This window comes from Aquimarina sp. 2-A2, assembly GCF_045505135.1.
In the GTDB taxonomy this organism is placed as follows: Bacteria; Bacteroidota; Bacteroidia; order Flavobacteriales; family Flavobacteriaceae; genus Aquimarina; species Aquimarina intermedia.
The window spans coordinates 76159-133829 of sequence record NZ_JBJKFI010000003.1; the positions used below are offsets into that span (position 1 = coordinate 76159).

At 36.7% G+C, this 57671-nt stretch carries 66 protein-coding genes and 1 pseudogene (1 of these 67 running past the window's edge); 57 read left to right on the top strand and 10 right to left on the bottom strand.

Annotation, left to right across the window (positions count from 1 at the left end; genetic code table 11):
* The 38 genes and pseudogenes from ACJRPK_RS08585 to ACJRPK_RS08770 form a co-directional block, all read left to right on the top strand.
* A pseudogene (locus ACJRPK_RS08585) lies at positions 1-142 on the top strand (30S ribosomal protein S12); the annotation flags it as partial.
* A gap of 24 nt (positions 143-166) precedes the next feature.
* On the top strand, positions 167-643 hold the full coding sequence (rpsG, locus tag ACJRPK_RS08590; protein WP_148782597.1) for a 30S ribosomal protein S7: 477 nt from the start codon (positions 167-169) through the stop codon (positions 641-643).
* 12 nt (positions 644-655) lie between these two features.
* Positions 656-2782, top strand: a complete 2127-nt coding sequence (gene fusA / locus ACJRPK_RS08595) for an elongation factor G (RefSeq protein WP_407139522.1) — start codon at positions 656-658, stop codon at positions 2780-2782.
* 11 nt (positions 2783-2793) lie between these two features.
* A complete protein-coding gene (rpsJ, locus tag ACJRPK_RS08600; protein WP_010181931.1) occupies positions 2794-3099 on the top strand; it encodes a 30S ribosomal protein S10 in 306 nt (101 codons plus the stop codon).
* Between the two features lie 182 nt (positions 3100-3281).
* Positions 3282-3899 (top strand): 50S ribosomal protein L3, encoded by a 618-nt coding sequence (gene rplC, locus ACJRPK_RS08605; protein WP_148782599.1) that lies wholly within the window; start codon positions 3282-3284, stop codon positions 3897-3899.
* Entirely contained in the window at positions 3899-4528 is a 630-nt protein-coding gene (rplD, locus tag ACJRPK_RS08610; RefSeq protein ID WP_407139523.1) for a 50S ribosomal protein L4, read from the top strand. Before rplC ends, rplD begins: the two co-directional genes overlap by 1 nt.
* Positions 4529-4533: 5 nt before the next feature.
* A complete protein-coding gene (rplW, locus tag ACJRPK_RS08615) occupies positions 4534-4824 on the top strand; it encodes a 50S ribosomal protein L23 (protein WP_148782601.1) in 291 nt (96 codons plus the stop codon).
* A 9-nt stretch (positions 4825-4833) separates the two neighbouring features.
* Entirely contained in the window at positions 4834-5658 is an 825-nt protein-coding gene (gene rplB, locus ACJRPK_RS08620) for a 50S ribosomal protein L2 (RefSeq protein ID WP_148782602.1), read from the top strand.
* 6 nt (positions 5659-5664) lie between these two features.
* A complete protein-coding gene (gene rpsS, locus ACJRPK_RS08625; RefSeq protein ID WP_019386271.1) occupies positions 5665-5943 on the top strand; it encodes a 30S ribosomal protein S19 in 279 nt (92 codons plus the stop codon).
* Positions 5944-5951: 8 nt separating this feature from the next.
* Complete coding sequence (gene rplV, locus ACJRPK_RS08630) at positions 5952-6359, top strand: 50S ribosomal protein L22 (RefSeq protein ID WP_148782603.1); 408 nt, start codon at positions 5952-5954, stop codon at positions 6357-6359.
* Positions 6360-6367: 8 nt separating this feature from the next.
* Positions 6368-7090, top strand: a complete 723-nt coding sequence (gene rpsC / locus ACJRPK_RS08635) for a 30S ribosomal protein S3 (RefSeq protein ID WP_148782604.1) — start codon at positions 6368-6370, stop codon at positions 7088-7090.
* A gap of 20 nt (positions 7091-7110) precedes the next feature.
* Positions 7111-7530, top strand: a complete 420-nt coding sequence (gene rplP / locus ACJRPK_RS08640; protein WP_148782605.1) for a 50S ribosomal protein L16 — start codon at positions 7111-7113, stop codon at positions 7528-7530.
* Positions 7531-7541: 11 nt separating this feature from the next.
* The gene (gene rpmC, locus ACJRPK_RS08645) at positions 7542-7736 is read left to right on the top strand and encodes a 50S ribosomal protein L29 (RefSeq protein WP_378186783.1); all 195 of its coding nucleotides are present in this window, start codon (positions 7542-7544) and stop codon (positions 7734-7736) included.
* A 12-nt stretch (positions 7737-7748) separates the two neighbouring features.
* Positions 7749-8006, top strand: coding sequence for a 30S ribosomal protein S17 (rpsQ, locus tag ACJRPK_RS08650; protein WP_148782607.1), 258 nt, complete (start codon positions 7749-7751; stop codon positions 8004-8006).
* A 2-nt stretch (positions 8007-8008) separates the two neighbouring features.
* Positions 8009-8377, top strand: a complete 369-nt coding sequence (rplN, locus tag ACJRPK_RS08655; protein WP_148782608.1) for a 50S ribosomal protein L14 — start codon at positions 8009-8011, stop codon at positions 8375-8377.
* A gap of 13 nt (positions 8378-8390) precedes the next feature.
* Positions 8391-8699, top strand: coding sequence for a 50S ribosomal protein L24 (gene rplX / locus ACJRPK_RS08660; protein ID WP_148782609.1), 309 nt, complete (start codon positions 8391-8393; stop codon positions 8697-8699).
* A gap of 2 nt (positions 8700-8701) precedes the next feature.
* Positions 8702-9253 (top strand): 50S ribosomal protein L5, encoded by a 552-nt coding sequence (rplE, locus tag ACJRPK_RS08665; RefSeq protein WP_148782610.1) that lies wholly within the window; start codon positions 8702-8704, stop codon positions 9251-9253.
* Between the two features lie 2 nt (positions 9254-9255).
* Complete coding sequence (gene rpsN / locus ACJRPK_RS08670) at positions 9256-9525, top strand: 30S ribosomal protein S14 (protein WP_148782611.1); 270 nt, start codon at positions 9256-9258, stop codon at positions 9523-9525.
* A 70-nt stretch (positions 9526-9595) separates the two neighbouring features.
* Complete coding sequence (gene rpsH / locus ACJRPK_RS08675; RefSeq protein WP_148782612.1) at positions 9596-9994, top strand: 30S ribosomal protein S8; 399 nt, start codon at positions 9596-9598, stop codon at positions 9992-9994.
* A 20-nt stretch (positions 9995-10014) separates the two neighbouring features.
* The gene (gene rplF, locus ACJRPK_RS08680) at positions 10015-10557 is read left to right on the top strand and encodes a 50S ribosomal protein L6 (RefSeq protein ID WP_148782613.1); all 543 of its coding nucleotides are present in this window, start codon (positions 10015-10017) and stop codon (positions 10555-10557) included.
* 10 nt (positions 10558-10567) lie between these two features.
* Positions 10568-10924: a 50S ribosomal protein L18 gene (gene rplR, locus ACJRPK_RS08685; protein ID WP_148782614.1), complete on the top strand. Its 357-nt coding sequence runs from the start codon at positions 10568-10570 to the stop codon at positions 10922-10924.
* A gap of 6 nt (positions 10925-10930) precedes the next feature.
* Positions 10931-11455, top strand: a complete 525-nt coding sequence (gene rpsE, locus ACJRPK_RS08690; RefSeq protein ID WP_148782615.1) for a 30S ribosomal protein S5 — start codon at positions 10931-10933, stop codon at positions 11453-11455.
* A gap of 11 nt (positions 11456-11466) precedes the next feature.
* Entirely contained in the window at positions 11467-11646 is a 180-nt protein-coding gene (gene rpmD, locus ACJRPK_RS08695) for a 50S ribosomal protein L30 (RefSeq protein WP_148782616.1), read from the top strand.
* A 9-nt stretch (positions 11647-11655) separates the two neighbouring features.
* A complete protein-coding gene (gene rplO / locus ACJRPK_RS08700) occupies positions 11656-12108 on the top strand; it encodes a 50S ribosomal protein L15 (RefSeq protein ID WP_148782617.1) in 453 nt (150 codons plus the stop codon).
* 10 nt (positions 12109-12118) lie between these two features.
* Positions 12119-13456 carry a preprotein translocase subunit SecY gene (gene secY, locus ACJRPK_RS08705; protein ID WP_407139524.1) on the top strand — a complete coding sequence of 446 codons (1338 nt, stop codon included), beginning with the start codon at positions 12119-12121 and terminating at the stop codon, positions 13454-13456.
* Positions 13456-13671, top strand: coding sequence for a translation initiation factor IF-1 (gene infA / locus ACJRPK_RS08710; RefSeq protein WP_010181908.1), 216 nt, complete (start codon positions 13456-13458; stop codon positions 13669-13671). The genes secY and infA overlap by 1 nt, the downstream gene beginning before the upstream one ends.
* A gap of 113 nt (positions 13672-13784) precedes the next feature.
* Positions 13785-13901, top strand: coding sequence for a type B 50S ribosomal protein L36 (gene ykgO, locus ACJRPK_RS08715; protein ID WP_013621733.1), 117 nt, complete (start codon positions 13785-13787; stop codon positions 13899-13901).
* A gap of 2 nt (positions 13902-13903) precedes the next feature.
* Positions 13904-14278 carry a 30S ribosomal protein S13 gene (rpsM, locus tag ACJRPK_RS08720; protein WP_148782619.1) on the top strand — a complete coding sequence of 125 codons (375 nt, stop codon included), beginning with the start codon at positions 13904-13906 and terminating at the stop codon, positions 14276-14278.
* A gap of 8 nt (positions 14279-14286) precedes the next feature.
* Positions 14287-14670 (top strand): 30S ribosomal protein S11, encoded by a 384-nt coding sequence (gene rpsK / locus ACJRPK_RS08725; protein WP_148782620.1) that lies wholly within the window; start codon positions 14287-14289, stop codon positions 14668-14670.
* A 166-nt stretch (positions 14671-14836) separates the two neighbouring features.
* Positions 14837-15442, top strand: a complete 606-nt coding sequence (rpsD, locus tag ACJRPK_RS08730; protein ID WP_148782621.1) for a 30S ribosomal protein S4 — start codon at positions 14837-14839, stop codon at positions 15440-15442.
* A 23-nt stretch (positions 15443-15465) separates the two neighbouring features.
* Complete coding sequence (locus ACJRPK_RS08735) at positions 15466-16458, top strand: DNA-directed RNA polymerase subunit alpha (protein WP_148782622.1); 993 nt, start codon at positions 15466-15468, stop codon at positions 16456-16458.
* 60 nt (positions 16459-16518) lie between these two features.
* The gene (rplQ, locus tag ACJRPK_RS08740; protein WP_407139526.1) at positions 16519-16995 is read left to right on the top strand and encodes a 50S ribosomal protein L17; all 477 of its coding nucleotides are present in this window, start codon (positions 16519-16521) and stop codon (positions 16993-16995) included.
* 126 nt (positions 16996-17121) lie between these two features.
* The gene (carA, locus tag ACJRPK_RS08745; protein WP_407139528.1) at positions 17122-18240 is read left to right on the top strand and encodes a glutamine-hydrolyzing carbamoyl-phosphate synthase small subunit; all 1119 of its coding nucleotides are present in this window, start codon (positions 17122-17124) and stop codon (positions 18238-18240) included.
* Between the two features lie 166 nt (positions 18241-18406).
* Positions 18407-19693 carry a phosphopyruvate hydratase gene (gene eno / locus ACJRPK_RS08750; RefSeq protein ID WP_407139529.1) on the top strand — a complete coding sequence of 429 codons (1287 nt, stop codon included), beginning with the start codon at positions 18407-18409 and terminating at the stop codon, positions 19691-19693.
* A gap of 179 nt (positions 19694-19872) precedes the next feature.
* Complete coding sequence (locus ACJRPK_RS08755) at positions 19873-21159, top strand: citrate synthase (RefSeq protein WP_148782626.1); 1287 nt, start codon at positions 19873-19875, stop codon at positions 21157-21159.
* 173 nt (positions 21160-21332) lie between these two features.
* Positions 21333-22247 carry a dimethylarginine dimethylaminohydrolase family protein gene (locus ACJRPK_RS08760; protein WP_407139530.1) on the top strand — a complete coding sequence of 305 codons (915 nt, stop codon included), beginning with the start codon at positions 21333-21335 and terminating at the stop codon, positions 22245-22247.
* A 13-nt stretch (positions 22248-22260) separates the two neighbouring features.
* Complete coding sequence (gene ctlX, locus ACJRPK_RS08765) at positions 22261-23193, top strand: citrulline utilization hydrolase CtlX (RefSeq protein WP_407139531.1); 933 nt, start codon at positions 22261-22263, stop codon at positions 23191-23193.
* A 12-nt stretch (positions 23194-23205) separates the two neighbouring features.
* Entirely contained in the window at positions 23206-23616 is a 411-nt protein-coding gene (locus ACJRPK_RS08770; RefSeq protein ID WP_407139532.1) for an RrF2 family transcriptional regulator, read from the top strand.
* Here ACJRPK_RS08770 and ACJRPK_RS08775 read toward each other — a convergent pair.
* The 3 genes from ACJRPK_RS08775 to ACJRPK_RS08785 form a co-directional block, all read right to left on the bottom strand.
* Positions 23613-24239: a chromophore lyase CpcT/CpeT gene (locus tag ACJRPK_RS08775; protein ID WP_407139533.1), complete on the bottom strand. Its 627-nt coding sequence runs from the start codon at positions 24237-24239 to the stop codon at positions 23613-23615. The genes ACJRPK_RS08770 and ACJRPK_RS08775 overlap by 4 nt on opposite strands.
* Before the next feature lie 73 nt (positions 24240-24312).
* A complete protein-coding gene (locus ACJRPK_RS08780) occupies positions 24313-25740 on the bottom strand; it encodes an SDR family oxidoreductase (RefSeq protein ID WP_407139534.1) in 1428 nt (475 codons plus the stop codon).
* Between the two features lie 23 nt (positions 25741-25763).
* Positions 25764-26195 (bottom strand): hypothetical protein, encoded by a 432-nt coding sequence (locus ACJRPK_RS08785; RefSeq protein ID WP_148782632.1) that lies wholly within the window; start codon positions 26193-26195, stop codon positions 25764-25766.
* Between the two features lie 136 nt (positions 26196-26331).
* On the opposite strand from ACJRPK_RS08785, the gene argS reads away from it, so the two are divergent.
* From argS to ACJRPK_RS08810, 5 genes are all read left to right on the top strand, one after another.
* Positions 26332-28110 carry an arginine--tRNA ligase gene (gene argS, locus ACJRPK_RS08790; protein ID WP_407139535.1) on the top strand — a complete coding sequence of 593 codons (1779 nt, stop codon included), beginning with the start codon at positions 26332-26334 and terminating at the stop codon, positions 28108-28110.
* Between the two features lie 191 nt (positions 28111-28301).
* On the top strand, positions 28302-28844 hold the full coding sequence (locus ACJRPK_RS08795; protein ID WP_407139537.1) for a YSC84-related protein: 543 nt from the start codon (positions 28302-28304) through the stop codon (positions 28842-28844).
* Positions 28845-29087: 243 nt separating this feature from the next.
* Positions 29088-30416 carry a signal recognition particle protein gene (ffh, locus tag ACJRPK_RS08800; protein ID WP_407139538.1) on the top strand — a complete coding sequence of 443 codons (1329 nt, stop codon included), beginning with the start codon at positions 29088-29090 and terminating at the stop codon, positions 30414-30416.
* Positions 30417-30453: 37 nt separating this feature from the next.
* Positions 30454-31341 carry a bifunctional 5,10-methylenetetrahydrofolate dehydrogenase/5,10-methenyltetrahydrofolate cyclohydrolase gene (locus ACJRPK_RS08805; protein WP_407139539.1) on the top strand — a complete coding sequence of 296 codons (888 nt, stop codon included), beginning with the start codon at positions 30454-30456 and terminating at the stop codon, positions 31339-31341.
* 200 nt (positions 31342-31541) lie between these two features.
* A complete protein-coding gene (locus ACJRPK_RS08810; protein ID WP_407139540.1) occupies positions 31542-31700 on the top strand; it encodes a hypothetical protein in 159 nt (52 codons plus the stop codon).
* A gap of 108 nt (positions 31701-31808) precedes the next feature.
* Here ACJRPK_RS08810 and ACJRPK_RS08815 read toward each other — a convergent pair whose 3' ends face one another.
* The 3 genes from ACJRPK_RS08815 to rho all read right to left on the bottom strand — a co-directional run bounded on the left by ACJRPK_RS08815 (position 31809) and on the right by rho (position 35999).
* Complete coding sequence (locus tag ACJRPK_RS08815) at positions 31809-32957, bottom strand: SH3 domain-containing protein (protein WP_407139541.1); 1149 nt, start codon at positions 32955-32957, stop codon at positions 31809-31811.
* Between the two features lie 575 nt (positions 32958-33532).
* Positions 33533-34201: a peptide-methionine (S)-S-oxide reductase MsrA gene (msrA, locus tag ACJRPK_RS08820; protein WP_407139542.1), complete on the bottom strand. Its 669-nt coding sequence runs from the start codon at positions 34199-34201 to the stop codon at positions 33533-33535.
* A gap of 142 nt (positions 34202-34343) precedes the next feature.
* Positions 34344-35999 (bottom strand): transcription termination factor Rho, encoded by a 1656-nt coding sequence (gene rho / locus ACJRPK_RS08825; RefSeq protein WP_407139544.1) that lies wholly within the window; start codon positions 35997-35999, stop codon positions 34344-34346.
* A gap of 200 nt (positions 36000-36199) precedes the next feature.
* On the opposite strand from rho, the gene ACJRPK_RS08830 reads away from it, so the two are divergent.
* Complete coding sequence (locus tag ACJRPK_RS08830) at positions 36200-36610, top strand: DUF4293 domain-containing protein (protein ID WP_148782639.1); 411 nt, start codon at positions 36200-36202, stop codon at positions 36608-36610.
* Positions 36611-36667: 57 nt separating this feature from the next.
* On the opposite strand, the gene ACJRPK_RS08835 is transcribed toward ACJRPK_RS08830, so the two are convergent.
* Entirely contained in the window at positions 36668-37162 is a 495-nt protein-coding gene (locus ACJRPK_RS08835; RefSeq protein ID WP_407139545.1) for a metallophosphoesterase family protein, read from the bottom strand.
* A 115-nt stretch (positions 37163-37277) separates the two neighbouring features.
* On the opposite strand from ACJRPK_RS08835, the gene truA reads away from it, so the two are divergent.
* Together truA and ACJRPK_RS08845 are read left to right on the top strand one after the other, a co-directional pair.
* Positions 37278-38024 carry a tRNA pseudouridine(38-40) synthase TruA gene (gene truA / locus ACJRPK_RS08840; protein WP_407139546.1) on the top strand — a complete coding sequence of 249 codons (747 nt, stop codon included), beginning with the start codon at positions 37278-37280 and terminating at the stop codon, positions 38022-38024.
* Entirely contained in the window at positions 38025-39788 is a 1764-nt protein-coding gene (locus tag ACJRPK_RS08845; protein WP_407139547.1) for an ABC transporter ATP-binding protein, read from the top strand.
* Between the two features lie 4 nt (positions 39789-39792).
* On the opposite strand, the gene cdaA is transcribed toward ACJRPK_RS08845, so the two are convergent.
* A complete protein-coding gene (gene cdaA / locus ACJRPK_RS08850) occupies positions 39793-40569 on the bottom strand; it encodes a diadenylate cyclase CdaA (RefSeq protein ID WP_148782643.1) in 777 nt (258 codons plus the stop codon).
* Positions 40570-40599: 30 nt separating this feature from the next.
* Positions 40600-41448 carry a dihydropteroate synthase gene (gene folP, locus ACJRPK_RS08855; protein WP_407139548.1) on the bottom strand — a complete coding sequence of 283 codons (849 nt, stop codon included), beginning with the start codon at positions 41446-41448 and terminating at the stop codon, positions 40600-40602.
* A 175-nt stretch (positions 41449-41623) separates the two neighbouring features.
* Here folP and ACJRPK_RS08860 point away from each other — a divergent pair, with 175 nt between their 5' ends.
* The 7 genes from ACJRPK_RS08860 to ACJRPK_RS08890 all read left to right on the top strand — a co-directional run bounded on the left by ACJRPK_RS08860 (position 41624) and on the right by ACJRPK_RS08890 (position 47792).
* Positions 41624-42169 carry a DUF1599 domain-containing protein gene (locus ACJRPK_RS08860; protein WP_407139550.1) on the top strand — a complete coding sequence of 182 codons (546 nt, stop codon included), beginning with the start codon at positions 41624-41626 and terminating at the stop codon, positions 42167-42169.
* A 56-nt stretch (positions 42170-42225) separates the two neighbouring features.
* A complete protein-coding gene (locus ACJRPK_RS08865; protein ID WP_407139551.1) occupies positions 42226-43338 on the top strand; it encodes a BT_3928 family protein in 1113 nt (370 codons plus the stop codon).
* A 6-nt stretch (positions 43339-43344) separates the two neighbouring features.
* On the top strand, positions 43345-44415 hold the full coding sequence (locus ACJRPK_RS08870) for an ABC transporter permease (protein WP_407139552.1): 1071 nt from the start codon (positions 43345-43347) through the stop codon (positions 44413-44415).
* A gap of 37 nt (positions 44416-44452) precedes the next feature.
* Positions 44453-45205, top strand: a complete 753-nt coding sequence (gene tpiA, locus ACJRPK_RS08875) for a triose-phosphate isomerase (protein ID WP_407139553.1) — start codon at positions 44453-44455, stop codon at positions 45203-45205.
* A 99-nt stretch (positions 45206-45304) separates the two neighbouring features.
* On the top strand, positions 45305-46144 hold the full coding sequence (gene prmA, locus ACJRPK_RS08880) for a 50S ribosomal protein L11 methyltransferase (RefSeq protein WP_407139554.1): 840 nt from the start codon (positions 45305-45307) through the stop codon (positions 46142-46144).
* Positions 46145-46203: 59 nt separating this feature from the next.
* Complete coding sequence (locus ACJRPK_RS08885; RefSeq protein ID WP_148782650.1) at positions 46204-46479, top strand: ATP-dependent Clp protease adaptor ClpS; 276 nt, start codon at positions 46204-46206, stop codon at positions 46477-46479.
* A gap of 479 nt (positions 46480-46958) precedes the next feature.
* Entirely contained in the window at positions 46959-47792 is an 834-nt protein-coding gene (locus ACJRPK_RS08890) for a M57 family metalloprotease (RefSeq protein WP_407139555.1), read from the top strand.
* A 213-nt stretch (positions 47793-48005) separates the two neighbouring features.
* On the opposite strand, the gene ACJRPK_RS08895 is transcribed toward ACJRPK_RS08890, so the two are convergent.
* A complete protein-coding gene (locus ACJRPK_RS08895) occupies positions 48006-49469 on the bottom strand; it encodes a potassium/proton antiporter (protein WP_407139556.1) in 1464 nt (487 codons plus the stop codon).
* Between the two features lie 301 nt (positions 49470-49770).
* Between ACJRPK_RS08895 and ACJRPK_RS08900 the strand changes: the two genes are divergently transcribed.
* The 4 genes in view from ACJRPK_RS08900 to ACJRPK_RS08915 are tightly spaced (each overlapping or abutting the next) and all read left to right on the top strand, a layout consistent with a single transcriptional unit that may run on beyond the window.
* On the top strand, positions 49771-50943 hold the full coding sequence (locus ACJRPK_RS08900; RefSeq protein WP_407139877.1) for a DUF2062 domain-containing protein: 1173 nt from the start codon (positions 49771-49773) through the stop codon (positions 50941-50943).
* Positions 50936-54616, top strand: coding sequence for an MMPL family transporter (locus ACJRPK_RS08905; protein WP_407139557.1), 3681 nt, complete (start codon positions 50936-50938; stop codon positions 54614-54616). The genes ACJRPK_RS08900 and ACJRPK_RS08905 overlap by 8 nt, the downstream gene beginning before the upstream one ends.
* Entirely contained in the window at positions 54595-56157 is a 1563-nt protein-coding gene (locus ACJRPK_RS08910) for a phytoene desaturase family protein (RefSeq protein WP_407139558.1), read from the top strand. Before ACJRPK_RS08905 ends, ACJRPK_RS08910 begins: the two co-directional genes overlap by 22 nt.
* A protein-coding gene (locus tag ACJRPK_RS08915) for a C45 family autoproteolytic acyltransferase/hydolase (RefSeq protein WP_407139878.1) crosses the window boundary here: on the top strand, positions 56157-57671 show its 5' portion. It continues 150 nt past the right edge of the window; only the first 1515 of its 1665 coding nucleotides appear in the window; its start codon is at positions 56157-56159; its stop codon lies off the right edge, out of view. Before ACJRPK_RS08910 ends, ACJRPK_RS08915 begins: the two co-directional genes overlap by 1 nt.

Below are 57671 nucleotides of genomic sequence, written 5' to 3' on the forward strand. Positions count from 1 at the left end.
GATAGTATTAGTTAGAGGTGGAAGGGTAAAAGATTTACCGGGAGTTAGGTATCACATTGTTCGTGGAGCCTTGGACACCGCAGGTGTTGAAGGAAGAACACAACGTAGATCTAAGTACGGAGCAAAACGCCCTAAGAAGTAATTTTAAAACTTTTAAGAAGAAGAGATGAGAAAAAGAAAGGCTAAAAAAAGACCTATTTTGCCAGATCCACGTTTCAACGATCAGTTAGTAACTAGATTTGTTAACATGATGATGTGGGATGGTAAAAAGTCGACAGCTTTCAAAATCTTTTACGATGCGATTGATATCGTGGAAGAGAAAAAACAAAACGAAGAAAAAACATCTTTAGAGGTGTGGAAGGATGCATTGTCTAATGTTATGCCTCATGTAGAGGTAAGAAGTAGACGAGTAGGAGGGGCAACTTTCCAGATTCCTAATCCGATTAGACCGGATCGTAAGATTTCTACTGCAATGAAGTGGTTAATTCAATTTTCACGTAAGCGTAATGAAAAATCAATGGCTCAGAAATTAGCCGGAGAGATTTTGGCTGCAGAAAAAGAAGAAGGTGCTGCTGTTAAGAAAAGAGTAGATACTCATAAGATGGCAGAAGCAAATAAAGCATTCTCACACTTTAGATTTTAATCACGAACAGAAATGGCTAGAGATTTAAAATATACAAGAAATATAGGTATTGCTGCGCATATTGATGCGGGTAAAACAACTACGACAGAGCGTATACTTTATTATACGGGTGTGAGTCATAAGATAGGTGAGGTGCATGATGGTGCGGCTACTATGGACTGGATGGAGCAAGAACAAGAACGTGGAATCACGATTACTTCGGCGGCTACAACCTGTACATGGAAGTTTCCATTAGAAAATGCACAACCCTTACCGGAAACAAAGGATTATCACTTCAATATTATTGATACTCCGGGTCACGTTGATTTCACAGTAGAGGTGAATCGTTCATTGCGTGTCTTGGATGGGTTGGTTTTCTTATTTAGTGCAGTTGATGGTGTTGAGCCACAATCTGAAACTAACTGGAGGCTAGCGGATAATTATAAAGTTCCTAGAATCGGTTTTGTTAACAAAATGGATCGTCAAGGATCTAACTTTATGGCTGTTTGTCAACAAGTAAAAGATATGTTAGGTTCTAATGCAGTTCCTATCGTTCTTAATATTGGTGATGAGTCAGATTTTAAAGGTATCGTTGATTTAGTGAAGAACCGTGCTATTATCTGGCATGATGAAACACAAGGTGCTACTTTTGATGTGGTTGATATTCCTGAAGACATGAAGGAAGAGGCAAGAATCTTACGAGGTAAACTTATTGAAGAAGTTGCAGCGTATGATGAGAACCTTCTTGAAAAATACATGGAAGATGAAGATTCTATTACAGAAGAAGAGGTGCATGCTGCACTTCGTGCTGCTGTAATGGATATGTCAATTATTCCTATGATTTGTGGTTCTGCTTTCAAAAATAAAGGGGTGCAGTTTCTTTTAGATGCTGTATGCCGTTATTTGCCTTCACCTACAGATAAAGAAGGTATTGTTGGAGTAAATCCTGATACTGAGAAAGAAGAATTGCGTAAGCCGGATGTTAAGGAGCCATTTGCTGCTCTTGCATTTAAGATCGCTACAGATCCATTTGTTGGACGTCTAGCGTTTTTCCGCGCCTATTCAGGGAGACTTGATGCAGGTTCTTACATTCTAAACAACCGTTCTGGTAAAAAAGAGCGTATTTCTAGAATTTACCAGATGCATTCGAATAAGCAGAATGCAATCGATTATATAGAAGCGGGAGATATTGGTGCTGCTGTAGGTTTTAAAGATATTAAAACCGGTGATACGATGTCTGATGAGAAACATCCTATTGTTTTGGAAAGTATGGATTTCCCTGATCCCGTTATCGGTATCGCGGTTGAGCCAAAAACTAAAGCAGATGTTGATAAATTAGGTATGGCATTATCTAAACTTGCAGAAGAGGATCCGACTTTCCAAGTAAAAACTGATGAAGCTTCAGGACAGACAATTATTTCTGGAATGGGTGAGTTGCACTTGGATATCATTGTGGATCGTCTAAGACGTGAGTTTAAGGTAGAGGTGAATCAAGGTCAGCCACAGGTTGAATATAAAGAAGCTATTACACAAGCTGCAGATCATAGAGAGGTTTATAAGAAACAATCTGGTGGTCGTGGTAAGTTTGCGGATATCGTATTTACAATTGAGCCGGCTGATGAAGGTGTTGTAGGACTTCAATTTGAATCTACAATAAAAGGTGGTAACGTTCCTAAGGAATTTATTCCGTCGATTGAGAAAGGTTTCAAAGCGGCTATGGTAAATGGTCCTTTAGCTGGATATGAAGTAGATTCTATGAAAGTGACATTGAAAGATGGATCTTATCATGATGTGGATTCGGATCAACTATCGTTCGAATTAGCTGCTAAATTAGGTTTTAAAAATTCAGCGAAAGCTGCTAAAGCCGTAATTATGGAGCCGATTATGAAACTGGAAGTTATTACTCCTGAAGAAAATATGGGTGATATCGTTGGTGATCTTAACCGTCGTAGAGGACAAGTAAGTGATATGGGAGACCGTGCTGGTGCAAAAACTGTAAAGGCTACTGTCCCTCTTTCAGAAATGTTCGGATACGTAACGACATTGAGAACTTTATCTTCTGGTAGAGCTACATCTACTATGGAATTTTCACACTACGCTGAAACTCCATCTAATATTTCAGAAGAGGTAATCGCAGCTGCAAAAGGAGTTAACGCTTAATTATTACAGAAATGAGTCAAAAAATCAGAATAAAACTAAAATCTTACGATCATAATTTAGTAGATAAGTCTGCTGAGAAAATCGTAAAGACGGTTAAAAGTACCGGCGCTGTAGTAACTGGGCCGATTCCTTTGCCAACACATAAAAAGATTTTCACTGTATTACGTTCACCACACGTAAACAAAAAATCTAGAGAGCAGTTCCAATTAAGTTCTTACAAAAGACTTTTGGATATCTATAGCTCTTCATCAAAAACTATTGATGCTTTAATGAAGCTTGAATTGCCAAGTGGAGTTGAAGTTGAGATTAAAGTGTAATTATGTTCTTATCCCAAAGCAGCTTGTTTGGCTGCTTTGGGAATAAGTATGATATACAAAAAATGTCCTGAGCTGTGTGCGAGGGAAAAACGGAAAAATATAATCAGGGTTGATGTATTTTGGCCCTGTTTTGTTTTTAGGAAAATAAATAAGAGTAAGTATTAATTAATAATTTATTAAATATGTCTGGGTTAATAGGAAAAAAGATCGGTATGACCAGCATTTTCGATGAGAATGGAAAAAACATTCCATGTACAGTTATCGAAGCTGGACCATGTGTGATCACCCAAGTCAGAACTAATGAGGTTGATGGCTATGAAGCTATTCAATTAGGTTTCGATGACAAAGCAGACAAAAATGCTACTAAAGCGGCCGCTGGTCACTTTAAAAAAGCAGGTACGGTTGCTAAACGTAAAGTTGTTGAATTCAAAAGTTTTGAGGAGGATCACAAATTAGGAGATACCATTACGGTAGAACATTTCACAGAAGGTGAATTTGTTGATGTATCAGGAACGTCTAAAGGAAAAGGTTTCCAAGGTGTTGTTAAGAGACACGGATTTGGTGGAGTAGGTCAAGCGACTCACGGTCAACATAACCGTTTAAGAGCTCCTGGATCTATTGGTGCTGCTTCATATCCTGCGAGAGTATTCAAAGGAATGAGAATGGCCGGTAGAATGGGCGGAGATAAAGTAAAAGTTCAAAACTTAAAAGTGTTAAAAGTAGTTGCTGAAAAGAATATACTTGTTGTAAAAGGATGTGTTCCTGGTCACAAAAACGCTTATGTAACGATTCAGAAGTAATGAAAGTAGCAGTTGTTGATATTAACGGAAAAGAAACAGGTAGAAAGGCAGACCTTTCTGATGCTGTTTTTGGTGTAGAACCAAATGATCATGCTGTATACTTAGATGTGAAGCAGTATTTGGCAAATCAACGTCAAGGTACGCACAAAGCTAAGGAGCGCGCAGAGATTGTAGGTAGTACTAGAAAAATTAAGAAGCAAAAAGGAACAGGTACCGCCAGAGCAGGTAGTATCAAGTCTCCGATCTTCAAAGGTGGTGGTAGAATATTTGGACCAAGACCTCGTAACTATTCTTTCAAATTGAATAAAAACTTGAAAAGATTAGCGAGAAGATCTGCGCTAAGTATCAAAGCAAATGACAAAGCAATTATGGTTGTGGAGGATTTTAATTTTGATACTATAAAAACTAAGAATTTTACATCAGTTCTAAAGTCTTTAGGACTAGATAGTAAAAAATCTTTGTTTGTGTTGGGAGAGTCAAATAATAATGTATATTTGTCGTCACGCAATTTAAAAGGATCAGAAGTTATAACTGCTTCAGAATTAAGTACTTATAAAATACTTAATGCGAATAATGTTGTGCTTTTGGAGGGTTCTTTGAAAGGAATTGAAGCGAATTTAAGTAAATAGAAGCCATGAGTATTTTAATAAAACCTATTATTACGGAAAAGGCTACCAGCGATAGTGAGTTATTTAACCGCTATGGTTTTCAGGTAGATAAAAAAGCGAATAAGGTGCAGATTAAGAAAGCTGTTGAGGCAGCTTATGGTGTTTCTGTTACTAAAGTTCGTACTATTAATGTCCGTCCGGATCGTAAAACCCGTTTTACAAAAACAGGAATGATCACTGGTAAAACAAATGCAATTAAGAAGGCAATTGTACAGGTGGCGGAAGGTGAAGTAATTGATTTATACAGTAATCTTTAAGACTAACAGATGTCAGTAAGAAAATTAAAACCAATTACCCCAGGTCAGCGTTTTAGAGTAGTAAATGGGTATGACGCCATTACTACTGATAAGCCGGAAAAAAGCCTATTGGCTCCGAGAAAAAGATCTGGAGGTAGAAACAGTCAAGGAAAAATGACCATGCGCTATATTGGTGGTGGTCATAAAAGAAGATATCGTATCATCGATTTCAAACGTGATAAGCAGGGTGTTCCTGCGACGGTTGCATCGATTGAGTACGATCCAAACAGAACTGCATTTATAGCGCTTTTGAACTATCAAGATGGTGAAAAGCGTTATGTTATTGCTCAAAATGGACTACAGGTTGGGCAAAATATCGTCGCAGGTAGTAATGTTGCTCCAGAAATTGGAAATGCAATGCCACTTAGCGATATTCCATTAGGTACTATTATTTCTTGTATAGAACTTCGACCAGGTCAAGGTGCTGTTATGGCGCGTAGTGCTGGTTCTTTTGCTCAGTTAATGGCAAGAGACGGTAAGTTTGCTACAGTTAAGCTTCCTTCAGGAGAAGTACGATTAATTTTGGTTAATTGTGTTGCGACAATAGGTGCTGTTTCTAACAGTGATCATCAATTAGTTGTTGGTGGTAAAGCTGGTAGAGGAAGATGGTTAGGACGTCGTCCAAGAACAAGACCGGTAGCAATGAACCCTGTTGATCACCCAATGGGTGGTGGAGAAGGTCGTTCTTCAGGAGGTCATCCTCGTTCTAGAAAAGGTCTTCCTGCTAAAGGATACAGAACCCGTTCTAAGACGAAGTCGAGTAATAAGTATATTGTAGAACGTAGAAAGAAATAATAAGATATGGCACGTTCATTAAAAAAAGGACCTTACGTTCACTATAAGTTAGAGAAAAAAGTAGCTGCAAACGTTGAAGCTAACAAGAAGTCTGTTATCAAAACATGGTCAAGAGCCTCTATGATAACACCTGATTTTGTTGGTCAAACAATAGCAGTGCATAATGGTCGCCAGTTCGTTCCTGTGTATGTTACAGAGAACATGGTAGGACATAAATTAGGAGAATTTTCGCCAACTCGTTCCTTTAGAGGACACGCTGGTGCTAAAAATAAAGGTAAAAAATAATTTAAGCTATGGGAGTTCGTAAAAGAGAAATGGCGGATAGAATTAAAGAAGAGAGAAAGCAAGTTGCTTTCGCTAAGCTTAATAACTGTCCAACATCACCTAGAAAGATGCGTTTAGTTGCGGATCTTGTGCGTGGTGAGAAAATTGAAAGAGCGCTTCATATTCTTAGATTTAACCCTAAAGAAGCATCACGTCGTTTAGAGAAGCTTTTGCTATCAGCAATTGCTAACTGGCAGGCAAAGAATGAAGACGCTAGCATCGAGGATGCTGAGCTTATTGTAAAAGAGATTCGTGTTGACGGAGGAAGTATGTTAAAAAGACTTCGTCCTGCGCCACAGGGTCGTGCACACAGAATAAGAAAACGCTCTAACCACGTTACAATCGTGGTTGCAGCTAAAAATAATACACAAAGCTAAATAATAGTATGGGACAGAAGACAAATCCAATCGGAAATCGCCTTGGTATCATTAGAGGATGGGAATCCAACTGGTACGGAGGTAATGACTACGGCGATAAACTTGCTGAAGACGATAAGATTAGAAAGTATGTACACGCACGTTTATCAAAAGCTAGTGTATCAAGAGTAATTATTGAGCGTACGCTTAAACTTGTAACCGTTACTATCACTACTGCTAGACCTGGTATTATTATCGGAAAAGGTGGACAAGAGGTAGACAAGTTAAAAGAAGAGCTTAAAAAGATTACAGATAAAGAAGTACAGATCAATATCTTTGAGATCAAAAGACCAGAATTAGATGCATTCTTGGTTGGTTCTAGTGTAGCTAGACAAATTGAGAACCGTATTTCATACCGTAGAGCTATTAAGATGGCGATCGCAGCTGCAATGAGAATGAATGCTGAAGGTATCAAAATACAGATTTCTGGACGTTTGAATGGTGCTGAAATGGCGCGTTCTGAGTCTTATAAAGATGGTCGTATTCCTTTATCAACATTTAGAGCTGACATAGATTACGCTTTAGTTGAGGCACATACTACTTATGGTAGATTAGGTGTTAAAGTGTGGATTATGAAAGGTGAAGTGTATGGTAAGAGAGAGCTTTCTCCTTTAGTTGGATTATCCAAGAAACAAGGAAAAGGTGACAGAGCCGGTCGAGGTGGTGAGAAGAAATCACGTCGTAGAAAGTAATTTTTTAAAGTAAATTAACAATGTTACAGCCTAAAAGAACAAAATTCCGTAAACAACAAAAGGGTCGTATGAAAGGATTGTCTCAACGAGGGAATCAACTTTCAAACGGTACTTTTGGGATTAAATCGTTGGATTCAAGTTTTGTTACTGCACGTCAGATAGAAGCAGCACGTATTTCTGCTACCCGTTATATGAAAAGAGAAGGATCTCTGTGGATTAAAATTTTCCCGGACAAGCCAATTACTAAGAAACCTCTTGAAGTACGTATGGGTAAAGGAAAAGGTGCGGTTGAATACTGGGCAGCAGTAGTGAAGCCAGGAAGAATCTTATTCGAGATCAGTGGTGTATCATACGATGTTGCTAAAGAAGCACTTCGTTTGGCCGCTCAAAAATTACCAGTTAAAACTAAGTTTATTGTAGCTAGAGATTATCAAGCTTAATATTTGAGATTATGAAACAATCAGAAGTAAAAGAATTATCTACAGCTGAATTGCAAGAGCAACTTGGTAAATCTCAAAAAGAGTATTCGGATTTAAAAATGGCTCACACAATGTCTCCATTAGAAAATCCTTTACAGATACGTAAAGCGAGAAGATCTATCGCGAGAATAGCTACTGAGTTAACAAAACGAGAATTAAACGGTTAATTCTGCTGAAAGATGGAAAAAAGAAATTTAAGAAAAGAGCGTATAGGTGTTGTTACTAGTAACAAAATGGTGAAATCAATTGTGGTTTCTGAAGTTAGAAAAGTAAAACACCCGATGTACGGAAAGTTCGTATTAAAGACGAAAAAATACGTAGCACACGACGAGAAAAACGATTGCAATATTGGTGATACTGTAAAGATTATGGAAACACGACCTATGAGTAAAACTAAATGTTGGAGATTAGTAGAAGTAATTGAAAGAGCGAAGTAATTATGTTACAACAAGAGTCTAGATTAAAAGTAGCCGATAACACTGGAGCAAAAGAAGTTTTGGTAATCCGTGTTTTAGGTGGTACAGGAAGAAGATACGCCTCTGTAGGTGACAAGATAGTTGTCAGTGTTAAAGAAGCGACTCCTAACGGTAACGTTAAAAAAGGAGCTGTTTCGACTGCAGTTGTTGTTCGTACAAAAAAAGAAGTGCGCAGACCAGACGGTTCGTACATTCGTTTCGATGATAATGCATGTGTTTTATTAAACCCTGCTGGCGAAATGAGAGGTACACGTGTTTTTGGTCCTGTTGCAAGAGAACTTCGTGATAAGCAATTCATGAAAATCGTTTCATTAGCGCCGGAAGTGCTTTAAAATTGTAAATAAAATGACAAAGCATAAAATTAAATCAGGAGATACAGTACGTGTCATTGCTGGAGATAATAAAGGCCAGGAAGGAAAAGTACAAAAAGTATTAAAAGATAAGAACAAGGTTCTTGTGGAAGGTGTAAATATGGTTTCTAAACATCAGAAGCCAAGTGCAGCTAATCCGCAGGGAGGTATTGTTAAGCAAGAAGCGCCTATTCATATTTCAAACTTGTCTCTATTGTCAAATGGAGAAACAACAAGAGTTGGGTATAGAATGGAAGGAGATAAGAAAGTGAGATTTTCTAAAAAATCTAATGAAGTAATATAGTTATGGCTTATATTCCAAGATTAAAACAAGAGTATAACGACAGAATTGTGTCAGCTCTTACAGAAGAATTTAGTTACGCAAACGTAATGCAGGTACCAAAACTTAAAAAAATTGTTTTGAGTAGAGGTGTTGGTGCGGCCGTAGCAGATAAGAAACTGATCGATCACGCAGTGGATGAGTTGACTATGATATCAGGTCAAAAAGCTGTTGCAACTATTTCTAAAAAGGATGTTGCTTCTTTTAAATTACGTAAAGGGATGCCTATTGGCGCAAAAGTTACGTTGAGAGGTGAGCAGATGTATGAATTTTTAGACCGTTTAATCACTTCTGCGTTACCACGTGTAAGAGATTTCAACGGAATCAAAGCTACAGGTTTTGATGGAAGAGGAAATTATTCATTGGGAATTCTAGAGCAAATTATCTTTCCAGAGGTTGATATTGATAAAGTAAATAAAATTTCAGGAATGAATATTACTTTTGAAACTTCTGCGAATACTGATAAGGAAGCAAAATCATTGTTAACTGAACTAGGTTTACCCTTTAAAAAGAATTAATTATGGCTAAAGAATCAATGAAAGCCCGTGAGGTTAAAAGAACTAAAACGGTTGAAAAATATGCTGAGAAACGCAAAGCTTTAAAAGAAGCTGGTGACTACGAAGCATTACAAAAATTGCCAAAAAATGCTTCTCCTGTTCGTCAACACAACCGATGTAAATTAACAGGAAGACCAAAAGGATATATGCGTCAGTTTGGTATCTCTCGTGTTATGTTTAGAGAGATGGCTAACCAAGGTTTAATACCTGGTGTTACAAAAGCTAGTTGGTAATAACAAATACATTAATTGGTTTCAGGTTCAACTAAAGTAGTTTGAAAACCAAAACCATAAATTACATATAATGAATACAGATCCTATAGCAGATTATTTAACCAGAATTCGTAATGCGAATAGTGCACAACATAGAGTTGTTGAAATTCCTGCGTCTAAGGTTAAAAAAGAAATCACTAAAATATTATTCGATCAGGGGTATATTTTAAGTTATAAATTCGAAGATACTACCGCTCAGGGTACCATCAAAATCGCGTTGAAATACGATAAGATGACCAAAGAGCCTGTAATTAAAAATTTACAGCGAATCAGTAAGCCTGGTTTACGTAAGTATGCTGGTTCTAATGAAATTCCAAGAATTTTAAACGGATTAGGAGTTGCAATTGTTTCTACATCTCACGGTGTTATGACCGGTAAACGTGCTAAGCAAGAGAATGTAGGAGGAGAAGTACTTTGCTACGTATATTAACAGTATAAAAGACAAAAGAAATGTCAAGAATAGGAAAAAATCCAGTAACTGTTCCGTCTGGTGTCACAGTTGATGTGACAGGTAATGTTGTTACTGTTAAAGGAAAATTAGGAGAGCTTACCCAAACTTTTGATAGTATTGATATCAAAGTAGAAGAAGGGCAAGTAATTTTAGAGAGACCTAGTGAGTTGAAAGACCACAAAGCTAAACACGGATTATACAGATCGCTTATCAACAATATGATTGTTGGAGTTTCTGAAGGGTTTACCAAAGAATTGGAGTTGGTAGGAGTTGGTTACAGAGCCACTCACCAAGGACAAAAGCTAGATTTAGCACTTGGGTTTTCTCATAGTATTGTTATGGATCTTGCTCCAGAAGTAAAGGTTGAAACAGTTTCAGAAAAAGGTAAGAATCCTATCATCAAATTAACTTCTTTTGACAAACAGTTGGTTGGTCAGGTTGCTGCTAAAATTAGAGCATTCCGTAAGCCGGAACCATACAAAGGAAAAGGAATTAAATTTGTAGGAGAACAATTAAGAAGAAAAGCAGGTAAATCTGCATAATCACTAAGGTATGGCATTCTCAAAAGATTCAAGAAGAGCAAAAATAAGAAAACGCATCCGTGGAACGGTTAGCGGTACAGAACAACGTCCTAGATTATCTGTATACAGAAGTAATAAAGAAATCTACGCACAAATCGTAGATGATGTTACTGGTGTAACAATCAGTGCAGCTTCGTCAAGAGATAAAGACATTGCTTCGGCATCTGGAAATAAAATAGAAAAAGCGAACTTGGTTGGTAAAGCACTTGCTGAAAAAGCTGTGAAAGCCGGTGTAGAAACTATCTCTTTTGATAGAGGTGGGTATTTATATCACGGAAGAGTAAAATCATTGGCTGAAGGAGCTAGAGAAGCAGGACTAAAATTCTAAGAAATTATGTATCAAAAATATAAAAACGCAGAATTAGTAAAACCAAGTGGACTTGAACTAAAAGATCGTTTAGTTGGTGTTCAACGTGTAACCAAAGTAACTAAAGGTGGTAGAGCCTTTGGTTTCTCTGCAATAGTTGTTGTAGGAGATGAAAACGGTGTAGTTGGTCACGGTCTAGGTAAATCTAAAGAAGTAGCAGAAGCTATTGCAAAAGCAGTAGAAGATGCAAAGAAAAATTTAGTACGTATTCCTTTGACTAAAGGAACGTTACCACATGAGCAAAAAGGTAAATATGGTGGTGCACGTGTCTTATTGATGCCGGCAGCAACGGGTACCGGAGTAATTGCAGGTGGTGCAATACGTGCAGTATTAGAAGCTGTAGGTGTTCATGATGTACTTTCAAAGAACCAAGGATCTTCTAACCCACACAATGTGGTAAAAGCAACGTTTGATGCGTTATTGCAATTGCGTAATGCAGAGCAAGTAGCACGTCAACGAGGAGTATCACTTGATAAAGTGTTTAAAGGTTAAATATTAGGACGATGGCAAAGATTAAAATTACTAAAGTAAGAAGTGCGATAAATCGTACTCAGAGACAAAAGAGAACTCTTGAGGCTTTAGGTCTTAAAAAGATCGGCCAGGTAGTGGAGCACGACGACACTCCTAATATCCTTGGGATGGTAAATAAAGTTAAACATTTAGTTTCGATAGAAACAAAATAATATAAGCACATGGATTTAAGTAACTTAAAACCTGCTGCAGGTTCAGTAAAAAATAACAGCAAGCGCGTAGGTCGCGGACAGGGTTCTGGTAAAGGTGGAACTGCTACCCGTGGTCATAAAGGAGCAAAATCTCGTTCTGGATATTCAAAGAAAATTGGATTTGAAGGAGGGCAGATGCCATTGCAACGACGTGTTCCAAAATTCGGTTTTACTAATATTAATCGTAAAGAATATCAAGGAATCAATTTAGATACTTTGCAAGCCTACGTGGATGCAGGTAAATTTAAAGATTCTGTAGATCTTGAGGTTCTTATGGATAACCGTCTTGTTGGAAAGAATGATTTAGTTAAGATACTGGGAAGAGGTGAATTGAAGGCGAAGTTGAAAGTCTCAGCTCACAAATTTACAGCCACTGCAAAAGCCGCTATTGAAGCAGCTGGTGGTGAGGCAGTAACCCTATAATAAACGATTCATGAAATTTATTGATACAATAAAAAATATTTGGAAAATAGAGGAGCTAAGAAATAGAATTCTTGTTACCTTAGGATTATTACTAGTATATCGATTTGGTGCACAAGTAGTACTTCCTGGAGTAGATGCTTCTCAATTATCAAATTTGGCTTCACAAACAGACCAAGGTTTACTTGGTCTGTTAAATGCTTTTACGGGAGGTGCATTTTCTAATGCCTCTGTTTTTGCATTAGGTATTATGCCTTATATTTCGGCCTCTATTGTTGTACAATTGATGGGTATTGCTATACCTTATCTTCAGAAACTACAAAAAGAAGGCGAAAGTGGTAGAAAGAAAATCAACCAAATTACACGTTGGTTGACTATAGCTATTACCTTGGTTCAGGGACCTGGATATATCTATAATTTGTTTGCAACCTTACCAGCAGAAGCTTTTGTGCTTCCAAATCAAACTGTTTTTGTTGTGTCATCTGTAATCATCTTAACTACAGGTTGTATTTTTGCAATGTGGTTGGGAGAGAAGATTACCGATAAAGGTATTGGTAACGGTATCTCACTCTTAATTATGGTTGGTATTATTGCAACATTGCCACAGTCATTCGTGCAAAACTTTTCTTCTAGAGTATCTGGAGATACAGGGGGAATGATTATGGTTCTTATTGAACTTGTCATATGGTTTGCGATTATTATGGCTTCGGTATTATTGGTAATGGCTGTACGTCAAATACCCGTGCAGTATGCGAGAAGAACTGCGGGTGGAGGATACGAGAAAAACGTATTCGGTTCACGTCAGTATATACCGCTAAAACTTAATGCATCTGGTGTAATGCCAATTATCTTTGCTCAAGCAATTATGTTTATACCTGCTGCGGTAGCTGGATTATCCGATTCAGAGACTTCACAAGGTGTAGCGGCTGCTTTCAGTGATATTTTCGGTTTGTGGTATAATGTATTATTCGCAGTATTGATTATTGTGTTTACATATTTTTATACAGCGATTACTGTGCCTACCAATAAAATGGCCGATGATTTAAAAAGAAGTGGTGGTTTTATTCCCGGGATTCGTCCTGGTGGTGAGACTGGGGAGTATCTGGATAAGATCATGTCACAGATAACGCTTCCCGGATCAGTATTCCTAGCATTAATTGCAATATTTCCTGCGATAGCAGTTAAATTGCTGAATGTGCAACAAGGATGGGCATTGTTTTTTGGAGGAACCTCTTTATTGATTATGGTGGGTGTTGCGATCGATACAATGCAACAGGTTAATTCATATTTATTGAATAGACACTACGATGGTTTAATGAAAACTGGTAAAAACAGAAAAGCAGTAGCATAATGGCAAAACAACCAGCAATAGAACAGGATGGTAGTATAATTGAAGCATTGTCAAATGCGATGTTTCGTGTTGAATTGGAGAATGGTCACGTAGTGACAGCTCATATCTCTGGTAAAATGCGAATGCACTATATTAAATTACTTCCGGGAGATAAAGTAAAATTAGAAATGAGTCCTTATGATTTATCAAAGGCTCGAATAACATATCGATACTAATTAAAAATTAGTTATTTAAGATTTTTTGTGTACTTTTGCAGGCTCAAAAATCTTGTTAATGATTTCGATTGAAGTATTAGTAGTTAATATTTCAGAAACAAAAAACAATAAGGATGAAAGTTAGAGCATCAATAAAAAAGAGAAGTGCCGAGTGCAAGATTGTGCGTCGAAAAGGCCGACTTTACGTAATTAATAAAAAGAATCCTAGATTTAAACAAAGACAAGGGTAATTATGGCAAGAATTGCAGGGGTAGATATACCTAAACAAAAGCGAGGAGTTATAGCATTAACCTATATCTTCGGTGTTGGTAGAAGTAGAGCTAAAGAAATTTTAGACACTGCCAAAGTAGATGAGAGTATTAAAGTTTCTGACTGGGATGATGATCAAATTGGTCGTATTCGTGAAGCTGTAGGAGCCTATACCATTGAAGGAGAGTTAAGATCTGAGGTTCAGGTGAATATCAAACGTCTTATGGATATAGGATGTTACCGTGGTATTCGTCATAGATCTGGGTTGCCTTTGAGAGGTCAACGTACTAAGAATAACTCTAGAACACGTAAAGGAAGAAGAAAAACTGTTGCTAACAAGAAAAAAGCGACTAAATAATAAGTAGTATGGCAAAGTCAACTTCAAAAAAACGTAAGGTAATTGTAGAATCTGTTGGTGAGGCTCACGTAACTGCTTCTTTTAACAATATCATCGTTTCACTTACAAATAAAAAAGGAGACGTTATTTCTTGGTCTTCAGCTGGTAAAATGGGTTTCAGAGGTTCTAAAAAGAACACACCATATGCTGCTCAATTAGCATCAGAAGATGCTGCAAAAGTAGCTATCGAAGCAGGTCTTAAGAAAGTGAAAGTTTATGTGAAAGGACCAGGTAATGGTAGAGAATCTGCGATTCGTTCTATTCACAATTCTGGAATTGAGGTTACAGAAATTATTGATGTAACTCCAATGCCACATAACGGATGTCGTCCTCCAAAAAGACGTAGAGTATAATTTAAAAGACTCCGGAAGCTGTTAGTTTCCGGTTTCTCTATATAACAACTTGAATGCGTGATGTACTATCGTGCATTCTTTTTAAGTAAATCCTAAAAGAGGAATTCTGATTATCGAAGGACAGTGACCTTAATTCATAATCACCTCATTAACTAAATTAATTACAATGGCAAGATATACTGGTCCAAAAACTAAAATCGCTCGTAAATTTGGTGAAGCGATCTTCGGAGATGACAAATCATTCGAAAAAAGAAATTACCCTCCTGGGCAACACGGTAACAACAGACGTAGAGGTAAGAAAAGTGAATATGCTATCCAGTTAATGGAGAAGCAAAAAGCTAAATATACGTATGGAATTCTTGAGCGTCAGTTCCGTAACATGTTTGAAAGAGCTACCAGATCTCAAGGGATTACGGGTGAGGTTCTTTTACAATTATGTGAATCTCGTTTAGACAATGTGGTGTTTAGAATGGGCTTAGCCAATTCTCGTAGAGGAGCTAGACAATTAGTATCACACAGACATATTACTGTAAATGGTGGGCTTGTTAATATTCCTTCATACCAATTGAAACCTGGTGATGTTGTAAGTGTTCGTGAGAAGTCTAAATCTTTAGAGGTGATCCAAAATGCACTTGCCAATAATAGCAAAGTGTATGAGTGGATTACTTTTAATAACGACACTAAACAAGGTACTTTTGTATCTGTTCCTGGTAGAATTCAGATCCCTGAAAATATCAACGAACAATTCATCGTCGAATTATATTCTAAGTAATAACTCATAGAAGAAACAATAACATGGCAATATTAAATTTTCAGAAGCCCGATAAAGTTATCATGATCGACTCAACTGAGTTTGATGGTAAGTTTGAATTCAGACCATTAGAACCAGGGTACGGTTTAACAGTTGGTAACGCTTTGAGAAGAGTTTTGCTATCTTCTTTAGAGGGATTCGCTATTACTTCTTTAAGAGTAGAAGGAGTAGATCATGAATTCTCTACTATATCTGGAGTTGTAGAAGATGTAACCGAGATTATCTTAAATCTTAAGCAAGTACGTTTTAAACGTCAAATAGAGGATATCGATAATGAAGCTGTTACTATTTCTATTTCTGGCCAAGAGCAGTTAACTGCAGGAGATTTCCAAAAATTTATCTCAGGTTTCCAAGTGCTTAATCCGGACTTGGTGATTTGTAATATGGATAAAAAAGTTTCTCTTAATATGGAGCTTTCTATCGAAAAAGGTAGAGGATACGTTCCGGCTGAAGAGAATAAAAAGGCAAATGCACCAATCGGTACAATTTTTACAGATTCTATCTATACACCTATCAAAAATGTTAAGTATAGTATAGAAAACTATCGTGTAGAGCAGAAGACGGATTATGAAAAATTGGTTTTCGAGATTGTTACTGATGGTTCAATTCATCCTAAAGATGCGTTGACCGAGGCTGCTAAGATCTTAATCCACCACTTCATGTTATTCTCTGATGAGCGTATAACGCTAGAGGCTGACGAGATCGCTCAAACAGAAACTTATGATGAGGAGTCTCTACACATGAGACAGCTGTTAAAAACTAAGCTTATTGATATGGACTTGTCTGTACGTGCGCTTAATTGCTTAAAAGCTGCAGAGGTAGATACCTTAGGAGATTTAGTTTCTTATAATAAGAACGATTTAATGAAGTTCCGAAACTTTGGTAAAAAATCTTTAACTGAACTAGAAGAATTAGTGAATGTTAAAGGTCTTAACTTTGGTATGGATCTTTCCAAATATAAATTAGACAAAGATTAATCCATCATAGTTTGCTCCCCAAAATGGGTTGTAGCAAGATGATGATTCAAAACAAATGTCATGAGACACGGAAAAAAAATAAATCACTTAGGAAGAAAAACAGCGCATCGTAAAGCAATGCTTTCAAATATGGCTTGTTCCCTAATTGAACATAAGAGAATTAATACTACAGTAGCTAAGGCTAAAGCCTTAAAACAATTTGTAGAGCCATTAATTACGAAGTCTAAAGAGGATACAACGCACAATCGTCGTCTCGTTTTTAGTAAATTACGTAGTAAAGAAACAGTTACGGAATTGTTTAGAGATGTAGCTGCAAAAATCGGAGATCGTCCAGGAGGATATACTAGAATTATAAAACTAGGAAATCGTTTGGGAGATAATGCTGATATGGCAATGATCGAATTAGTAGACTACAATGAGCTATACAATGCTGATAAGCCTGCTAAAAAGAAATCAACTCGTAGAGGAAGATCTAAGAAAACAGAAACAACTCCTGCTGCTCCGGCATCAGAAACTACAAATTCTGAAGAAGAATAGATGATTAAGTGGTTAACACATAATGAAAAAAGGATAGGCGTTCAACGTTTATCCTTTTTTTTTAATTTAAATTTTATGAAATCAGCCGTTTTATTACCTTAAACGGCACAATTAAATTTGATGACAATGAAATATCAATCTCGTAAAAAAGCAATTCTCTTATTAGCTGACGGCACCATTTTTAATGGGAAGGCTGTAGGTAGAGATGGCAATGCATTTGGTGAAGTATGTTTTAACACAGGGATGACCGGATATCAGGAAATCTTTACTGATCCTTCTTACTTTGGTCAGCTTATGGTTACAACCAATGCGCATATTGGAAACTATGGTACGTTTGAGGAAGAAATGGAATCTGATTCTGTAAAAATTGCAGGCTTGATTGTCAAGAACTTTAGTTATGATTATTCCAGAGAAAATGCTGATCAATCCTTGCAGGAATTTTTGGATAAACACGGTGTCTTGGCTATCTCAGATGTTGATACGCGAGCCCTTGTGAGTTATATAAGAGATCATGGTGCGATGAACGCCGTGATAAGTACTGATGTGGAGAATATAGAGGGCTTAAAAGCGCAATTGGCAGAAGTTCCCAATATGGACGGGTTAGAACTTGCGTCAAAAGTTTCAACTACAGAACCTTACTTTTATGGAGATCCAAATGCGGAGTTTAAGATTTCAGCCATGGATTTAGGAATTAAGAAAAACATACTTCGTAACCTTGCTAAACGTGATGCTTACATAAAAGTTTTTCCGCATTCTGCTACTTTTGAAGAAATGAGTGCATGGGATCCGGATGGTTATTTTTTGTCTAATGGACCGGGTGATCCAGATCCACTTACCAACGCTATTGAAGTAACCAAAGAAATCATTAAAAGAGATCTACCTCTTTTTGGGATATGTCTGGGACATCAAGTGATTGCGTTAGCTAACGGTATTGCTACGTATAAAATGCATCATGGTCATCGCGGAATTAATCATCCGGTTAAGAATCTCCTTACAGGCAAAGGTGAGATCACCTCGCAGAATCACGGCTTTTCTGTGGATAGAGAGCAAACAGAGTCTAATCCAGAAGTTGAAATTACGCATGTTCATCTGAATGATCATACCGTAGCAGGATTGAGAATGGTTAATAAAAACTGTTTTTCTGTTCAATATCATCCCGAGGCGGGTCCTGGGCCAAATGATGCTACCTATTTGTTTGATCAGTTTATAGAGAACATTAAGAAACGGGAGTACGTAAATAAATAAGATATTTTGAAAAGCTTACACTGAAATCGATCTAAAACGTTGTAGTTAATAACTTCTATGGTTTTACATGATTTTAGCAATAAGTTGGCTGTATAACGGGTGTGGAAAACTATTCCTGTTTTGTATATTGCCTATCAATTTTATCAATCAACCAAAATTAAAACTTATGAGTATCATAATAAATATTCACGCGAGACAAATTTTAGATTCTAGAGGAAATCCAACAGTAGAGGTAGATGTAGTTACCGAGAATGGTGTCTTAGGGCGTGCCGCCGTGCCATCGGGTGCATCTACAGGAGAACATGAGGCCGTTGAATTACGTGATGGAGGCAAAGCCTTCATGGGAAAAGGAGTAAGTAAGGCTATTGAGAATGTAAATACGACAATTGCCGAATCTTTACTGGGATATTCAATTTTTGATCAAAACTTAATTGATTCAAAAATGATCGAACTTGACGGAACGCCAAATAAATCTAATCTTGGAGCAAATGCAATTCTTGGAGTTTCTTTAGCTGTAGCTAAAGCAGCTGCTAATGAACTCAATTTACCACTGTATCGTTATATTGGAGGAGTAAGCGCAAATACCTTGCCTGTACCGATGATGAATATTATCAATGGTGGTTCCCATAGTGATGCTCCGATTGCTTTTCAGGAATTTATGGTAATGCCGGTTAAGGCTACTAATTTTTCTCATGCCATGCAAATGGGAACAGAGATTTTTCACCATCTCAAAAAAGTGCTGCATGATCGTGGATTAAGTACGGCAGTTGGTGATGAAGGTGGTTTTGCTCCTACACTTGACGGGACTGAAGATGCGTTGGATTCTATTGCATTGGCAGTAAAAAATGCCGGTTATAGCTTTGGTGATGAGATCATGATTGCTTTAGATTGTGCGGCAGCCGAATTTTATGTAAACGGAAAATATGATTACACCAAATTTGAAGGCGATACAGGTAAAATCCGAACCAGTGAAGAGCAAGCGGATTATTTAGCTGAGCTATCTGAAAAGTATCCAATAATTTCTATCGAAGATGGAATGGATGAGAATGACTGGGAAGGATGGAAATACCTGACAAGTAAAATCGGAGATAAAGTACAGTTGGTTGGAGATGATTTGTTTGTTACCAATGTAGAGCGTTTGAATAAAGGTATCCAGAACGATACAGCAAATTCTATTTTGATCAAAGTAAATCAAATCGGGACACTTACCGAAACGATTGCAGCTGTCAATATGGCTCATAATGCCGGGTATACTTCAGTAATGTCTCATCGATCCGGGGAAACCGAAGATACTACCATTGCTGATCTAGCTGTTGCGCTTAACACGGGGCAAATCAAAACAGGTTCTGCTTCTCGAAGTGATCGTATGGCAAAATATAATCAACTTTTAAGGATAGAGGAAGAGTTGGGAGATGTAGCGTATTATCCTAAGGAAAATGCTTTTAAAATTTAAGAACTTCACTATATAGTGTGTTTAAATAGGTCATTTAGAGAAATGACCTATTTTTTTTGCGATAAAAGCAATAATTTAATCTTAAGATAGCAAATTCATACTTGGAAAAATCACTTATTTAGTCTATATTTTGTAATTTAGCAAACCTTTATTATAACAGCAAAATTCTATATAAACACATGTCAAAAATAGCTAGATTAGAAATCGACGGCAATACATATGAGTTTCCCATTATCAAAGGGACAGAAAATGAATTAGGAATCGATATTAAAACGCTTCGTGGTGTTACCGGCGGAGTTACCACCATAGATCCGGGGTACAAGAATACAGGTAGTTGTGAGAGTGCAATTACGTTCTTGGACGGAGAAAAAGGAATCTTACGATACCGTGGGTATGCCATTGAAGAATTAGCAGAAAAAGCTAATTTTCTTGAAGTAGCGTACTTGTTGATTTTTGGAGAACTTCCTAATGCAGAACAGTTAGCTAAATTTGATAAGGATATTAAAGAGGAGTCTCACGTAGATGAGGATATGAAAAAGATTTTGGATGGCTTCCCAAAAAGCGCACATCCAATGGGTGTTCTTTCTTCTTTAACCAGTGCATTGGTTGCTTTTAACCCTAGCTCTGTAGATGTTGATTCCGATGAAGCGATGTATAATGCTATCGTAAAGATCATGGGTAAGCTACCGGTTTTGGCTGCATGGACCATGCGTAAGAGAAAAAGTTTGCCATTAGACTATGGAGATAATTCATTAGGCTATGTAGAGAATTTACATAAAATGATGTTCTCAAGGCCTAATAAAGCATATGAAACTAACAAAGTGGTAAATGACGCTCTGGATAAGCTGTTAATTTTGCATGCAGATCACGAACAAAACTGTTCTACATCGACTGTGAGAATAGTAGGTTCATCCCATGCCGGATTATTTGCTTCATTATCAGCAGGGATCTCAGCACTTTGGGGGCCACTTCATGGAGGAGCAAATCAAGCAGTTATCGAAATGCTTGAAGCTATAAAAGCTGACGGTGGTGATACTGCAAAATATATTGAAAAAGCTAAGGATAAGGATGACGCTTTCAGACTTATGGGCTTTGGTCACAGAGTATATAAAAATTTTGACCCACGAGCCAAAATTATTAAAAAATCAGCAGAAGAAGTGTTGGGCGATTTAGGTATAGACGATCCTGTGCTGGATATTGCCAAAGGCTTGGCAAAGGTCGCGCTAGAGGATGATTATTTTGTTAAGCGTAAATTGTATCCTAACGTAGACTTCTATTCTGGAATTATTTATAGAGCTCTTGATATACCAACCGAAATGTTTACTGTTATGTTTGCTTTAGGTAGATTACCCGGATGGATCGCGCAATGGAGAGAGATGCGATTAAGAAAAGAACCAATTGGTCGTCCAAGACAGATTTATATTGGTGAGACAGAACGTTCATTCAAATCAATTGCTGAACGATAGAGTTTTAAAATCATAACAAGTTCGATAGAATTTGTACCAGTATAGATAGTCTCTGATTTTCATAATACGCAAAGATTTCAACGATTTTTGAGTAGTATATGTCAGAGACTTTTTATTTTTGACAGATTGTGACTTCTTTATAGGTTAAGCATACAATTTTTAAATTAATTTCTTTGAAACTAAATATTCAGAATGAAACCTCTAGATTACGAGCGGTAATCTTGGGTACAGCAAAAAGTAATGGAGCGACACCTACTCTCCAAGAGGCATATGATCCTAAATCAATTGAACATATCAAAGCAGGAACATATCCTACAGAAAAAGATATGATACACGAGATTGAGAGTGTCGCTGCAGTATTAAAAAAATATGATGTAGCGGTGTATCGACCTGAGATAATAGAGGATTATAACCAAATTTTTGCTAGGGATATAGGGCTGGTAATAGAAGATAAGTTTATTAAGGCTAATATTTTACCTGATAGGGAAAAAGAAATTGACGCTATAAAACATGTTATTGCAAAGATCGATGCTGACCATGTTTATAAGGCAGCTTCAGAAGATATACATTTTGAGGGTGGGGATATTATGGTGCATAACGATTATATCTTTATAGGAACGTATTTAGGAGATGACTACAGTGATTGTATCGTAGCACGTACTAATATGGAAGGGGTAGCCTACATAGCTTCCCTATTTCCACATAAAAAAGTAAAGGCTTTTGATCTAAATAAATCTATGACAGATCCTCGTGACAACGCTTTGCATCTAGACTGTTGTTTTCAACCGGTTGGGCACGATAAAGCTATTATTCACAAAGAAGGATTTAGAAACCCCGAAGAATATGAGTTCTTGGTAGATTTATTTGGGTTTGATAATTTATTTCATATCGATAAAAAGGAAATGTATTACATGAATTCGAACATCTTTTCTATCGCTGAAGATGTAGTTATTTCTGAGCGAAATTTTAATAGATTGAATGACTGGTTACGTAAGAATAAAATAACGGTAGAAGAGGTTCCTTATGCCGAAATAGCAAAGCAGGAGGGATTATTAAGGTGTTCCACACTTCCGCTAATAAGAGATTAACACACTATAATACATGAAACAAGTTACAGATACGTTAGTAATGATACGTCCGGTGCAGTTTAGAATGAATGAGCAAACCGCTGTCAATAATTATTATCAGGAAGATTTAAATATTATTCCTGACACTGCAAACACTAAAGCACAACGAGAATTTGATGAATTTGTCACGAAGCTTAAAGCTGCCGGAGTACAAGTTATTGTGATTGATGATGATAAAAAGTTAGATACCCCTGATTCTATATTTCCGAATAACTGGATTTCTTTTCATGAAAATGGAACTGTAGGGTTGTATCCCATGTTTGCTCCAAACCGTCGTAGAGAGCGCCGTCCAGAAGTTTTAGATATTGTTGAATCATCCGGTTTTAGAATTGATAATATCGTTGATTATACAAGTGCCGAGGAGCAAGATGTTTTTCTGGAAGGTACTGGAAGTCTTGTCTTGGATAGAGTGGGTCGTAAAGCATATTGTGCCTTATCAGCCCGAGCTGATGAAGAGCTGTTAATTGAATTCTGTGAAGATTTCGAATATACACCCGTAATATTTACTGCGTACCAAACTGTAGAAGGAAAAAGATTGCCAATATATCATACCAATGTTATGATGGGTATAGCCGAAACATTTGCGCTTGTATGTTTGGACGCTATTGATGATAAAAAAGAAAAGAAAAGCGTAGTAGACTTTTTAAGAAGTGATAATAAAGAAGTGATTGCTATCAGCGAAGAACAGGTGAATAACTTTGCTGGAAACGTGTTGCAAGTACAAGGGACGGATGATAAGCGTTTGCTGGTTATGTCATCCTCTGCTTTTGCTGCATTGACAGCTACCCAAATTGCGGCTATCAAAAAACATTGTGATATTTTACATAGCGACTTAGAGACTATTGAGACCTTAGGTGGGGGTAGTGCTCGCTGCATGATGGCCGAAGTATTTCTTCCCAAAGAATAAAACATATAAAGAATGCTTTCTAAAAAAACAAAGTATGGACTTAAGGCCTTAACTTATATTGCGCGTAAGCAATGTAGTGAGCCTGTTTTGATTTCGGAAATCGCCGAAAGCGAAAACATATCTCAAAAGTTTTTGGAAAGCATTTTATTAACCTTGCGTAAAAATGGCTTGTTAGGTTCTAAGAAAGGAAAGGGTGGGGGGTATTATTTAATAAAATCTCCATCAGATATTACTATGGCAAGTGTTATCAGGATACTTGAGGGACCTATTGCTATGGTTCCATGTGTAAGTCTCAATTTTTATGAACGTTGCGCAGACTGTCCGGATGAGGATGCGTGCGCAGTACATGCGCTAATGATTGAAGTTAGAGATAAAACCTTGAGTGTTTTAGAGGGTAAAACAATTGCAGACTACGTAAACTAGTCTTTAATTCTTTTATATAGATAAGGACCATTTATTTTTCCCCAAACTTGTTTTCCTTTAGTGTCAAATCCCTTTGTCCATGCTGACAATCTGTTGGTGCTTATTATAATTTGGCTAGATATATATGATATGCCTGGCCTGTTGCTTTCGCAGGTATTGCGCTCTGTTTTTCCGACATAAATATTGGATGTTTGCTTTGTGAACTTTACGTCGCAGCCTTCTCTTAGAAGTAAGTCTTTTGAAGAAATTTTTTTGGCTACATGTTCTGCAATTAAGTCAGAGGTAATCCGTTTTGTGTTTTCAGGAAGTTTATAGAGTTTACTCACTATTGTTACGCTATCCAATCGCTCAAACCGAATAACTCTACGCTGTATAATTTGTGAGGTATCATTACCATCAGCCCATTCCGCAAACATCCAATATCCTGATGTATTCTCCCAAACAGGGGTAATATTGAGAACAATTGCTTTGTAGCTGGCATCTTTAAAAGCTTGCTCTTTAGTGCTAAAACTTCCGATGAATAAAGAGGAGAATTTTTGCAACTCTATATCAATGGACTTATTAGAAATACAGCCGACAGATAAAGTTAAAAGTAAGATTGGTATAAGTAAACGTCTTGTCATAAGGTGTAATAATACAACTTATTACGTAAAAACCGTAATTAATCGATGAAAACATCCACTTGATCGATGTTTTTTAAGAATTATTAACAATTTTTCTAATCATGCCTCCAAAAATGAAATAATGAAAAGGCACCATGGCGTACCAGTATATCCGACCCCAAATTCCTTTTGGTCTAAAGGTTGCAGTTTGATAAAGCATTTGATTATCGTCAATTTCAAACTCTAACCAGGCCTCTCCGGGTACACGCATTTCTGCAAAAAGTAGTAATCTTTTATTATTTTTATCCGCCACAAGTACACGCCAAAAATCCAAAGCATCCCCAGAGTGTATAATATTTTGATGTGTTCTTCCTCGCCTCAGCCCGACACCACCAAATAATTTGTCTATATAGCCTCTTAGTCTCCACAACCAATTGCCATAGTACCACCCGGTATCACCTCCAATACGCCATATTCGTTGAAGTACTTTATCGGGATTTTTAACCTTCATACGTTTTGTGTCTTTTAGACAGCCATGTGTGGGTACTGTAATATATTTTTGGAGATCTTCTTTAAAGCGACCACTGATCATAGAGTCTTTCCAGCTTGATACTACTTGGTTTTGTTCAATTTTAGTAAAGGCTAAATCCAACGCTCTATTATAAGACATTGGTTCGATATTGAGTATTTTTTGAAGCCTTTTATCTTTAGCTATTACCGGTATTCTCATACTGTCAACTAAATTGAGGGCTAATTTATAGGAAGTAGAGGTAACAAAATATAACCAGTAAGAGGATAGCTTGGGTGTCATAACTGGGACCGATATAATTGTTAAGTTTAAAGCTCTTGATTTAGCATAAATTTTAAGCATTTCTTTGTACGTAAGCACATCTGGTCCGCTGATGTCAAAAGATTGATCATAACACTGATCATTATTGAGTACACCTACCATAAAACTCAGTACATCTCTTATGGCGATGGGTTGTGTTTTTGTATTCACCCATTTGGGGGTGATCATTAAGGGGAGTTTCTCGCATAAATCTCTAATTATTTCGAATGATGAACTTCCTGAGCCCACAATAATACCAGATCTTAATACTGTAAGTTTATAATTACCTTCATACAGGATGGTTTCAACATTTTTTCTGGACCATAGGTGTTTTGATAAGTTTTTTTCATTAACAATCCCACTTAAGTAGATGACTTGCTTAATATCAGTGTTTGCTACGAGCGTATTAAAATTATGAGCAGATTGCTCTTCCTTTTTGTCAAAATCTGACGTAGAAGAACTCATAGAATGGATTAAATAATACGCTGCCTCAATAGAATGGGGTAAATCATTGGGTGTTGGTTCTTTTAGAAAGTCAATTTCAACCACTTCCATAGTTGTGCTGTACTCCTTTGGAACGACAAAACGGCTTTTGTCCCTAACACAGCAGATAACATAATGACCTTTATCAATTAACACAGAGAGTAGTCGTCTACCAATATAACCATTTGCACCTGTCAAAAGTATTCGCATATTTTTAAGTTTGTTTTTATATGTTATAAATCTTCAATAGCTGTTGGGCGTTGATCAGATTTTAAGTTGAGAATCTTTTTGATGAAGGAGTGTGTCTTTTTATCGTGGCTACTGGCTTTGATCTTAACGTAGTAGTTATCTCGATAAATAGAATATTCGTCGGCGGTTCCTTTGTAGATGGACAGTTTATAAAAAGGTATTACCAGTGCATAGGTTTCCAGCCGTATATGAAAACCAAGTATAATTCCAGATGGTCTCAATTCAATATTACAAGTGTTCAAGTCATTATTGAGTTGTAGCAAATTGTAAATCTGAATGCTGGCTTGAGTAATATAAAGTTTAGGGGATCCTACACCTTTTAGTTTGAAACGTTCTTTTAAAGTGAAGGGTGCACCCACTTCTGAAATAATTTTTTTCTTTACTTCAGGATCATTGTGAGAAGTGTTGATTAGCATTTTTATTACAAGATAAGCAATTGACAATAATTCTTATAGTGATAGCGTATTATTTCTTTTATCTTTGCAGACTGATTTTTAGACCGTAGTAGTCACATTTAGTATTTTAATTATTAATAAGCTAAGCGAATTGCAAATGACCTTTTCTCAAACCATTATAACGCACGTTAAACAAGCAGTACAGCAACTTTATGACGCAACTTTGGACACTGTTGAAATTCAGCCAACACGTAAAGAGTTCGCCGGAGATATTACAGTAGTAGTTTTTCCTGTATTAAAAGTGGTAAAGAGAAACCCTGTTCAAATAGGAGAGCAAATAGGAGCGTATTTGGTTACAAATGTGTCAGAAATTCAAGGTTTTAATGTGATAAAAGGCTTTTTGAACCTTGAGATAGCAGATGAGTATTACCTTAACTTTTTCAATAGTCACAAGGATAATAAAAGCTATGGTTTAGTTGATCCAAAAAAAGATGAGCCAGCAGTGATGGTTGAGTACTCTTCACCCAATACCAATAAACCGTTGCATCTTGGTCATGTCAGAAACAATTTGTTAGGGTATGCAGTTTCAGAAATAATTAAAGCGAGTGGAGCTAGCGTCTATAAAACTCAAATTATTAATGACCGCGGAATACATATTTGTAAGTCGATGCTTGCATGGAAAAATTTTGGGAATGGGGAGACCCCAGAATCAACTGGTCTTAAGGGAGATAAGTTGGTTGGGAATTATTATGTTAAGTTCGACCAGGTATATAAAGATGAAATTAAAGAATTAATCAATCAGGGAGTATCCGAAGAAGAAGCTAAACAACAAGCTCCAAGCTTATTGGCAGCGCAGCAGATGCTAATACAATGGGAAGCTGGTGATCCTGAGGTTGTGGCCTTATGGAAACGGATGAACGAATGGGTGTACGAGGGTTTTGCTCAAACATATGAAGCCCTGGGGGTAGATTTTGATAGTTATTATTATGAAAGCAATACCTATTTATTGGGTAAAGATAATATTGATGAAGGCTTAGAGAAAGGTGTGTTCTTTAAGAAAGAAGATGGTTCTGTCTGGTGCGATCTTACCGATGAAGGATTGGATGAAAAGTTGGTGTTGCGTAGTGACGGTACATCGGTCTATATGACACAAGATATAGGAACGGCAATTCAACGTGTAAAAGATAATCCAGATGTGGGTGGTATGATTTATACCGTAGGTAATGAGCAGGATTATCATTTTAAAGTGCTGTTTCTTATTCTCAAAAAACTGGGGTACGACTGGGCAGAGAATTTACATCACTTAAGCTACGGGATGGTAGATTTGCCAAGTGGAAAAATGAAAAGTAGAGAGGGGACTGTGGTAGATGCAGATGAACTAATTGCAGAAATGACCACTACGGCACAAACAATTTCTGAAGATTTAGGAAAGTTAGATGGATACTCTGACGAGGAAAAACAAGCTGTGTATACTAATATAGGATTAGGAGCACTAAAATATTACATTCTCAAAGTAGATCCAAAAAAGCGAATTTTGTTTAATCCGGAGGAATCTGTAGATTTTCAAGGTAATACAGGACCTTTCATTCAGTATACTTACGCGCGTATTCAAGCCATCTTGAGAAGAGCTGATTTTGACTGGTCAGCACCGGTAGAGAATATTGGGCTGCTCGATAAAGAAAGAGAAGTGATTAAGCAATTAGAGCTTTATCCAGAAATTATACAAACAGCCGCCAGAGATCTAAGCCCGGCCGTAATTGCGAATTATACATATGACTTAGTAAAATCATATAATTCATTTTTTCAAAATGTTTCAATTTTTGGAGCAGATAACGAAGCAGAAATGCATTTTAGAGTTCAGTTATCAAATTTGGTAGGGGTTGTCATTAAATCTTCATTCTCATTGTTGGGAATTGTGGTTCCGGAAAGAATGTAGTTCGTCAGAAACATCTTTTTCATTTTATATAGTATGAACTCCTACAGGACAACTCTTGTGTGTAGGATTATTTGCATATTTTAAGAGTAATTCATTTTAATTATTATTTCTGTAAGTAAATACTAACGCATCGTTAACAGCCTTTTGGATTGTATATCAATACTTTTGAAATATAACTAAAACGATAACCGATGAAAATGAAAACTTGTATTAGTATGCTATTGATGATATTTCTAGTTTCGATAGGATACGCTCAGATAGATCAAGAAAAGTCTCTTGAATTACAAACCGAAGCGAAAGAAATAAAAACTGAACTTTTGCAAACAGATCCTTCAATGGCATCCTTCTTTGATAAGTCTGCAGGATATGTAATATTCCCAACCGTAGGAAAAGGAGGATTTATAGTTGGGGGAGCTTATGGAAAAGGGGTTGTATACGATAATGGAATGTATGTTGGAACTGCAGAACTGAAGCAATTGGATGTAGGATTGCAAGCAGGAGGTAAAGCATATACCGAAATTGTCTTCTTTGAAACAGAAAAAGCCTTGGAGAATTTTAAAAATGATAAATTCGAGCTATCCGCAGAAGTATCCGCTATCGCAATTAAAACAGGAGTAGCAAAAAAAGCACAATTTGAAAACGGAGTTGCTGTATTTGTTCACCAAAAAGGTGGATTAATGGCCGAAGCTACAATCGGCGGTCAAAAGTTCAATTTTCATCCTGAAAATATGTAATAAAGATTTGATTGGTAGGTTAGATGGAAAGAGCCGCTTAAGCCGAAAGGTTTAAGTGGTTCTTTGTTTTTATGTAAATTCAGGATTTTAAAAAGATCAAAAATTAGCCTGGTCATCCAAAATGACGAAATGGTTAGGCTCCAAATAATTCCTTCACTTCTTGTTGATTTTTATGCTTCAAAATCGTTAAATTTGCAGCTTTACTGCCCGTCAGGGTAGGGTTCAATTTTATAAGTAAAACATATGTTTGATAATTTAAGTGATAAGTTAGATAAAGCGTTACATATTCTCAAGGGGCACGGGCAAATTACAGAAGTAAACGTAGCCGAAACTCTTAAAGAAGTTCGTAGGGCATTGGTGGATGCAGATGTAAATTATAAAATAGCCAAAGATTTTACTGCAAGGGTAAGAGAAAAAGCTTTGGGTCAGGATGTCCTTAAAAGTTTGAAGCCTGGTCAGCTTATGGTTAAGTTGGTAAAGGATGAGCTTACTGAGCTTATGGGAGGAGATGCTGTTGGTATAGATACCTCTGGTAATCCATCTGTAATTCTAATGTCAGGACTACAAGGATCTGGTAAGACTACCTTTTCTGGTAAATTAGCAAACTACTTAAAAGATAAGAAAAAGAAAAAACCATTATTGGTTGCTTGTGATGTATATCGTCCCGCTGCTGTAGATCAGTTACATGTAGTAGGAGATCAAATCAATGTTGAGGTCTTTAGCGATAAAGGTAATACGGATCCGGTAGCTATTGCCAAAGCAGGAATCGCACATGCAAAGGCGAATGATTTTGATACAGTTATTGTCGATACTGCGGGTCGTTTGGCAATTGATGAAATGATGATGACTGAGATTGCGAATATTCACAAAACAATACAGCCTAACGAAACTTTGTTTGTTGTTGATGCTATGACCGGTCAAGATGCGGTTAATACGGCTAAAGCTTTTAATGAAGTCCTTAATTTTGATGGGGTTATTCTCACAAAACTGGATGGGGATACCAGAGGTGGTGCCGCTATTTCTATTAAATCCGTTGTAAATAAGCCTATTAAATTTGTCGGAATGGGAGAAAAGATGGACGCATTAGATGTGTTCTATCCTTCTCGTATGGCTGATAGGATCTTAGGGATGGGTGATGTAGTTTCTTTAGTCGAACGTGCACAGGAACAGTTCGATGAAGAAGAAGCAAGAAAACTTCAGAAGAAAATTGCTAAAAATCAGTTTGGGTTTGATGATTTTTTAAAGCAAATACAGCAGGTTAAAAAGATGGGTAATATGAAGGATCTTATGGGGATGATTCCCGGAGCCGGCAAAATGCTCAAAAATATAGATGTTGATGATGATGCGTTTAAACATATTGAAGCGATAATTCACTCTATGACACCTGCAGAACGAACTAAGCCCCAAATTATTAATGCGAGTCGTAAAAAGCGTATTGGTAAAGGATCAGGTACTTCGGTGCAACAAGTAAATCAACTGTTGAAACAGTTTGATCAAATGAGTAAGATGATGAAGATGATGCAAGGTGGGGGCGGCAAACGAATGATGCAGATGATGAATAAAATGCAATAACCTTTTAATATTTATAGATCACAACACAACGACAACAATGAAAATACTCGATGGTAAGAAAGTAAGTAACGATATTAAAAATGAAATAGCAGCTGAGGTGCAAAAGATGAAGGACAGAGGGGAGAAAGTGCCTCATCTTGCAGCAGTAATTGTCGGCAACGATGGTGCAAGTCTTACGTATGTTGGCAGCAAGGTGCGTGCTTGTGAAAGAATCGGTTTTGAGTCTACTTTAGTAAAGATGCCTAGTACTACTAGCGAAATTGAATTGCTTACTAAAATCGAAGAGCTTAATAATAATTCTAATATTGATGGTTTTATTGTACAATTACCATTACCTCCACAAATAGACACTCAGAAAGTTTTGTTAGCTGTTGATCCTGATAAGGATGTAGATGGTTTTCATCCCATGAATTTTGGGAAAATGGCATTGGATATGTCTACTTTTATTCCTGCCACCCCGTTTGGTATACTAGAATTATTAGAGCGATACGAAGTAGATACAAAAGGTAAGCATACAGTAGTTATCGGGCGCAGCCATATTGTTGGCAGACCTATGAGTATACTAATGGGAAGAAAAGGTTGGCCTGGAAATTCTACTGTTACCTTGACTCACAGTCATACTAAAAATATTACTCAAATAATATCTCAAGCTGATATTGTCATTTCTGCATTGGGAGTACCAGGCTTTTTAAAAGCCGAAATGGTAAAGGATGATGCTGTTGTTATAGATGTTGGGATTACACGTGTAGCAGATGATAGTACGGAGAAAGGTTATAAAATTGTGGGAGATGTAGATTTTGATAACGTAAGTAAAAAAGCCTCCTTTATAACACCTGTACCTGGTGGAGTAGGACCAATGACTATAGCTATGTTATTAAAAAATACCCTTTTGGCGAGAGAGCGTCATCGCAAAGTATTAAATTAATTCCTGTTGGAGCCTTTAGATAGGTTTAATTCAGGTTAAAGTTTATTACACTAGAATAATAGCATACATAGATTGGAATAAATAGAATAGCATATAGAAGCGAGCAATTATATTTGTTCGCTTTTTTTGTGGTTTAAATATGCAGTTCCTTGTTAAGCTATACTTGCGTTGTTTCTATGCAGGAATGATTGAAGAGGAATATGAGTTTAGTAGATGATGATAATTCGATAGGGAGGCCTATGCTTGTTAATAATACTGAGCTTACGTTAAACGGTCGCTATATACGATACGCTCTAATGTATAAAGCAATCAATATACTTGCTATAACTACTAAGGATAGAGAACAACAACCAATCTAAAAAAGGAAAATCCTCGTAAGTAATTACGAGGATTTTATTATATTTTCTACATTTAAATTGGAAACGGTGATTAAAAACTCTTGACTTTTTTAATCATTCCAAGTATTCTTATTGATCGTTGAAAGAATCAGCGTCAATATTATCTTGGTCTTCGTTACCGTATCCAAGTCCTCCATTAGGTAATAGGTCTAATGAAAGTGTATAAGAAGGAATGTTTATTCCTTTTGAAGTTTTAACTGGGTTAAAATCTAAGATATCCTGACCTTTCTCATACAAAGCGTTTTGAGTAAAAGTTCCGTATTTCTTTCCATTTTTTTCAGTTTCTCTCCAGTCTTTACCGTATGCAATTTTTGCGTAGTACTCTCCTGCAGGGATGTTTTTGATATAGTGTGTAGTGTTACTCTTAATATAAGTCTCACGAACACATACATCATCTGCTGCCGTTTTACCCATTTGATATAACTTAACAACCACCTCAGTATTTTTACCTACGTTAATTTTTAAGTAATTATCTAATTTATAGTCATACTTAGCCTTAACCGAAGATGATTTCGGTGCAGAACCTGACTTATAAGTCTTTTTCTCCCAAGAAGAATACTTATCTTCTTTAGTAACAGCCATTGGTGCAGCAGCAGCTCCTCTAGAAGAAGATCCGTAAGACGGTGTTGTTGATTCGATAGGAGAAGATGCTAGGTCGGTATTTGCAGCTCTTCTATTAGCTTCTTCAACAGCTCTTCTAGTTTCTTCAGATTCTGCAGCAGCTCTTCGAGCAGCAACAGCCTGATTTCTTTTTGCAGCTTCAGCATCTGCAATAGCTTTAGCTTCTTGTGCTTCAGCTTCTCTCTTTAAACGTTCAGCCTCAGCAATTGCTCTTCTAGCAGCTTCTTCTGCAGCTTTCTTAGCAGCCTCTGCACTAGCAATTGCTTTTGCAGCAGCAGCTCTTGCCGCATCTTTTTTGGCTTCAGCAGCTTGCGCAGCTCTTTCTGCATCTGCAATTCTACTGTCTTCGGTTAAAAGAGTAGTAAGAACAAATCCATTAATGTTTTTGTGCTGTACTGTACTCCAGTCTCCATAGTCACTGCTAATTACATATACTTGAGTTCCTTTTGGAACCTCGGCAATGATGTTGTAATTAGCTCCAGGTCCACTTCGCACTTCAAGTTTGCGTTCAGACATCAAATAACGCTCTGACGTTTGAGCAAAAGAGTTTGAAAATGTGATCACCAAGAGCAAGATAAATGTAAAAATTGGTTTCATAATCTTAGGGTTTACATGTTAAAATTCAAATTGTAGATTTGGTTATCTATTAATATTCTTGAAATCCTGTAAAGAAATTTCTTTCATATTACTTTCGGTAAACTTAAAAATTCATTTTAATAAAAACGAAAATTAAACTTTTAAGTTTTTGTCAATTTAAATTACTTTTCAACAATTGGTTAATAACTCAAGTGTATAAAAGCAGTCTAAAACACTTTAAAAGTTTGTTTATCAGTTACTTAGGCTTCAATCCCTTTAGTTTAACTTTAATATTGTTGATTAAAGTCCTGATAAGAAAACCTTTAAGGTATAAACAAAAGTAGCTTTTTATATTTAAAATACCAACATGTTTTAACTTTATTTCCCGTTTTTTTTAATTTTTTCTATTCCTAGAAGTGTATTTCATCGATATTTTTGTGTATTACACCTGTGTTTTAAGCTGTTTTAAGATTATTGTTGTCTGTTTTTAATAGTATCGTAAAACAGGAATTTCCGTTTATCTAATTATTTTGCCGTTTATGGTTTTTGCTGACGCTATATACGGTTCTCGCTGGAAAACGAGAAACCGAAAAAATTTAATGGCTGTTAGATTTTTTTATAAGCTCCGGAAATTTTGATTGAAATTTTTTCAATCTGGGGATTGAAACATTTTGTATGTAGGGATTCGAAGGGTTTCTTTTCTCATAATCTTGATGATATGCTTCTGCAATCCAAAATTTCTGAAATGGTAAGACTTCTGCTGCAATTTTTGCATTTAACTTTTGGTCTAGTTTAGTTTTCTTTTTAAGTATGATTTCTTTTTGTGCTTCGTTTTGATAAAAAATGATGGATCTGTATTGTGATCCTCTATCGGGTCCCTGTCCATTTATCTGTGTAGGGTTTTGTGAACCAAAGTAAATGTCAACTAGAGAGCTAAACGAAACAATATTTGGATCATATAGCACTTCAACTGCTTCGGCATGTCCGGTACGTCCTGTATTGCTAGACTCATAGGTTGGGTTTTTGGTATGTCCTCCTGCGTATCCCGATACAACTTCTTTTACTCCGTGTACACTTTCATAGATTGCCTCTACACACCAAAAGCATCCGCTGGCAAAGTATGCGAATTCATAGCCATCTTGGGGTGCAACTTGTATAGGGTTTTGATTTGCTGATGTTGTGTGCTGGTGATCAGACTCTTTTTGTTGACTGTTTCCTTTGCAGGCGCTAAGGATGATGATAAAGATTAAAGATAAAAATTTCATGTGTATAAGATTTTGTTTCTAAGGTAGTCTCTTTTTCTCAAACAACCTTTCATATATTAATGTGTAAATGAATAAAACAAGAAAGCGGCTGTTGTTTTTAAAAACAACAGCCGCTTTGATAAGGTGTAAAGAAGTTTCTTTATTATCCGTTCATAGATATTAAAAATTCTTCGTTGTTACGTGTTTGCTTAAAACGTTGATTAATAAACTCCATCGCTTCTACCGGATTCATGTCGGCCAAGTATTTGCGCATAATCCACATACGTTGTATAGTAGTGTCGTCTAGTAAGATGTCATCTCTACGGGTACTACTAGATATTAAATCAATAGCAGGGAAGATTCGTTTATTCGCTATTCTACGATCTAATTGTAATTCCATATTACCCGTTCCTTTAAATTCTTCGAAGATAACTTCGTCCATTTTGGAACCGGTATCTGTTAATGCAGTAGCAATGATTGATAAAGAGCCTCCATTTTCGATATTTCTTGCGGCTCCAAAGAATCTTTTCGGTTTGTGCAGAGCATTCGCATCAACACCACCACTTAAAATTTTACCACTAGCTGGTTGTACGGTGTTGTATGCTCGTGCAAGACGAGTAATAGAATCTAAAAGGATTACTACATCGTGTCCACATTCTACCAGTCGCTTTGCTTTCTCCAAAACGATATTAGCTACTTTAACATGTTCATGCGCTTCTTTATCAAAAGTTGAAGCAATAACCTCTCCACTCACATTACGCTGCATGTCGGTTACCTCTTCAGGTCTTTCGTCTATAAGTAGAATCATTTGGTATACCTCTGGATGGTTCGCTGCAATTGCATTAGCAACATCCTTGAGTAGCATTGTTTTACCAGTTTTAGGTTGAGATACAATCATACCACGTTGTCCTTTACCAATAGGGGCAAAAAGATCCATAATACGTGTAGAGATCGTGCTCTGTTTGTCGGCTAGATTAAATTTTTCTTGTGGAAATAATGGTGTTAAATGTTCAAATGATACGCGATCACGTACTACTTGAGGATCCATTCCATTTATTTTATTCACTTTTATTAAAGGAAAATACTTTTCTCCTTCTTTAGGAGGCCTTACCTGACCGAGTACTGTGTCCCCAGTTTTTAGTCCAAAAAGTTTTATTTGTGACTGAGAGACATAAATATCGTCAGGAGAGGATAGGTAGTTGTAATCACTAGAACGGAGAAAACCATATCCATCTTGCATGATGTCTAAAACACCTTCGCTCTGAATGATGGCGTCAAATTCGTAATCGGGTTCTTTATAGCGATTTCTGCTATCTCTGTTTCCCTGGTCCCGATTACCGTTGTCGCGTTTATTAGGAGTGTTGTTCTTGTTTTTATTTTTGTCGCTAGGTCTATTTCTGCTGTCTTTTTTATCCTCTTTTTTGTCTTCTCTCTTGTGTACAGGCTTTTTCCTTTCCTGATGTGCAGGAGAAGGTGTTTTTTCTGTCGGAAGTTCTTTTTTAGTTTCAACTGGCTCACTGGAAGCTGTCTTTTTATCAAAACTTTTTTCTGAAGGAGGGTTGGGTTTTTGCATAACCTTTGCACGAGGACGTCGTGGTTTTTGCTCCGTTTTTTTTGAAGTATCTTCTTCTTTTTCTTTTGGGGATGTTTCGGTTTTCACCACTTCCTTCACTTTGTTTGGATTTGAAGCCTGATAATCAAGTATTTGATATACCAAATCCAATTTTTTCATAGTACGAAATTTAGGTACATTGAGGGTTTTCGCAATTTCCTGTAATTCAGGAAGCTTTTTCGCTTTTAATTCAGAAATTTCTAACATTTAAATATGTAATATAATTTTTGTTTTGGTATAAATTTTCTAAAGAAGAATTCTAGGAAAATTTTATTTTGAAGGTAAGTAACCTTAATTGAATTGGTTACGCTATTATAGATGCAAGTATACGACTTTATTTTTAAATTTTTAGTCTTAATAATAAAAAGAAACTCTTATTTTTGCTATCCTTATATGTAAACAGTACTATGCTACAACGAATACAAACGATATACTTATTACTTGCCGCTGGGGTTTCTGGTGCAGTTTGTCTATTTTTGCCATATGGTTTAAATAAACAAGGCGATGGATTGTATGCGTATACCGAACCTACTATTTTTGGGTTTTATATCGCTTCGGCTTGTTTGTCGTTAGTAGCAATTTTTTTATTTAAAAATCGAAAGCTTCAATTTGTATTGGGGCGTATCAATATCTTATTAAACTTTATTTTACTAGGAGTATTTGTTTATTGGTCGCTAACGGTATCTGGAGAGACAATTGTTTCTGAGAAAGGTATTGGGATGTTGATTCCTATTATTTCTATCGTTTTATTAGTAATGGCCAATCGTGCCATTAAACGGGATGAAGATCTTGTAAAATCTGTAGACCGATTACGATAAACCTAAAATCTTAGTAGTATTAGTGCGTTAAAACCCGAAGTATGCCAACTTCGGGTTTTATTTTGCTCCTAATTCTATTACCTCAAGGTTGTCAATTTTTCCAGAATCTATAGTAAATCGTAACATTGTTCTGGTTTTGTGGAAACCATGCTTACCTGCTGCACCGGGATTCATATGCAGTACGCCATTGTTTTTGTCCATCATAACTTTGAGTATGTGTGAGTGTCCGCAGATAAAAAGCTTAGGTGGATTTGATTTAATCTCATCCCTTGTATTGCTGTTATATTTAGGAGGATACCCACCAATATGCGTTATCCAAACCGAGACGCCCTCGCAAGTAAAGCGTTGGTGTAGAGGAAATTCTTTTCTGATCGTATGATTATCAATATTACCATACACTGCGATTAATGGTTTAAGAGCTTTAATTTTATCAGTAACGGCATTGTCTCCAATGTCGCCAGCATGCCATACTTGATCCGCTTCTTGTATATAATGTAATATGCGATCGTCAATATAACTATGTGTATCGCTAAGGAGTAAAATTTTTGTCAAAATATATAAGGTTAACTTATGTTATAATAAAGAAACAGTTACATAGTAGTATCCAAAGTTTAGGGCAGAAGAACTATATTTGTTCCTTAGATTTACGCAAAAATAAGGTATTGATTTGAGATATTTTTTGGAACTTGCTTATAATGGCACACCTTATCATGGTTGGCAACGACAACCTAACGCAGTATCGGTACAAGAGACCATAGAACAAGCTTTATCGATGATACTTAGAGAAGAGATTGGGATAATGGGAGCTGGTAGAACAGATACTGGTGTACATGCAAAACAGCTGATGGCTCATTTTGACGTTGATAAAAATTTGGATAAGGAAACGCTACGCTATAAGCTCAACTGTATCCTTCCCAAAGAGATTGCGGTATACGGGCTGCGCAAAGTAAGACCTTCGGCACACGCTAGATTTGATGCGGTTAGCCGTTCGTACGAGTATCACATATCCTTTAAAAAGAATCCTTTTGCAATTGATACAACATATTATTTGAAAAAGAAGTTAGACCTTACAGTAATGAATGAAGCGGCAGAAATGTTGCTAAATTATACAAACTTTAAGTGCTTTAGTAAGTCTAAAACGGATGTAAAAACATACAATTGTGATATAGCCGAAGCTAAATGGGAGGTTACAGAAAATGGATTAATTTTTAAAATATCGGCAAATCGTTTTTTGCGTAATATGGTAAGAGCGATTGTCGGAACGCTTATTGAAATTGGAGAACATAAATTAAGTGTAGCAGATCTCGAACGAATTATTAAGAGCGAAGATAGAGGAGAGGCAGGATATTCGGTTCCCGCTGCGGGATTGTTTCTTACGGCAGTTGAGTATCCTAAAACAATATATATTGAATAAATGGCAGAGCAATCAGGAAAGGCATTTGATTTTAAATTATTTCAACGATTAATTAGTTATACGAATCCTTATCGTCTAACATTTTATTTTGTTGGGCTATCCGCAATTTTACTTTCGGTAGTCACGGTACTGAGACCGTATATTCTTCAGATTACCATTGATGAAAGCATCATCCCTAAAGATAACGATTTGTTATTTTATTATATAGCACTCATGTTTGGGATTTTGATGTTGGAGGTGGTTTTTCAATTTCTCTTTATATTTTTTGCAAATTGGTTGGGACAACAAGTAGTTCGTGACTTACGGGTCAATCTTTTTGGTCATATGATAGCGTTCAAAAAGCAATATTATGATCAATCTGCGGTAGGACGGTTAGTTACCAGAGCGGTGAGCGATATAGAAACCATTTCGAGTATTTTTAGCCAGGGATTGTTTATGATCATCAGCGATTTACTCAAAATGCTTGTCATTATGGGATTCATGTTGTATCAAAGTTGGGAACTAGCTTTGATTGTTTTTTCCATACTCCCATTGATTCTTTATGCCACCAGAGTATTTCAGAAAAAAATGAAATCTGCTTTTGAAGAAGTAAGAACTCAGGTGTCCAACCTTAACTCTTTTGTTCAAGAGCGTATAACTGGTATGAAAATAGTTCAGTTATTTACACGTGAGGAAACAGAGTACCAGCGATTCAAGTCCATAAATGAAAAGCATAGAAAAGCATGGGTTAAAACCGTTTGGTATAATTCAATATTCTTTCCTATAGCAGAAATGTCTAGTTCAATAACAATAGGACTCATCGTTTGGTTTGGGGGGTTACAGGCTGCACAAGGAGATGGACTAAGTCTAGGTATCGTTATTGCATTTATTGAACTTGCTCAGATGCTTTTTCGCCCACTACGTCAAATAGCAGATAAGTTTAATACGCTTCAAATGGGAATGGTAGCTGCTAATCGGGTTTTTAAAATCCTTGATACAGAATCTCGGATCATGAACGACGGCACACAAATTATTGAAGCGTTAAAAGGAGATATTAGATTTGAGAACGTACGATTTAGTTATGTTAAGGATGAAGAGGTTTTAAAAGGAGTTTCTTTTAAAGTTAAGCATGGAGAAACTGTTGCAATTGTAGGAGCTACCGGTGCCGGAAAATCCACTATTATCAACTTGTTGAGTAGATTTTATGAAATTGACGGAGGATCTATCTATATTGATCAAGTGGATATTACTAAAATTAATTTAAAATCACTGCGTGATAATATTGCTGTGGTATTGCAAGATGTATTTTTATTTGCAGATACTATTCTGAATAACATAACACTTTACAACCCTGAGATTAGTGAAGAGGATGTTATAACTGCAGCCAAGCAAATAGGAATACATGATTTTATCATGACGCTTCCAAGTGGTTACCATTATAATGTTAAAGAACGTGGAGCAATGTTATCGTCAGGTCAGAGGCAATTGATTTCTTTTTTGAGAGCCTATGTGAGTGATCCCGGTATCTTAGTATTGGATGAGGCTACCTCTTCAATAGACTCGCACAGTGAACAGTTAATTCAAGATGCAACAAATAAAATTACTCAAGGGCGAACTTCTATCGTAATTGCTCACAGATTAGCTACGATCAGAAAAGCGGATACAATCATCGTGATGGATCAAGGTAGAATTGTGGAACAAGGAAATCATGATGAATTGCTTACGATCGATCAGGGATATTATAAGAATTTATACGATGTTCAATTTGCAACGGTTTTGGAGTAAGTATCTAAATAAGCTCTTTTTTTAATTTTTCATTGAGTTCATCCAGTGTTTCAAATTTTATGAATTCTCCATTCTTTACATACGAGATTTGGCCGGTTTCTTCACTCACAATTAAGGCTACTGCATCAGTTTTTTCGGTAATTCCTAAAGCCGCTCGATGCCTCAAACCGTAGCGTAGGGGAATATCTCTGTCATTGGTTACGGGTAGAATCACACGTGTTGCTGTGATCTTGTTGTCCTCAATAATCATAGCCCCATCGTGCAATGTGCTATTTTTATAAAAGATGCTTAGTATAATCGGTGTGTTCAATTTGATGTCCATTACATCGCCAGAGGTTTTGACAAAATCTAAGGAAGTACTGCGTTTAATTACAATAATGGCTCCTGTATGGGTCTTACTCATATTTTTGCATGCAGCAAGAATAGAATTGATATCCGTTAAGCTCTCTTCCGGAGCGTCTCTCATGAATTTTAAGGTTCGTAAAAACTTGCGTCTTCTTCCGAAATTAGTAGAGCCAATCATTAAAAGAAATTTTCTTATTTCTTGCTGAAAAACCACGATAAGTGCAAACATTCCAACCCCGATGAATTCGCCTAAAACACTACTCAACATTTCCATGGCTAATAACTGCGTCAATTTCCAAACCAGGTAAATCATCACAATTCCGATAAAAATATTGATTGCTGCTGTTCCTTTTACTAGCTTATAGATATAGTATAATAGAAATGCAACCAGTACGATGTCAACTATATCAAGTATTCTTAGGTTTATTATGTCCAATCCAAAGATGTTTTTGTAAAAATATGAAATTTAATTTTTAAAGGCATTTAGAAGTGTAATACATTCTTTAGCTTCAGCTACATCATGTACTCTTAAAATCGAAGCGCCTTGAAGTAAGGCAATCGTGTTAAGGCATGTGGTGCCGTTAAGTGCTTCTTGTGGTGTTTTATCTAGAGTTTTGTATATCATCGATTTTCTTGAGAGCCCTGCTAATACTGGGGCATCAAGCGACTGAAAAAGATTCATCTGCTTTAAAATCTCAAAATTATGAGAATTATTTTTAGCGAATCCGAAGCCCGGATCAATTATAATATCACTTATCTGATGCTTACGAGCCTCGGCGATCCGATATGAAAAGTATGATTTCATTTCAATAATCACATCCTCATAAACTGCATTGGATGTCATCGTTTGCGGAGTTCCTTTCATATGCATCATGATGTAAGGAACTTTCAATTTTCCGACAACTGGTATCATTTCTATGTCCAATATACCCGCCGAAATATCATTAACAAGTGCTGCTCCTGCCTCAATTGCTTTTTTTGCAACTGCACTTCTAAAGGTGTCTATTGAAATTAAAATTTCTGGAAATTTCTCTGTAAGAATATCAATTATAGGAAGTACTCTTTTTAACTCCTCATCCACCGTAATATTGGTTGCCCCCGGTCGTGATGAGTAACCTCCCAAGTCAATAAAAGTAGCGCCCTCACGCAACATGCCTTCGGTGTGATTCAGGATATCGTTTACATCTTTGTGCTTACCGCCGTCATAAAATGAATCCGGTGTAAGATTAAGAATGCCCATAACTTTGGGAGTTGATAAATCCACCAATGTGCCTTTACAGTTAAGAGTGTGATTCAACTTTCGAGTTGGTATCATGGAGAGCTATTTTAAAATCTATACTTTAGTGCTTACATTTATGCTATATAGCTTTAGTAACTAAACGAATTTCTGTTTAACTTAAGAATAGTCAAAAGTAATTTTCAGTTATTTTGTCGATAATTTGGCATAATTGCTTTAATAACGCGAAATTTACGCAAAATAGAAGAACAAAATGCAGGATACCTCCAGTCAATACGATATAATTGTAACCCAATGCCGTGATTTATTCACCAAGAAAATGCAAGATTACGGAAGCGCATGGCGAATTTTAAGATTACCTTCTCTCACGGACCAAATATTTATTAAAGCACAGCGCATTCGAAGTCTTCAAGAAAATGAAACTCAAAAAATCGAGGAGAATGAAGTAGCCGAATTTATTGGCATTGTTAATTATAGTATTATGGCCTTAATACAGATTGAAATGGGCATTGCTACCCAACCTGATCTTTCAGCAAAAGAAGCTATAGAGCTTTATAATAAACATATCGGGATAACTAAGCAGCTCATGTTGGATAAAAATCATGACTATGGAGAGGCATGGAGAGAAATGCGGGTGAGTTCACTAACGGATTTGATCTTACAAAAATTACTACGGGTTAAACAAATCGAAGATAATCAGGGTAAAACTGTCGTGAGCGAAGGGATCGACGCAAATTATCAGGACATGATTAATTATTCTATTTTTGCTATGATTCATCTTGAGGCTCACAAAAAGTAACGAGCTATTGATGAAAAATGGATTTAATCCTACTAATTTAAAACTAAATAAAGGTAATGAAGATACTCGTACATATTTCACGCATTATAGTTGGTGTATTATTTATATTTTCAGGGTTTATAAAACTTAATGATCCATTAGGGTTTTCATACAAACTGCAAGAATATTTTGATGCTAATGTGCTTGGCTTGGAATTTTTAATTCCTTTTGCGCTTTTAATAGCAATTTTTCTGGTGATTTTTGAAATACTTGTAGGAGTGACCTTATTATTAGGGTATCTTAAGAAAGTTACACTTTGGTCACTTATGGGTATGATTGTGTTCTTCACTTTCTTAACTTTCTATTCTGCATATTTTAATAAAGTAACAGATTGTGGTTGTTTTGGTGATGCCATTCCGTTAACTCCATGGGAGTCGTTTATCAAAGACGTTATACTCTTGGTATTCATAATTGTTCTATTTGTGGGTAAAAAATATATTCAACCTATTGGGGCGGTAGCTTCACATAAGTGGATCGTTTTTGTATGTTTTACGCTATGCTTAGGCTTTGGTTATTATGTTTTGATGCACCTACCTTGGTTGGATTTCAGACCATACAAGGTTGGAGTCAATATTGAAGAAGCGATGCAAACTCCTGATGGCGCTCCTGAAGCTGAATTGGCGTACCATTGGAAATTCAGATCCAATGGAGAAGATCATATAATTACTACATCCGGAAGCTATCCATCTTTCTCCGGGGAATTTATTTCGGTGGATACAGAGACAATTTCTGAAGGTTATGTGCCTCCAATCCATGATTTTTCAATTGAAAAGGATGGGGTAGATTATACGAAGCAGTTTTTAAACGAAGACAAATTGGTGGTTATCGTTATGTACAATCTGCTTAAGAGTGAAAAACAAGGCATGAAAAAAATAAATACATTAGTTAAGGATGCTCAGCAAGCCGGATATAAAGTTATAGGTCTGTCAGCATCCATATCAGATCAAATAATGGAAGCTAAACAAGCTTTTAATTTTGATTTAGATTTCTACAGCGTTGATGAGACCGCCTTAAAAACAATTGTGCGCTCCAATCCTGGGATACTTAGATTAGAACGAGGTACTATTAAACAAAAACTGCACTGGAACGACAGTGATGAACTCAATTTTGAAACTAACGGTGAAGATTAAAGAAGTATGTATAAGTATTTATCCAAGTTCGGTTATGCATTATTAACGCTTTTTGGCGTAGTGACCGTCATTTTTTTTCTATTCACTATTCTTCCCGGTGATCCTGCACAAATGATGTTGGGTCAAAATGAAACCGAAGAACAGCTGCAAAATGTGAGAAAAAAATATGGCTTCGATCAACCTCTAGGAGTACAATATCTCTATTATCTCAACGATTTGTCCCCATTATCTTTTCATAATAAGGAAGAGGACGCTTTTACATTTTATGATACCGGTAAATATTCAGGAACCGTACTTGTTGATCTTGACAAAATTCAAATAGTACTTAAATTGCCTTATCTGCGGGAATCCTTTCAGAAAAATGGAAAAAAAGTAAGTCAGGTTATTAAAGAAACTTTACCTAATACTGCTTTGTTAGCAGTGTCGGCTATCAGTATAGCAATAATATTCGGAGTGATTTTTGGGATTATCAGCACCTTAACCAAAAATAGGTGGCCGGATCATGTAATTCAGTTGGTGAGTACAGTTGGAATGAGTGTACCGTCATTTTTTAGCTCGATCATCTTTGCTTGGTTGTTTGGATATGTGCTGCAAGAATATACACACCTTAATATGACAGGTAGTTTGTATGAAGTTGATGATTTTGGAGAAGGGAGCTACATTCAATGGAAAAATTTAATATTACCTTCAATCGTTTTGGGTATTCGTCCACTGGCAGTGATCACTCAGCTTATGCGTAATTCTTTATTAGAAGTGCTCAACATGGATTACATTAGAACGGCAAGAGCCAAAGGTCTTAGCGAATTTAATATAATTAGAAAACATGCTCTGAAGAATTCATTGAATCCTGTAGTAACCGCTGTATCAGGTTGGTTTGCCTCGATGTTGGCCGGAGCAGTCTTTGTTGAGTATATTTTTGGATGGAACGGCTTAGGAAAAGAAATTGTAGATGCTCTCAATGCGTTGGATCTGCCTATAATTATGGGAGCGGTATTGATCATAGCCTCTTTGTTTATTCTTATCAATAGTATGGTTGATATTATTTACGGATGGTTGGATCCTAGAGTTAGAATATGATAAAAGAATTGTTTATTAATCACACAAAAACCAAAATATGAGAAAAAAAATTGTAGCCGGAAACTGGAAAATGAATAAATCACTATCTGAAACAGGTGAGTTGATTGCCGGTATAAAAGCAGAATTATTAACAATGCCGGATGCTGAGATTATAGTCTCACCTGCTTTCACGAATTTGTATTACACCTTTGAATTATTGAAAGGAACGGGTATTAAGTTAGCAGCGCAAAATATGAATGCTGCAGATCACGGAGCGTTTACAGGTGAAATTTCTGCGGAAATGCTTAAAAGCATTGGAGTAAATACAGTTATCCTGGGACATAGCGAACGCAGAGCACTATTCGGTGAGACCGATGCGCTACTTGCAGAAAAAGTTACTACTGCGATTGAAAAGGATATGCGCATTATTTTTTGTTTTGGCGAGGAATTGAAAGATAGAAAAGCCGAAAATCATTTCGACGTAGTGCTCACGCAATTAGAAAAAGGACTATTTCATATAGGCAAAGAGAACTGGGAATCGGTCGTATTGGCTTATGAGCCGGTTTGGGCGATAGGGACAGGTGAAACAGCCTCACCGGAGCAAGCTCAAGAAATGCACGATTTTATCCGTAAATCAGTAGCTAAAAAATATGGTGATGACATAGCAGATGAAGTGTCTATTCTTTATGGAGGCAGTGTTAAACCGGAGAATGCCCAAGAATTATTTTCGAACCCCGATGTGGATGGAGGATTGATTGGTGGCGCAGCACTGGATGCAAAAAGTTTTGTTGCCATCGCTAATGCGTTCTAAAATTGCATGTATAATGCAAAGTAATTATGTATTAAAAAAGACACCGATTATAGGTGTCTTTTTGGTTTTGAAGGCATAACTTTGCGCAAAATTAGAAGTATGACAACGCCAATCTATGTGGGTTATTATTTTACAATTACACCACTACAACCAGCAAGTGATATCTTGATTGCAGAATTAGGAGCTGCTGGGTTTGAAAGTTTTGTAGAAACAGAAAAAGGAGTAGAAGCTTATATTCAAAAACAGGAGTGGAATGATGCTGTTTTGGAAGAAATTGAAATTCTTTCATCCGATAATTTTAAAATTACCTTTACGTATGAGGAAATCGAGCAAGTAAACTGGAATATTGAATGGGAAAAGAACTTTGATCCTATTTTGGTCGATGATATCTGTAGTGTGAGGGCACCGTTTCATAAACAACCCGACGTGAAATACGATATTTTAATAGAACCTAAAATGTCATTTGGAACGGGGCATCATGAAACTACTCACATGATGATTCAGCACATTCTGGAAAATAGTTTTGAGAATAAAACAGTTTTGGATATGGGTTGTGGAACAGGTGTTTTGGCAATTTTAGCAGAAATGAGAGGTGCAATTGCCGTCGATGCTATTGATATAGATAATTGGTGTTATGTAAATACGATGGAAAACGTTACTCGCAACTTAGCAAAGAAAGTAAAGGTATTTGAGGGTGACGCTTCCTTGTTAACAGGGAGGAATTATGATGTCATTATTGCAAACATTAATAGAAACATCTTATTGGAGGATATCGCCACCTACTCAAAATGCCTAAATACTAATGGGCAGTTATTCCTTAGTGGTTTTTATGAAGAAGATCTTGAAATCATTAATGCAGCATGTGAGCGCAACAAATTGGAATTTATTTCAAGCAAGAAAAGAAACAATTGGATAGCAGCGAGTTACCTGTTAAAATAATCTAATTTCTACTGTGTTTTTAAGTTCAATATAGTATTTTTGTATAAAATTTATAAGTCATGAGTATTCAAGAGGAAGTTTTAGAAGAAGTATTAGAACAAACTGTTGATCAAAAAAATAACGAAATTGTTTTGTATAACGATGATGTAAATACCTTTGATCATGTTATAGATACATTGATATATAGTTGTGAGCATACACCAATACAGGCCGAGCAATGTGCTTTTCTAGTACATTTTAAAGGTAAGTGCATAGTAAAGACAGGAATTTATGAGGAGTTAGTACCTCGATGCTCCAAGTTACAGGAGGCTGGATTAAGTGCCGAAATTATATAAAAATCTAATTATTATTTGAAAGGCTGTCAGAAATGACAGTCTTTTTTGTTTATAGCTGTGTGTACTTCAAAATTTTAACACAGCTTATAAGAAATTTTATAATTTGTAGGAAAAAACCTATTATAGTGTCCTGTTGTTTCAGAGGTGAACTTTTACGATATTTTTGGTTATTCTACGTTTTCAGTAAGTTAAACTATATTAAGGCAAGGTTAACAATGTTTTTCATCGATTTTTAAGAAAGCATTAACACTTTCTAATACGCAAGCAATCGTTGTTTTTAATGAAGATAATTTACGGTTTTACAGTAAAAGCAATGAATTGTATATATAATTGGCTTTTTTATTTAATAAATTATCATATCTTCATCCCCAGAAAATGTGATAAAGTTCAAAGCTTATTACAAAATTGCAGAGAAAATAGATCTTAGTTACGTCTATTTTCATAAAAAAATTAACTACACAAACTCAACTTTATTAAAAATGAAAAAAATCAAATTATTGGCGCTTTGCGCTATCGTAGCAGGATTCTCAACGTCTTGTCAAAAAGAAGAGATTTCTAATGAGACACAAGAAGCTGCTCTAGAACCTACAAAAGAACAATTGGTAAGTTTAGCAAACCTAGGTGTGAACACATCTGATGTTACTATTCAAAAATTAACAATGCTAGATGGTACTACAGCTAACTATTTAGTTTCTGGAGATATCAACATTCCAGTTGATGGATTAAATAAATTAGCTGAGCTTGAAGCAGTAGCTGATGGTAACAAGCAATACAGAACTACTAACTTAGTTTCTAGTGGTAACCGCAATATTAGTGTAATTGGGTATACTGGTTCTGGTTACGCTTTGACAAGTAAAATGAGAACTGCATTACAGTGGGCGGTAAATAACTATAACGCTTTAAATACTTCCCTTAACTTTACAGTATCTTTTAGCGCTAGTACTAATGCTGATATGGTTGTGTATAACAATGGTGCAGCCGGTGGTGGTGGATCTGCTGGATTCCCTTCTGGTGGAGCAGCTTATAAGTGGATTCAAATCAATCAAGGTACTGATGCTTACAACACGAATGTTATTGAGCACGTAATGACACACGAGATGGGTCACTGTATCGGTTTCCGTCATACTGATTACAAATCTCGTCAGAGTTGTGGTCAAAACAGTAACGAAGGAACAGCTGGTGTTGGAGCGATCTTGATTCCAGGAACTCCAAGTTCTGATTATACTGATTCAATCATGTTAGCTTGTTTTGGATCTAACGAGGATGGAGAATTCTCAAGTACTGATGTAACTGCGATCAACGCACTTTACTAAGAACAGTATATAAATAAAGCTTTGAACTTTTATATAAAAGAGGTGTTCATTTATTTGAACGCCTCTTTTTTATGAATACTATTACCGAGCCGTTCTTTACTTTAATCATTACTAAGTTAAGTTTTTATGGTACTCCGCTGTAAGTTTTTGATCTATTTCGGTGTAGTAATAATTGGCAATAAATCATATATTTCCAGTTTACAGTATGAAACTTTATTCATTTTCTAAAACTCCATAAATTTGTTCAATAGCTAATTTTGAATTCGAAAGGATTATAAGCTCATCATTAGCCTCTATAACGGTTGATCCATTGGGAGTAATATAGCTTTGTCCGCGTTTGATCATAGCTATAATTGCAGTAGAGGGAAAAGCGAGTTCAACAATTTTCTTATCTACAGCCCACCAATCTTTTTGAATAGTCACTTCTTGCATAGTAGTTTTAGGTAGTTCTGATAAAAAAACTTCTGTCGGAGCCATAGGTTTTACCTTTTCAGGTATAGCGACGTGTAACCATTTTGCTACAAGAGATAAAGTAGTTCCTTGTATAAGTACGGACGTAATTGCAATAAAAAATACAATATTGAAAATCATATCCGCTTTATCAATACCGGCAAGTAGCGGATAGGTTGCAAAAACAATAGGTACCGCACCACGTAATCCAACCCAAGATATATAGAAACGACGGCGCAATTTCATTTTAAACGGCAGTAAACTGATAAAAACGCTTAATGGACGTGCAATTACAATTAAGAAGACCGATATCAGAAGACCGATACCCATAACCGGTAATATTTCTGAAGGAAAAACCAATAACCCCAAAGTAAGGAAGAGAACTATTTGCATCAACCAGGCTAATCCATCAAACATCTTCAAAATCGTTTTCTTGTGAATCAAATCCTGATTACCCAGATATACTGCGCAAATATAAATCGCCAAAAAACCATTTCCCCCTACAAACTCTGTAGCAGAGAAGGTGATGAACATAAGTGCTATAATAAGTACAGGGTATAAACCTTCAAAATCAAGATTGATTTTGTTGTTTACATATTTACTCAATTTTCCGAAGGCAAAACCAAAAAGCCCTCCTAAAATCATTTGTTGTAGAAACAAGGGAATAATTGACAGAACACTGAGCTCTTGATTAACTACCACAGCGAGAAAGCCTATAGTTAGGACATACGCCATAGGGTCGTTACTACCACTTTCTAACTCAAGAGTGGGTCTCAGGTTTACTTTTAAAGCTAAACTTTTTGAGCGTAATATGGAGAAAACCGCCGCAGCATCGGTAGAAGATACGATGGATCCTAACAACATACTTTCATAGATCGTGAAATCGGTAATCCACCAAACAAAGGTTCCCAGCGATACTGCGGTTAATAAAACACCAACAGTAGATAAGGTTAGGCCTTTCCATAAGACAGGTTTTACTGCCGGCCAACTGGTATCCAGTCCCCCCGAAAAGAGAATAAAATTTAAAGAAACAATTCCGATAAATTGAGCCAGTTTGGGATCATCAAAATGAATGTTGGCCAAACCGTCTGAGCCGGCAAGCATTCCGATTAGTAGAAAAAGAATCAAAGTCGGTACTCCAAATCGATACGAGGTCTTACCAGCAATAATACTAATAAATAATAGTAGCGAACCGATGAATAAAATGTTCTCAATAGTTAAGCTCATATGTAAACTGGTGTGGTTGTCGTCTCTAGCAAAAATACAAATGAAATAAAACGTCATGCTATACTAGAGTATTTTCTTTGCAATTTTTAGATGAATTTATGATGCTTTTTACCCTAAGTGGGTATTGTTGTCTTTTTGTGGGTATTCCTAATCAAAAACATTAGGAAGATGTGACAATATATCAGAAATCACTAAAAGCATTCTACAAAGGTTAACTATCTTAAATAATATTCTATTTTTGCGTAACCCCAATAAATTACAATACGTGACTGTAGTACCTACATATAATCAACGCTTTGATATGCTGCATTGCTGTGTAATTATACCTACGTATAATAATGCAAAAACCTTAGATAGGGTACTTAGGGGAGTGCTTTCTTATACAAATCAATTGATTATTGTTAATGATGGTGCTACGGATGCAACGCCCCTGATTCTAGAAGACTATAAAGATCGGTGTACAATCATTACTTTTGAACATAATAGGGGTAAAGGAGTTGCGCTTCGGGAAGGGTTTAAAAAAGCAAGCGAAATGGGTTTTGATTATGCAATAACGATCGATAGCGATGGGCAGCATTATCCCAGTGATTTGCCTTTATTTATTGAAGCCTTAGAAAATCATACTACACAAGAACCTTTATTGCTTATAGGTTCGCGTAAGATGGATGACCCTTCGGTGCCCGGAAAAAGTAGCTTTGGAAATAAATTCTCGAACTTTTGGTTTTACGTAGAGACAGGTATACAACTTACCGATACACAGTCCGGATTTAGATTATACCCGTTAAAAGCGATCGATACCCTACGATTATACACGACCAAATTTGAATTAGAGATTGAAGTGATTGTTAAGTTAGCCTGGCGCGGAGCCGTAGTACGTAACTTACCTATTCGTGTTTTATATGATGAAAAAGAACGGGTTTCGCACTTCAGACCCTTTCAGGATTTTAGTCGAATAAGTGTGCTCAACACATGGTTGTTTACACTTACCTTGCTATGGTATGGACCCAAAAGAATAGTTCAGCGCTTTCAGAAAAAAGGATTTCGTCGCTTTATAAAAGAAGATATTTTACGAAGTACTGATTCACCTTTAAAAAAGTCTGCTGCCATTGCTTTAGGAATTTTTATAGGCATTGCTCCCTTTTGGGGACTGCAAACTTTATTAGTGCTTACTTTGGCAACGGCCTTAAAACTTAATCGAACTATTGCTTTTATCTGTTCCAACATTAGTATTCCACCCATGATTCCTTTTATCATATATGGCAGTGCACAATTGGGCAGATTCGCTACAGGTCAGTCTATGGATCTTACGCTCGATATAGAAACTATTACCACGGGAGCTGATATATTGCAAGGGTTAACATATTATATTATAGGGAGCTTTATCTTAGCTACTTTATCAGCGTTGCTCTTCGGGAGTATTTCATACCTGTACCTCAATAAAACAAAATCAAAACACGAGTCTGGAGATGCATAAATTTTTTCTTACAATGTATCATAGGTTCAAAAAGCATCGACTTTGGGCGTGGCCATTATTGATTACATTAGTAATTGCCGTAGCATTGTTGGCGAGTCGTATTGGCTTTGAAGAAGATATTACTAAACTTTTACCGGATAGCGGAGTTTCGACTGTTACAAAAAAAGTGTTAGAAACAGTGTCCTTTGCAGATAAAATTGTGGTAAACATTAGTAATCCGAATGGAGAACCTGATGCACTTACACAGTTTGCCGAAACCTATATTGATAGTCTTAATGGTAATGTTTCTAAGTATATCGGTGAAATCCAAGGACGCGTGCCAGAGAACAATGTGATGCAACTTTATAATTTTGTGTATGAGCATCTTCCGTTTTTTCTTGACGAAAGTGATTATGCTAAGATTGAACAGCAACTCAATCAGGATTCTATAGCACAGCGTGTTAAAAACAATTATAAAGCATTAGTTTCACCGGCCGGCATTGTAACCAAACAATTTATCGTCAAAGATCCGTTAGGTCTTACCCCCGTTGGATTAAAAAAATTCACTCAATTACAATTGGGAGATAATTATACATTGCATAATGGATTTTTAATCACCAAGGATCATCGTAATTTATTACTTTTTATAACGCCGGCTCTTGCCGCAAACGAAACCGGTGAGAATACAATATTTATTGAAAAATTGCAATCACTGACAAAACATGTCAATAAGCACTATGAGAATGCTGACACTAAAGCCGTATTATTTGGATCTACCTTGTATGCAGTAGCCAATGCAAAGCAAATTAAAAAAGACATTCAGCTAACAATTAGCATTGCGATGACTTTGTTATTAATTATTTTAATTGCATTCTATCGTAAACTCACGGTACCGCTAATTATTTTTACGCCAACCGTATTCGGAGCCTTGTTGGCAATTGCCATTCTGTATGTACTTAAAGGTAAGATTTCAGCAATTTCTTTAGGTATTGGATCCGTATTATTAGGAATTACGCTAGATTACTCCTTACATATTCTAACACATTTTAGAAATAACAAAAACATACAAGCACTTTACAAAGATGTTGCCTTACCGGTACTAATGAGTAGTCTTACAACGGCGGTTGCTTTTTTATGTTTGGTTTTCGTGAAATCAGAAGCACTTAATGATCTTGGAATTTTTGCAGCGGTCAGTGTCGTTGGAGCGTCCGTATTTGCGTTAATTTTTATTCCGCAGGTATATCGATTTTCCAAGCAAACAAAACCCAAAAAGACACTGTTGGATCATTTTTCGAACGTTCAGTTTGATAAAAATAAACCGTTAATTGTAATAATTCTGGTGGTTTTCGTCATAGGGTTGTTACTATTTCATAAGGTTGGATTTGACACTGATTTGAATCAAATGAATTATCAGCCGGAAGAACTGGTTGCCGCAGAGAATGATTTGGATCGTATAAATAATAATAAGGCTAAAACAATTTATGTTGTTTCTTATGGTAGTTCATTAAATGCTGCCTTAAACACCAATAATGCCCTACATAGGGTTTTAGCGGCTAATAAACAGGAACAACAAATACTCAACTATAGTTCTGTAGGAGGCGTCGTGTTGTCAAAAGAAGCCCAACAGGAAAAAATCGATCAATGGCAGCGCTTTTGGAGTCCGAAAAAAAGCGATACCCTGCTTAACTTATTAAGATCTGAAGGAAGAATTTTCGGGTTTAAACCGACAGTATTTGATCAGTTTGATACCCTGATCCGGACACCGATCGAGCCAATTTTATATTCGCGGTATCAAGAGATAGATCAGTTGTATCTTAAAGAATTTGTAACCAATCAACCGGATTTTGCAACAGTTATGTCGGCTGTTAAGGTAGCAGATGATGATACGGAGCAATTGTATGCGGCACTTAATAAAGTTTCTAATACTTTAATTATCGATCGCAAGCAACTTAATGAAAAGTTGTTAGGATCGCTCAAAGATGATTTTAACGCGCTTATTAGCTACTCATTAATCGCGGTGGTAGTATTGCTTTTATTGTTTTACCGCGATACAATGTTAGTGTTGCTTACCATCATACCGATTGCAATTACATGGGTAATAACCTTAGGTGTTATGCAGTTGCTGAATATCAATTTTAATATCTTCAACGTGATTATTTCCACCTTTATTTTTGGATTGGGTGTAGATTACAGCATTTTTATAACCAATGGATTAGCCAAAGAGTATACCAACGGCTCGCGTGAATTACCGACTTACAAAACTTCAATTTTATTATCTGTCATTACAACGGTTTTAGGTATTGGAGTATTAATTTTTGCAAAACATCCCGCGCTTCGTTCGATATCGATGGTCTCGTTAATAGGTATTTTTACAGCTGCTATAGTAGCGTTTACTATACAACCTTTGCTTTTCAAGCTTTGTATTACACGAAGAGCGGCCAAAGGTCTTGCTCCGTTGCAAGTACGTCAGACATTATGGTCATTATTCAGTTTTGGGTATTTCATCATTGGCGGGTTTATTATATCGTTACTCAGTAGTCTTATCATTCCGTGGTTTCCAATAGCCAAAAAGAAAAAAATGGCAGTTTTTCATCGTATTGTCTCCAGAATGATGGCATCGGTGTTATACTCTAATCCCTTTGTAAAAAAGAAGGTGCTTAATCCAACAGGAGAAACGTTTGATAAGCAGTGTATTATTATTGCGAATCATGCGTCTTTTTTGGATATTTTAACCGTGGGGATGTTACATTCTAATCTGATTTATCTTGTAAAAGATTGGGTGTACGAATCTCCGGTATTTGGTAAAGCTGTACGATTAGCAGGGTTTTATCCGGTATCCTCTGGTATAGAAGGCGGGGTAGAGCATTTGCGGACAAAAGTGGAGCAAGGGTATTCGCTCATTGCATTTCCCGAAGGATCAAGAACAGAAACAGCCAAGATGCGTCGTTTTCATAAAGGCTCCTTTTATCTGGCAGAGCAATTAAATTTGGATATTGTGCCTGTAGTAATTCATGGAACCTCACAAATTTCTCCCAAAGGAGATTTTATCATAAACGATGGAAATTTAACGGCCAAAATTTTACCTCGTATCAGTGCTGAAGATACAGATTACGGAGAGGGTTATGCACAACGAACAAAAAAGATCAGTAAATATTTTAAAGGAGCTTTCACCTCATTACAACAAGAGGTTGAAGGAGTCAAGCATTATCAACGAGAAGTGCTGAATAACTATCGATATAAAACTTGTTTTTCTGAAGTAAAAAAGCATGTGTTCAAACATATTGAAAATTGGTATGTACTGGCTAATCAGATTGATTATAATGCTTCAATAATAACCCTTACAGATGACCACGGAGCGTTGCCTATATACCTAAGCTATAAAAAACCAAATGCAAAAATTACAGGAATACTTACTTCGCAAGAAGCACGCAACATAGCTCAGGGGTGCTTTTCAGTTAAGCGCACTACTATTCAGTTTGTAGACCTCCATACTGTTCTTCCCTCAAAAATAAATGTATTTTTGCTGGACACGCTTAAAGTGGATAGCCAAATGATTCAGGATATAATTAAAAACGAAGAGATTACTAAAATAATCGCAGGAAACGGCAAAGAATTAATTGCATCATATCTGACAACTAGTTTTGAGTGTGTTATAGAAGGTGAGTGTACCGTATGGAAAAGAAGACAGACATGAGGGAAACATTTGATGTCGTTATAATAGGTAGCGGATTAGGTGGCTTAGTATCGGCCAACATTCTGGCACGTGAAGGTAAAAAAGTATGTGTACTCGAAAAGAACAATCAGTTTGGGGGAAACCTACAAACCTTTGTACGGGATAAGAGTATTTTTGATACAGGCATTCATTATATCGGAGGTTTAGCTAAAGGTCAGAATCTGTATCGTTATTTTGATTATCTGGATATTATGGAGGATCTTAAGATCAAGCAGATGGATCCGGATGGCTATGATATGATTTCTTTTGATGGTGTGGATATTGAATATCCGCACGCCCAGGGATATGATAATTTTGTTACACAACTCACACACTATTTTCCCGAAGAAGCAGAAGGGATTAAAAAGTATATTGATAAGGTTCGGGATACATGTTATAATTTTCCATTATATAACTTGAAATTAGGAGATCGGTACTACGGTGAAGATTTGTTGACGCTCAAAGCCAAAGATTTTATAGATACCGTTACACAGAATGAAACCCTGCGTGCTGTTCTGGCCGGATCGAACCTATTGTATGCAGGCGATCCCGATAAAACACCTTTTTATGTACATGCATTATCAGTCAATTCATATATAGAGAGTGCATGGCGTTGTATTAATGGTGGCAGTCAGATTGCTAAATTACTCGTAAAACGTTTTCGTAATTTGGGAGGAACAATCCATAAATATCAGGAAGTAAATGCGTTTAATTTTGAACAGGATACATTGGTCTCAGTTACTACAACCAAAGGTGATGTGTTTTCTGGAGATACGTTTATTTCAAATGTAGATCCCAAGTTAACGCTTCAGATTATTGGGAAGGACCGTTTCAGAAACATCTATTATAACCGTATTCAGAATACAGAAAGTATCATTTCATCCTTCAGTTTGTATTTGGTTTTTAAACCGGGTACTTTTCCGTATGTAAATCATAACTATTATCATACCCAATCGATTGATAAAGTGTGGACCACACAAAATTATACGCAAGAGTCTTGGCCAGAAGCATATTTGATTTCGATGAATGAGGATCGCAAACATCCCGGGTATGCAGATAATTTGACCTCAATAGCATATATGCGCTATGAAGAAACCAAGCCTTGGGAAGATACCTTTAATACTGTAGCGGTAAAAAATGATCGCGGAGAGGATTATGAGGCATTTAAGCAACGTAAGATTGAAGCGTATCTCAAAGAAATTGAAAAGAAATTTCCGAATATCAGAGAGTGTATTCAGTCAGTGCATACATCCACGCCATTGTCCTATCGTGATTATATTGGTTGTTATGAAGGATCGATGTATGGATTTGCCAAGGATGCTGAGAGTCCGATGAAATCATTTCTCTCGCCAAGAACTAAAATACCAAACCTGTTATTTACCGGACAAGGGTTGAATATGCATGGGGTATTAGGCGTAACTATTAGTGCGGTGGTTACCTGTGGAGAATTATTGGGTAAAGACTATTTGCTTAACCGTATCACTTCGACGCTCGAGGAAAAAGAAAAACAACGTACAGCATGATGAGTTTGCGTTTGATCATAGTGAGTAGCGTGATGCTTTGCATAGTTTCTGCTTGCGGGGTAAAGAAGTCTCTGTCAGCACGTCCAGATCTCACGGGACTGGCCACGATTGACACGGCACGAACAACCATTAATGATTCAACCTTTACACTTAATAACAACAGTCTTCGCAAAAATAAACAAGGCATTTGGGAGCTCTATCTGGAAGGTGATCCACTGGAACGTGGCTTGGCCGCAGGGAGTCTTACCCGGGAGCTGATCAAAATACAGGAAGAGGCATTTATCGGCAAGGTGACCGAACTAGTGCCTTCTCAAGGGTATTTGAAGTTTTTAAGCAAACTCGTAGCCTGGTATAACCGAAAGTTACATCTGCATGTGCCCGAAGAATACAAACAAGAAATTTACGGACTCTCCCGATACGGATCCGATGACTACAATACCTTTGCCGAACCCTATGTACGCATGCTCTATGCACACGGCGCGCACGATATTGGTCATGCTTTGCAGGATTTGATGTTGGTAGGTTGCACTTCGTTTGCAGCGTGGAATGAAAAAACTGCTGACGGAAACTTATTAATCGGACGTAATTTTGATTTCTATGCAGGGGATGATTTTGCAAAAGAAAAAATGGTGGTATTTATGAAGCCCAGCCAGGGACATCGATTTATGATGTACGGTTGGGCGGGAATGATGGGTACCGTATCCGGGATGAATGTAAAAGGACTCACCGTAACGATCAACGCAGGAAAATCAAAAATACCATTAGTGGCTAAAACACCGATTTCGATCCTGACACGCGAAATCCTTCAGTATGCTTCAACAATTGAAGAAGCGATAGCTATTGCCAAAAAGCGAGAAGTATTTGTTTCTGAATCTATCATGATAGGAAGCGCTATTGATCAAAAAGCCGTACTAATCGAGGTAGCTCCGCAGAATTTCGGAGTATATGAGGTACCCAACGGCAACCAGCTGGTTTGTTCGAATCATTTTCAAAGCGAGGCGTATGCAGCAGATGAGCGTAACCAAAAAGCGATTGCAGAAAGTCACTCTTTATACCGCTACGAGCGAATGACCGAATTGCTAAATCAAACAGAAAAACTAACTCCGGAGCACGGAGTTTCAATTTTGAGAGACCGCAAAGGGTTAGGCGATACACGTATTGGTTATGGTAACGAAAAAGCACTGAACCAATTGTTGGCCTATCACGGGATTATTTTTCAGCCGGAAGCACTAAAAGTATGGATCTCCAGCAATCCGTACCAACTGGGTGCCTTTGTAGGGTATGATTTAAACACTATATTCAAAAAATTTAGTTCCCGAAAGGATTTAAGTAGTGTAGCTAATGAAGCGTTGCTGATTCCCGAAGATCCGTTTGTGGAAACGCAAGCCTACAAAGATTATGAAACCTTTCGTAAAGAGCACCGCCGTATAGAACGCTTAATAGAAGCAAAAGAAACGATTCCCGAAGCTGAGCTACAGGCTCTTGTACAGCTCAATCCCGATTATTGGATAGCC

Coding starts and splice junctions, on each gene's coding strand:
- rpsG (WP_148782597.1), top strand. CDS start 167: ATGAGAAAAAGAAAGGCTAAAAAAAGACCTATTTTGCCAGATCCACGT.
- fusA (WP_407139522.1), top strand. CDS start 656: ATGGCTAGAGATTTAAAATATACAAGAAATATAGGTATTGCTGCGCAT.
- rpsJ (WP_010181931.1), top strand. CDS start 2,794: ATGAGTCAAAAAATCAGAATAAAACTAAAATCTTACGATCATAATTTA.
- rplC (WP_148782599.1), top strand. CDS start 3,282: ATGTCTGGGTTAATAGGAAAAAAGATCGGTATGACCAGCATTTTCGAT.
- rplD (WP_407139523.1), top strand. CDS start 3,899: ATGAAAGTAGCAGTTGTTGATATTAACGGAAAAGAAACAGGTAGAAAG.
- rplW (WP_148782601.1), top strand. CDS start 4,534: ATGAGTATTTTAATAAAACCTATTATTACGGAAAAGGCTACCAGCGAT.
- rplB (WP_148782602.1), top strand. CDS start 4,834: ATGTCAGTAAGAAAATTAAAACCAATTACCCCAGGTCAGCGTTTTAGA.
- rpsS (WP_019386271.1), top strand. CDS start 5,665: ATGGCACGTTCATTAAAAAAAGGACCTTACGTTCACTATAAGTTAGAG.
- rplV (WP_148782603.1), top strand. CDS start 5,952: ATGGGAGTTCGTAAAAGAGAAATGGCGGATAGAATTAAAGAAGAGAGA.
- rpsC (WP_148782604.1), top strand. CDS start 6,368: ATGGGACAGAAGACAAATCCAATCGGAAATCGCCTTGGTATCATTAGA.
- rplP (WP_148782605.1), top strand. CDS start 7,111: ATGTTACAGCCTAAAAGAACAAAATTCCGTAAACAACAAAAGGGTCGT.
- rpmC (WP_378186783.1), top strand. CDS start 7,542: ATGAAACAATCAGAAGTAAAAGAATTATCTACAGCTGAATTGCAAGAG.
- rpsQ (WP_148782607.1), top strand. CDS start 7,749: ATGGAAAAAAGAAATTTAAGAAAAGAGCGTATAGGTGTTGTTACTAGT.
- rplN (WP_148782608.1), top strand. CDS start 8,009: ATGTTACAACAAGAGTCTAGATTAAAAGTAGCCGATAACACTGGAGCA.
- rplX (WP_148782609.1), top strand. CDS start 8,391: ATGACAAAGCATAAAATTAAATCAGGAGATACAGTACGTGTCATTGCT.
- rplE (WP_148782610.1), top strand. CDS start 8,702: ATGGCTTATATTCCAAGATTAAAACAAGAGTATAACGACAGAATTGTG.
- rpsN (WP_148782611.1), top strand. CDS start 9,256: ATGGCTAAAGAATCAATGAAAGCCCGTGAGGTTAAAAGAACTAAAACG.
- rpsH (WP_148782612.1), top strand. CDS start 9,596: ATGAATACAGATCCTATAGCAGATTATTTAACCAGAATTCGTAATGCG.
- rplF (WP_148782613.1), top strand. CDS start 10,015: ATGTCAAGAATAGGAAAAAATCCAGTAACTGTTCCGTCTGGTGTCACA.
- rplR (WP_148782614.1), top strand. CDS start 10,568: ATGGCATTCTCAAAAGATTCAAGAAGAGCAAAAATAAGAAAACGCATC.
- rpsE (WP_148782615.1), top strand. CDS start 10,931: ATGTATCAAAAATATAAAAACGCAGAATTAGTAAAACCAAGTGGACTT.
- rpmD (WP_148782616.1), top strand. CDS start 11,467: ATGGCAAAGATTAAAATTACTAAAGTAAGAAGTGCGATAAATCGTACT.
- rplO (WP_148782617.1), top strand. CDS start 11,656: ATGGATTTAAGTAACTTAAAACCTGCTGCAGGTTCAGTAAAAAATAAC.
- secY (WP_407139524.1), top strand. CDS start 12,119: ATGAAATTTATTGATACAATAAAAAATATTTGGAAAATAGAGGAGCTA.
- infA (WP_010181908.1), top strand. CDS start 13,456: ATGGCAAAACAACCAGCAATAGAACAGGATGGTAGTATAATTGAAGCA.
- ykgO (WP_013621733.1), top strand. CDS start 13,785: ATGAAAGTTAGAGCATCAATAAAAAAGAGAAGTGCCGAGTGCAAGATT.
- rpsM (WP_148782619.1), top strand. CDS start 13,904: ATGGCAAGAATTGCAGGGGTAGATATACCTAAACAAAAGCGAGGAGTT.
- rpsK (WP_148782620.1), top strand. CDS start 14,287: ATGGCAAAGTCAACTTCAAAAAAACGTAAGGTAATTGTAGAATCTGTT.
- rpsD (WP_148782621.1), top strand. CDS start 14,837: ATGGCAAGATATACTGGTCCAAAAACTAAAATCGCTCGTAAATTTGGT.
- ACJRPK_RS08735 (WP_148782622.1), top strand. CDS start 15,466: ATGGCAATATTAAATTTTCAGAAGCCCGATAAAGTTATCATGATCGAC.
- rplQ (WP_407139526.1), top strand. CDS start 16,519: ATGAGACACGGAAAAAAAATAAATCACTTAGGAAGAAAAACAGCGCAT.
- carA (WP_407139528.1), top strand. CDS start 17,122: ATGAAATATCAATCTCGTAAAAAAGCAATTCTCTTATTAGCTGACGGC.
- eno (WP_407139529.1), top strand. CDS start 18,407: ATGAGTATCATAATAAATATTCACGCGAGACAAATTTTAGATTCTAGA.
- ACJRPK_RS08755 (WP_148782626.1), top strand. CDS start 19,873: ATGTCAAAAATAGCTAGATTAGAAATCGACGGCAATACATATGAGTTT.
- ctlX (WP_407139531.1), top strand. CDS start 22,261: ATGAAACAAGTTACAGATACGTTAGTAATGATACGTCCGGTGCAGTTT.
- ACJRPK_RS08770 (WP_407139532.1), top strand. CDS start 23,206: ATGCTTTCTAAAAAAACAAAGTATGGACTTAAGGCCTTAACTTATATT.
- ACJRPK_RS08775 (WP_407139533.1), bottom strand. CDS start 24,239: ATGACAAGACGTTTACTTATACCAATCTTACTTTTAACTTTATCTGTC.
- ACJRPK_RS08780 (WP_407139534.1), bottom strand. CDS start 25,740: ATGCGAATACTTTTGACAGGTGCAAATGGTTATATTGGTAGACGACTA.
- ACJRPK_RS08785 (WP_148782632.1), bottom strand. CDS start 26,195: ATGCTAATCAACACTTCTCACAATGATCCTGAAGTAAAGAAAAAAATT.
- argS (WP_407139535.1), top strand. CDS start 26,332: ATGACCTTTTCTCAAACCATTATAACGCACGTTAAACAAGCAGTACAG.
- ACJRPK_RS08795 (WP_407139537.1), top strand. CDS start 28,302: ATGAAAATGAAAACTTGTATTAGTATGCTATTGATGATATTTCTAGTT.
- ffh (WP_407139538.1), top strand. CDS start 29,088: ATGTTTGATAATTTAAGTGATAAGTTAGATAAAGCGTTACATATTCTC.
- ACJRPK_RS08805 (WP_407139539.1), top strand. CDS start 30,454: ATGAAAATACTCGATGGTAAGAAAGTAAGTAACGATATTAAAAATGAA.
- ACJRPK_RS08810 (WP_407139540.1), top strand. CDS start 31,542: ATGAGTTTAGTAGATGATGATAATTCGATAGGGAGGCCTATGCTTGTT.
- ACJRPK_RS08815 (WP_407139541.1), bottom strand. CDS start 32,957: ATGAAACCAATTTTTACATTTATCTTGCTCTTGGTGATCACATTTTCA.
- msrA (WP_407139542.1), bottom strand. CDS start 34,201: ATGAAATTTTTATCTTTAATCTTTATCATCATCCTTAGCGCCTGCAAA.
- rho (WP_407139544.1), bottom strand. CDS start 35,999: ATGTTAGAAATTTCTGAATTAAAAGCGAAAAAGCTTCCTGAATTACAG.
- ACJRPK_RS08830 (WP_148782639.1), top strand. CDS start 36,200: ATGCTACAACGAATACAAACGATATACTTATTACTTGCCGCTGGGGTT.
- ACJRPK_RS08845 (WP_407139547.1), top strand. CDS start 38,025: ATGGCAGAGCAATCAGGAAAGGCATTTGATTTTAAATTATTTCAACGA.
- folP (WP_407139548.1), bottom strand. CDS start 41,448: ATGATACCAACTCGAAAGTTGAATCACACTCTTAACTGTAAAGGCACA.
- ACJRPK_RS08860 (WP_407139550.1), top strand. CDS start 41,624: ATGCAGGATACCTCCAGTCAATACGATATAATTGTAACCCAATGCCGT.
- ACJRPK_RS08865 (WP_407139551.1), top strand. CDS start 42,226: ATGAAGATACTCGTACATATTTCACGCATTATAGTTGGTGTATTATTT.
- ACJRPK_RS08870 (WP_407139552.1), top strand. CDS start 43,345: ATGTATAAGTATTTATCCAAGTTCGGTTATGCATTATTAACGCTTTTT.
- tpiA (WP_407139553.1), top strand. CDS start 44,453: ATGAGAAAAAAAATTGTAGCCGGAAACTGGAAAATGAATAAATCACTA.
- prmA (WP_407139554.1), top strand. CDS start 45,305: ATGACAACGCCAATCTATGTGGGTTATTATTTTACAATTACACCACTA.
- ACJRPK_RS08885 (WP_148782650.1), top strand. CDS start 46,204: ATGAGTATTCAAGAGGAAGTTTTAGAAGAAGTATTAGAACAAACTGTT.
- ACJRPK_RS08890 (WP_407139555.1), top strand. CDS start 46,959: ATGAAAAAAATCAAATTATTGGCGCTTTGCGCTATCGTAGCAGGATTC.
- ACJRPK_RS08895 (WP_407139556.1), bottom strand. CDS start 49,469: ATGAGCTTAACTATTGAGAACATTTTATTCATCGGTTCGCTACTATTA.
- ACJRPK_RS08900 (WP_407139877.1), top strand. CDS start 49,771: ATGCTGCATTGCTGTGTAATTATACCTACGTATAATAATGCAAAAACC.
- ACJRPK_RS08905 (WP_407139557.1), top strand. CDS start 50,936: ATGCATAAATTTTTTCTTACAATGTATCATAGGTTCAAAAAGCATCGA.
- ACJRPK_RS08910 (WP_407139558.1), top strand. CDS start 54,595: ATGGAAAAGAAGACAGACATGAGGGAAACATTTGATGTCGTTATAATA.